The organism is Flavobacteriales bacterium (assembly GCA_016124845.1).
Lineage (GTDB): Bacteria > Bacteroidota > Bacteroidia > UBA10329 > UBA10329 > UBA10329.
On record WGMW01000039.1, the window covers coordinates 1 to 57,671 of the forward strand.

Consider the following 57,671-nt stretch of genomic DNA (forward strand, 5'->3'; position numbering starts at 1 on the left):
GTGTGTTTGGTAATGATGTGGCCGGCCAGTTCGAGCATCTGGTCGGGATTTGTGGGTACTACTACCCTGACATTTTTACGTGCCATGATTTCTACATTTTAATGAAACTGAACGAAGGATAAATCCTCGGCAAGGAACTTCCTTGCGCCAGTTTAAACGTCAGGATGTTGAAGATCCGTATGTAGCTTGTGAAAATTTCAGCATAAAAACCCGATATTTTGTTCAATGGATTGATTATCAATCAACTAAAATTCAACATGTATGCCCGAATGTTCAACATTCCATTTCAGATGTTGAACATTGGAAAACCAAAGTCGGACATTGGTATTCAATTGTTGAAGATGTGGATTCTCAGCGGGTGCCTCCCATTTTCAATGTGCAGCATTGGTAATGCAGACCAGGACTTTGGAATACCGACCTTGCACATCGGTATTCGCAACCGCTACTCCGATATTCCAAGGTTGTGGTCCAAACGCAAATGTTCAATATCGGTATTCCGATCCGCTACTTTGGTCTTTCAAACTCCTGCATTGGTATTGCCATGCGGCACGTTGGAATACCCAAGAGGTCTGTGGAAATACTAATGTTGGGGACATAATAAAAAGTCAAGCGCGGCATAATTAACCGCGCTTGAGCTTAATTGTCACCAAGCAAGTTTGTATCGAGATTTAACCCGCTCAAGTTCTTTATGAACTTCTCCATAATTATGTGGCGCTGACACTCGCTTTCTTGCTGCCAAATCAATACAAAAGCAATGTTCGGCTGAAACCCGATATTCTTCATCTTGATAATGAGCGATCAACAACTCTTTAAGAAAGAAAGCTGCCAGTTTTCTTCTTGATTCATTGAGCAATGCGTCTTTATAAATAAGAACACAGGCTCCACCAATGATTTTCTCACCATCTGATTCCGCTTTAAAGATGTAATCTGGATTCATGACAATTTTAAAATCATCTATAACCAAGAAGCGTCTTCCTCTTTTAGAGGGAACCGCTTTCTTATTTTGGAGCACACCAAAATTGATTGGACTTAGCCGAACAAACTCATCAATTGCATTGATGTTTGCGTTTACCCTACCTTTCGCCTTGCCTTGCTTGGTAACTAACTCTGCTTTCAAGTCGTTTATTTTTATCAACGCAGATGAATGGTTACCGTTCCTTAGTGAACTTCTCATTGCTCCAGACGCAGCAGAATAGTACGGTGGAAACCCATTTGTATTATACTCTGGATGTTTTTGGCGAAGCACGGCTTGTTCCAAGGTATTTGGACTCAATGTATCAACACGCAATAGGTCTTTGTAATCTACTGTGTATGCCACACCGGCTCTTGATTCACCTATCGAAGGAGCAATAGCGGATGAGCTTATTGCGAACCCTTCGACTTCTTCTGTATTCCTGCTTTTTAATTCAGCTTCCTTTAGCTGACTTTGTTTAATTCTATAATGGTCTTTAGACGCCATTTTGATGTAATTAGATTATACACTTCTTCGGAATACCAATATTTTCAACCTCGAGTGAATCCGATCCAATCGGATAATTTCTCTGGTATTTGAATACAATTCTCGAAGAGCCCCACCAGCCAAAGGATTCGGAGGTTATTAAAAACCAGCTAGTGAAAAAAATAAGGACAGTTGGTCAAAATTGTTTGGCAGTCAATTATCCGCCTTATACTTTAGACCCCTGAAAGCTTTATGACATAAGGGTGGAAAGCCCTTACTGATATTTACCCGGCCAAAGGAAATTATTGCTTTCAGGAAGGCTCTTACTGTCGGTGGGAGCCTTTATTTATTTTGTTTTTCCTTGTAATGACTTTGTTCGGTTCAAATTTCGAGTGAAAACCCAACCATGTCAACTCTAAAGAATCAACAATCGGCCATAGTTCTTAACATCGGCTTCATTTCAGTCACGTTGATAAAAAAGGAAAACGCCTAAAACCCTTGCTATTACAGCATTTGCGCTTTTCGATAGTTACTATTATCGCAAAGAGATTGCGTAATGTGACAGAGAATTCATGATAAATTCATGAAGATTCGTTTATAAGAGGTGCTTATCGTCTAATATCAGTTACTGTTCTATTTTATCCATAGATTGATACCGAAGTTTTTACTTTTTCATCTATTCGAACAAATCCTCCATTAAGGTAATCCACTGAACATATTGCATGGGTCGCTGAATTACCTTTAGCCCATGCGCTCCCTCCTACTCACCGTCCTTTTGGGTTGCTCGCAGTTGGTCCAGGCCCAATGGCAATGGGATTCGCTGCCACCCAACATCTATCCCGATAGTCTGCATGCCCCCTTCATCTTGGGCGTGGCCTCCAACGAACCTTCGGCCAATGAGGTGAGCATTTGGAGCTTTGCCCAGCCACCGGGCGGCCTGGTGAACTATGAGATGGCCACCGATTCGCTGTTCTCCAACATGGTTACAAGCGGGCAGTTGCTTTCAGCCGATACGGGCGGGTTCACGGTTCAGACCCGCATTGGCGGCCTGCAACCCGACACGTATTACTGGTACCGCTTTTCGCAGAACGGCCAGTTTTCGGTCACGGGAAGAACACGCACCCTCCCCACCCAGACCGACCGCCTGAGGTTTGCGGTCACCTCGTGCAGCAGCGTCTGGTCGGGTTACTTCAACGCCTACAGGCGCATGGCGCAGCGCACCGACCTGAACGCGGTGATCCACCTCGGAGATTTCATCTACGACTTTGTGGACCCCGATGAACGCGAACGCGTGCCTGTTCCCGAACCCATTGACGTTGCCTGCGGGTTGGACGAAAGGCGCAAACGCTATTTCTACTACATGCTCGACCCCGACCAGCGCTTGGTACGGCAACAGCATCCGTTCATTCAGATATGGGACAACCATGACGTGGAACTTTCCGAGACGCCATCTGGAAGGTCCACCTGCTACGATGCCTTCAGGGAATGGACGGCCATGCCGGTGTTCGATACGCAGGATTCGGCACGCCTTTACCGCAAGATAAGCCTTGGGCCGCTGGCCGATCTTTTTATGATCGATACCGACCATCAGTTCATTGAAGATAGCATTGCTCCCAATGAGACCAGTTATTTGGGTACGGAGCAGTTCAACTGGCTGCTGAACGAACTCGACCAATCCACGGCCAAATGGAAACTGGTGGCCAACCAGAAGATGTTCGCACCTTTTTCCATTCAGGGGTTGGAACAGTTCATCCCCAATGCTCCTACTGACGGACATCTCACAAACTCAGCGTGGGATGGGCATCCGCTTGAACGCCAAATGCTGTTGCAACACTTGGCCGATAACCAGATAGATAACGTGATGCTGCTTTCGGGCGACATGCATTTCTCCCTCAACTCCGACCTTCCGATAGACCCGTTTGATTCGCTGAGCTATGACCCGGAGACCGGAGGGGGTTCCATGGCGGTGGAATTCCTTCCTACCAGCATCAGTCGTGGCAACTTGGACGAGAAACCGGGTATTGATTCGGCCACGGCCGCATTCTTTGCCATGATTACGGACAATATCAACCCGCATCACATATACACGCAACTTACAGAGAACGGCTATGGCATCATCGACCTGAACTCGGACAGCATCACAGCCGACATCTGGTTCAGCAAGATCCGTTGGTACACGGAAATGGAGGAGCTTGCCTCGCACATGGTACTGAAGGATGGCGAGAACCATTGGAGCCGCAATTCTCCCAATGGCATTGCCGAAAAGGAAATGACCTCGTTACAAACATTGGTCTATCCCAATCCTGCCACAGACCAAGTGACGCTTGAGTGTCTTAACCCCGAACGCCTCACTTACACCATCACTATCATGGATGCCAGCGGACGACCTGTCCGAACGCTTCCCATGCAAGGATCAAGAATGCAGGTGAACACTTCCTTGTGGCCAAGTGGCATGTACTTCTATCATCTTACTGCTAACGGCAGGAACAGTAACTATCGACAGGCAACAGGCAGGTTTGTGGTTGAACATCACTAATTCTTCGCTCCTATTTATATTCGCCTGAGTATGAGATGTCAACTGTTGACGATTTTATTGTTTGTATCCAATTTGCTCAGCGGGCAAACAATCGACTCGAAGAAAGCACTTGAAGACCTTCGGTTATTAAAGCATTCGATTGAGATCTACAACCCAGCACTTTCTCATTACACACCTGATTTTGGCGCTCAGGCAGATGACTTACTTCAGGAAATTGGTTCTGCTGAGCTGAGTGCTGAAGAGTATTTTCAATTTGTCAGTCGATTATGCGCCTTAAGCAATGAAGGACACTTCTTGATGGGCAGCTGGAGCGATACTGTTCATTCAGGTTTTCTTCAGAACAGATTCCGCTATCTGCCACTGTCCATTAAAATTGCTTCGGATGGCGTGATTGTTTGGAGCGATTACTCAAATGAACAGCAACTGAAGCGTGGTGACCGCATCATCGCCATCAATGGGTTGGCGATGGACAGCATCCTCAATGCGATTTGGATCTGCTTACCGACCGATGGAAGAATTACAACCTACGCAGATAGAAATATCGAACTTGGATTCTCATGGATGTATTACCTATTGGTGGATCAACCTGACAAATTCACCTTCAGTATTGGTACTGAAGAGATGTCCGCCCGTAGTGTGACATTATCGGCCATTAACCGCGATCAACAGCAAGACAACTATAAAAGGTACTGCACAATACAGGCACAGACTGATGAACCGGAATCATTTTACGTACTGCGTTTCGATGGTACTACAGCGTATCTCAAGTTTCCAACATTTGACCGAGGCGAAATGGAGAAATACCACATCCAGCCTAAAAAGTTGTATGCCGAGTTATTTAGAGAATTTAGGGAGAAACATATCACGAATCTCGTATTGGATCTTCGAGGAAATACAGGAGGCAGAAATGAGTTTGCGGATGCTATGGTGCCATACATCCTGAAACACAACCACGATGTAAAACTGTTGAAGACCACTGTTTCGTGGAGTGGCAAAAAGAAGACATACAAACTCCCTAAAGTATCAAAGTGGTTGTTTGACGGAAGTATCTATGTTCTTGTAGATGGTAGAACTTATTCCGCGGGAAGTACACTTGCCCGTTACTTGAAAGAGTTTGGCCAAGCCACCATAATTGGCGAAGAGACCGGAACACGATATGAAGGTTTTGCCGCAGGTTCCACGCAGTATGTCAGACTTACCAATTCAGGAATCCGGATAGGCATACCACGCTATCTCATTCAGTTTCCACCATCCACGGTTCAGCCAACCTCTAATCAAGGTGTACTACCCGATTATCCTGTAAAATACACTGCAACGGACCTCTTGGACCAAAGAGATTTACATATTATGGAAGCGAAAAGGCTGATCGGTATGTGAAGGTCTGAATGGTAAGTCACACTTTGGTTGTCTTACTTTTACCCAAAACCCACAACCATGGTCAGATTTATTGAAGAAGTGATCGGCAAGTTCGGAGGACGGTACTTCGGCAGCGAACAGGAGAAACAGGCGCAACTGCATACCAAAGACATTCTGGACCAATACTGCCACACTACTGAACTGATGCCGTTCGAATCGGCATTGGAGGCGCATTTCCAATCATTGAAGTGGTTCTGTCTGGTGTATGTGTTGGCCTTAGTGGTATTTCATTATACGGTAACGGGTGCGGCCATTATTGCCGTGCTCAATGCCGTTTTCTTCATTGGGCATTTCGTTACTTACCGCCATTGGCTCGATTTCCTCTTTCCGAAAAAGACCTCGCACAACGTCATCGGCAATATTGAACCACTGGATGAAGTGCGTTCCACGCTCATTATCGCAGGCCATATCGATAGTGTGAAGGAGTTCAAATGGTGGTACCGACTGAAGCATGCGGGTGCCGTGCTTTCCGTGGTGGCGGGTGTTCTCTTCCCGCTACAGGCGGTATTCCTCATTGTGGCTTCCTTTTTCGGTGGCGAATGGACCACCTACGGTTGGTGGTTCTTCGTGGTGGCCTCTCCTATCCTACTCGTCTATTTCGACATGCATGGCAAAGAGGTGGTGCATGGCGCCAACGACAACCTGACGGGCGTGGCCATGACCGTGGAAATGGCCAAGGTCTTCTCCGATCAGAAACTGCAACACACCCGCATCCGCTGCATCAGTTTCGGTTCGGAAGAGGCCGGACTACGTGGGGCGTTCGCCTACGGCAAGATGCATAAACAACAGTTGTTGGATGAGAACGCGCTGCTGATCAACATAGACACCATCAAGGATCTGGAGCATTTGGCCATCGGTACGCGAGAGACGAACACGCTTGTGACCTTCGATGCGGAGCATATTGCCCAGATGGAACGCTCCTTTGATGCCATGGGCGTTGCGGTGAAGAAACTTCCTATTGATGTGGGCGCGTCCGATGCCTCTGCCTTCCGTATTCTCGGACTGCCAGCCTTGAGCATCATCGGTATGCGCACCGATACCCTTGACCCTACCTACCACACCCGCCTCGATAACCTCGAATACCTTGATGGTACGGCCATGGAGGCCATGAAGAAGGTGCTGGTGCATTTCGTACAGGAGTGGGATGAGGAACGGAAGACCACAACCGAATGAAGGATCCCTCGATCTTTCGGTTTTCTGAATAAATGGATTGATTTCAATCATTTCTTCCAATATCGAAAGTCAACGTTTTAGGTTATGCGTCATTGCATCTTCGTGGCATTCAACACATAAAGACATGAACAATCGATTGCACTCTTTGGTAAACCTGCCGCTGGCAGGTTTTCTTATGCTGGCCCTGTCAATTACTGGTTGCAACCAGAACGACAAGGACGACCCGACCACGCGACAACCACTTATTACGGCCATCATTATCAGCGGAGGCAACCCTGTTGAAATAACCACTTTCGGTGTAACGGTGATGGATCCGGCCAATTCGGGTCAGCCAATTTTGGATGCGGTGGTGAAAGTAAATGCCCTCAACCTTGCGGGTACAGGAGATGGCACCTACACCTACGTAGATACCGATACTCCGATTGCTGCCGGTGGTATTGTGGCGCTTTCCGTCAATGTGGATGGAGAAGACTACGGTGTGTCGAGCGTGATGCCCGAAGATGGCCATGACAGTTATTTGGAGATACCGAGTGCTTACGCAGGTTCCTCCTTACATATTGCAAATAATCCTTGAGTATTGAACAGAGGAATTGACTTCAATCATTTCTTCCAATAGCCCAAGTCAACGTTTTAGGTTATGCATCAAAGCATCTTCGTGGTGTAAAACATTGGATCATGAAAATCAAATCACTCTCTTTGGTAAACCTTCCGCTTGTAGGTTTTCTAATTCTGACCCTATCAATTGCTGGTTGCAACAAGGATGACAAGGATGACAAGGATGACCCGACCACTGGTCAGCCACTTATCACGGCCATCATTCTAAGTGGAGGAAATCCTATTGACATCTCTACCTATACTGTTTCGGTTGTTGACCCGTCCAGATCAGGTCAAGGAATTTTGGATGCCGTTGTAACGGTGAATGCGATAGTTCTTTCGGGCAATGGAAGTGGCGGTTACTCGTACGTTGATCACGATACTCCCATTCAGGAAGGAGGAACTGTGGCGCTTTCCGTCAGTGTAAACGGAACAGCCTATACCGCCACGGGTACAATGCCGGCCAACGGTCAATCTTCAGATCTGGCAATAGATGGGGCTTACACCGGATCTACGTTGCATATTGAGAACAACCCTTGACCTGAGGATAGAAGTATCATGTGGTTTTCGTCTTTGGTCGGTTAAAAACTTTCGAATCCGTCAATTAACACCTTTAAGGGAAGAAATACCTTTGCCCCGACCATTAGACTCAACCAGATGGATATTTTCGAACGGATAAAACACAACCGTGGCCCATTGGGCGAACACGCCAAGGATGCACACGGATACTTCACCTTCCCGAAGCTGGAGGGCGAGATAAGCAATAGAATGATGTTCAACGGCAAGGAGCGCCTTGTATGGAGTTTGAACAATTACCTCGGACTGGCCAACCACCCGGAAGTGCGCAAGGCAGATGCCGATGCGGCCAAGGAATGGGGCATGGCCTACCCGATGGGCGCGCGGATGATGAGCGGCCAGACCAAATACCACGAGCAGTTGGAGCAGGAACTGGCCAAGTTCGTGATGAAGGAAGATGCGTACCTGCTCAACTTCGGTTATCAGGGAATGGTGTCTGCCATCGACTCGCTGGTAACGCGCCACGATGTGATCGTGTATGATTCGGATTCGCACGCGTGTATTTTGGATGGCGTGCGTCTGCACATGGGCAAACGTTTCGTGTATCCGCACAATAATGTGGAGAACCTGGAGAAGCAATTGCAACGCGCCACCAAATTGGCCAACGAGCAAGGCGGTGGTATTCTCGTAATCACCGAAGGGGTTTTCGGTATGACCGGAACGCAGGGGCGATTGAAAGAGATCGTGGAACTGAAGAAGAAATACGATTTCCGTCTGTTTGTGGATGATGCACACGGTTTCGGCACACAGGGAAAGACCGGTGCCGGAACGGGTGAACAGCAAGGTTGCCAGGATGGCATCGACATCTACTTCGGAACCTTCGCCAAGAGTATGGCCAGCATTGGTGGTTTTGTGGCCGGTAATGCGGATGTGATCGATTACCTACGGTATAACATGCGTTCGCAGATCTTTGCCAAGAGTCTGCCCATTCCGATCGTTATCGGAGCGTTGAAGCGTTTGGAGCTTCTTCGAACCAAGCCTGAATTGAAAGGCCAGCTTTGGAAGATCGTTGATGCGTTACAGGACGGACTGAAAAAGGCCGGTTTCGATATTGGCAATACCGAATCATGCGTAACGCCCGTTTATCTCAACGGAACGATTCCAGAAGCTACCGCTTTGATTGTGGATGTGCGTGAGAACTACGATATCTTCTGTTCCATGGTGGTCTACCCCGTGGTTCCAAAGGGAATCATCCTGCTGCGTTTGATCCCTACAGCCGTACACACCATGGAAGATGTGAACTACACCATTGAGGTGTTCAGCAAGATCCGTCAGAACCTGACCGCTGGCAAATATCAGGTGGATAAGATCTCCACAACCGTTTAATTGCATCCCATGCTGAAGATCCTTATCCCAACCGATTTCTCGATACTGGCGCGAAAGGCGGCCGAGTATGCCGTTTCGCTGTCGGCCAATCTTGATGCAGTATATATTCTTCTGCATTGCGATAATGTGCCGCGTCCCTCCTATTCGTTCGTCAATCGTTTGGATGAGATTCTGAGGGAAGAAGCAATGAAAACCACGACCGAACTGGCTGATTCCATCCGTCATTCAACGGGCATTGAGGCCAAGATTACCTGCGATTTCACGTATGGCGACCCGATCGAAGTGTTGGAAACATACAGCAAGGAGCATGATGTGGACCTGATCGTGATGGGCACCAAGGGTGAGACCGTGGTCAAGAACCGCCTGTTCGGTTCCGTGGCATCAGGTGTATTGGAGCACATCTCCTGCCCTACCATCTTTGTGCCTTCGCAGGCAGAAACCAACAAACCGGAGAATATTGCCTTTGCCACCGACCTCGCCAACTTGGATGACGAGATCGGTGAACTCATCTCCTTCGCGCAGTTCTTCAACGCTACCATCCACGTGGTGCATGTCTACCCGGATATGATCGATCCGAGTACGTTCGATGAGGAAGCGACCAAACTGGAACTGATCGCCAGTACTGATTACCCGAACATCACGTTCAATGCGGTGATGGATTCAGACATCATCTCAGGTCTCGACAGTTTTGTGGAATCCGACAGACCGGACATGGTGGCCATGTTCACGTACAAAACAGGCGTGCTGGAATACCTCTTCGATACCAGCTACACCGAAAAGATGAGCATGCACAGCAAAACGCCTTTGCTGATCATGCGGAAGAAGTGATTCAAAGTCGTCAACTTTCAAAAAGTTGACGACTTCCCGTCAAAAAGGAAACTCCTTCGCTTCTGGTGCTTCACCGATCACAAACCGAAGTGCCTGCTTCTGAATGCTGAACGTAGCAGGTGTTTGTCCGACATATTCGCCATCTGCTTCTACGGGACCAACGCCACCGATCTTCTCCACCTCCAATCTCTCGGTTCGGAATGCCTTGATCTTCGGGTTTTTGAAAATGGTTCCAGCACGCATCTTCGGGTAATCTTTCAGCACCGTCAGCTTCGACATGTCATCAAAGGTGGTCACATCAAAAATGCCATCGGCCGGGTCGGCAAACGGGGCTGGGATCATTCCTCCACCGTTGTAACGGCAGATGGCGATGCTCATGTTCATCAGTTTCCGTTGTTCCGTGCGTCCATTGTACTTCAAAACGAATTCAGGAACCTTGAACCCCAAAAGCCCTTTGAATACGATATAATCGTAAAACCACTTCCCTTGCAGCAGGCTTGAACTTTTGCGTGCTTCCGTAATAAGGACCGCACACATTGCCTCGTATGCCAATCCCGCAATGTTCACGAAATAATGACGCGCTGGTTTTCCCTTCTTCATCAGGTCGATGATGCCGACATCGTGCTTGAAAACAAGTCCTTTATTGATAGTGGCAACCCAATCTTTCGGATTGTCTGGAACCTTGAAGAACCGACACCAATCATTGCCTGTCCCGCTCGGATAGTGTGCCAACAGCACTTCCTCAGGAGAACAGGCCGTCTGCGTCATCAGGCCGTTCACAGCTGCACTCAATGAACCATCACCACCATACGAAGCAATCTTCCGATAACCCTCGTGGCAGGCGCGTTCCATCAACTGCTCAATATGTCCGTTGTATTCAGATGACCAGACAATGGGGTCGAAACCGACCTTTACCATGGCCTGATGGATCTTGGACCATTTGATACCACCCTTTCCATCTGCAGATTGGGGGTTGATGATGAAAAGCCAGCGGTCTTTCATTGTAGGTTGAACAGGACATCAATTCTACGAAAGAAACCTTCAAAGTCGTCAACTTTTGGAAAGTTGACGACCGTATGAAGTTAAATTCGCAGCATGCGCATCGCACTCATTCATTATCGGTTGTTGCAGAACGGAGGTCTGGAAACATGCCTGTTCAATTATCTGGAGGAATTTAGACAGCGAGGCCATGAAGTGACTCTGATCGTATCTAAAATCGATCCGGATGTCACCATACATCCCGATATTAAGATTGAGCACGTGAACCTCAAGCGTGTTCCGAAGCCACTACGGATGTATTTCTTTGACCGAGCTTTGGCGAAGATCATTCCCGCAGGAAACTTTGACATTTCCCTTTCTCTTGGTAGAACGTCCAATCAAGACATCGTGATATGCCCTGGTAACCACCTTGGCTATCTGATGGCCATGAACAAGAAATTCTGGTCTCCTGTGGATCGACTGAACATCTACCTTGACCGAAAAGCATTCCGTAAAAGCAAGATCATACTTGCTGTATCGGAGATGATGAAAGAGGAACTGATTGAACTTTATGGGGTCTCACCAAAGAAGATAGAAGTGTTAATATCCCCGACAGATACTTCTCGTTTCAATGGTTCGGGGAAATTGAGAAAGCAAGATATTCGAAACAAATACGGTTTCAGCGAGGACAAAAAGTCGTTGCTGTTCTTGACCACGGGAAATGAGCGAAAGGGCTATCCGTTCTTACTAAAATTGATGGAAAAGCTCATTTCTGAACCTATTGAACTCATTGTGGCAGGGGTTAAACCAATGAATTCAAATCTACCGAACGTCAACTACGTTGGTTATTCGCAACAGCCAGAAGAACTGCTGTTGGCGGCCGATGCCCTTATTCATCCTGCTTTGTACGAGCCTTTCGGGTTGGTTGTCACCGAATCCATCCAATGCGGAACGCCCGTGCTGATCTCCGATATGGTGGGTGCCAAAGAGATCGTTTCCCCTGATGTTGGACGTGTTGTAAAAGGATTTGCAATGGATGACTGGAAGAATGCTGTTCATGAAATTCTGAACACGGATTTCAACATTCCAACAGACTTTGCTGAACAGCATGGCTTGACGGTGCAGCAGCATTGCGAACGAATTGTCCGATTAGCTGAAAGCATAATAGAATAGGATGACCTTTAAGATTTTTGAAACCTTGAAGGTCTGAGAGGATTCTACCAAACTTTATTCGGGCGGCTGTCCATTTCAAAGATCAGTTCGCCACCGCGTGTGATATCCGAGTGGTGCAGGAACGGTTCCTCCAATCGCTGCCCGTTCAGATAGGCAGCTTTGATGTACTTGTTCCGCTTCGAAAGGTTCTTGGCAAGAATGGTGAATTGGATGGATGGATCATTCGGATTCGGGTGGATGACCGCTTTCTCGAACAAGGGTGTTCCAATGGCATACACATCGGTTCCTGGCGTGACAGGATAAAATCCGAGCGAACTGAAAATGTACCACGCGCTCATCTGTCCGCAATCATCGTCTCCGTTCAGTCCGAAAGGCTGGTTGTGGTATTTCGTCTTTCGGAAATGCGCAACTCTTTTCTGGGTCTTCCAAGCAGCATCGGCATAATCGTACAAATAACTGTAGTGATGTCCTGGCTCGTTCTCGTGGATGTAACGGAATATTCCACCGAAACCTTTGTCAAGCCTTTTCACAAACGCATCCTTCCCTCCCATCAGATCGATCATCCCTGGCACATCCTGCATCACGCAGAAAAGATAGGTCCACGGACCGCCTTCGGTGAAACCCCACTTGCGATGCTCATTCCATGAACCATCCGCATTGCGAGGTGCCATGAACTTGGTTTCGGGATTGTAGAGATTCTGATAGAACTTGCTCCGCTGCATGAAATAGTCGTGATCTTCGGTTTTCCCGACCGCTTTGGCCACCTGCGCCACGCAGAAATCATCATAGGCCGATTCAAGCGTTCGCGACACGGATTCGCTTGTCTTGTCCACAGGGATGTAACCAAGCTTCTTGTACCAGTAAAGGCCCGAACGTGCTTCGTAAGAGGTCCACGGTGCGCGGTCTCGCCAATCTTTCACACTATCACCATCAGGTGGAACCATGGCATCCTTCCAAACCGCAGCGTAGGCCGTGTCTAAATTGAACCCACGGAAACCTTTCACCACTGCGTCTGCCACAACTGCATCCGCGTGGGTTCCGATCATGATGTTCGTGTAGGTCGGGTTCGGCCATTTGGGCATGTAACCACCCTGCTGATACATCTGCAAAAGCGCTCGCACCATGCCGTCCACACGTTCGGGTGCAATAATGGTCAGAAGCGGATGCTGCGCGCGGAACGTGTCCCAAAGCGAAAAGTCATTGTAGCTGTCCCCATCGTGCACCGCATCGTCAAACGCGCTGTAGTATTGGCCGTATTCCGAAGTGTTTCTCGGAAACAGCAGACTGTGATACATGGACGTGTAGAAAATATCGAGCGCGTCTTCATCCGCACCTTCCACTTCAATGCGGTTCAAATGGTCATTCCAAACTTTTTTACATTCCTGCTCCACCCGTTCAAAATCAAAATCGGGAATCTCCTTTGCCAGATTATCGCGTGCCTGATCTATGCTGATAAATGAACTACCGACCTTGAATTTCACCTCTTTCTCGTCCGCGAAGCGAAGCCAAACGCCCACGTTCTTTCCTTCAATCTGAACCGAATCATTGTAAATCTCGCCACCATTCCACGTTCCGTAGGAAGTGATCTTGCGATCGATCTTGATGCAGAAATATCCTTTGAAGCCTGGCACTTCAGGCCCTGTGATGGCCGAATTCCGATCGGCATTCCAACCGATGATCTCGCCATTTTCGGCATCCACTTTTATCCAACCGTCAAACGCTGGGTTCTGGGTCGCTTCAATAATGACGAAACCATCCTCATCATTCGGGAAGTTGAAGCGCAGCAGACCGCATCGCTCGGTAGCCGTCATCTCGGCCTTCACAATTCCCTGTTTTGCCTTGAGGTCGACCGAATAGAAATAGGGCGTTGAGGTTTCGTGTTTGTGAGAGAATCGCAGTCTGCGCTCGTCTGAGAGTGTTTTCACCTCACCAAATCCAGGCATGAGGCCGACATAGCCGTAATCGCCCATCCATTTGGCGGGTTTGTGCGACCCTCGGAAACCGATGATATGTCGGTCGCCATAGTAGTACGAAAGCTCGTTGATGCGGCTGTTGCGCGTCTGCGGTGTCCAATGCGTCATTCCGAAGGGAGGCGTTACAAATGGCGTGGTGCGGCCATGAAGGAGCAGGATCTGTTTGGTTCCCATCAGCGGATTCACGCGGTCAACAGCATCTGTCTGCGCGTTTGCAAACAATGCTTCCAGAAGCAACAGCACGAAAATGATGGAGTGAAAAATCATGCGTGACGTTGAGCCGAAAGTTACGTGAGAGAAGTCGTTTGCCACGGATCGGCAACGGTTCGTTTTCCCAATTCAATTACTTCCAGATTCTTGATATCACCATTATCGAGCACGAACCGAAGCAGCGTTTTTACCTGATGAAACCCACTGATGCCAGCTGCTCCTGGATTCATGTGCAGCACCTGATGTTTCTTATCAAACATCACTTTCAGAATGTGCGAATGACCACAGATGTAGAGTTTCGGTTTCTCTTGGATGATGAGATCACGGACACGGGCCGTGTATTTTCCAGGGTAGCCGCCAATGTGGGTCATCAGCACTTTCACACCTTCCAATTCAAAGATCTGATTCTCTGGATGCATCGCGCGCAGCTTGCCACCATCAATGTTTCCGTAAACCGCGCGGTACGGTTTCCAAGCTGCCAACGTATCCGAAACTTCAACCGAACCGATGTCTCCCGCATGCCAGATCTCATCGCAATTGACGAAATGCTTTTTGATTCCCGCATCCAAATAACCGTGCGTGTCCGAAAGCAGCCCGATCCGTTTCATCAACGTACTAAGCTGACGTTTCCTGTGTAGTAATGGTCGTTGCCATCCACATCAACGGTGGCAATGCGATAGATGTACACGCCATTTTCAACAGGCGCGCCCTTGTACGTGCCATCCCAACCTTCCGACATGTTGGCCGAGTAAAAAATGATCTCGCCCCAGCGGTCGTAGATATACATCTCATAAGAATCAATGCCCACGCCATTTCCCACAAACACATCGTTCTTGCCATCCGCATTGGGCGTAAACGCATTCGGAATGTACATGGTAATGGCAGGGTCGACAATGATGCGCAAGGTCGTCTCATCATCACAGCCATAATCGTTGTTCACGTATTGACGGATGGTGTAAGTTCCCGCATCTTGATATTCGTGCATCGGATTCTGATCCACAGAAGTGAACCCATCATCAAAATCGTAATACCACTCTGTGGCTCCGAAGCTTTCGTCAATCACCTCTACCTGCGGAAAGAACATGATGTAACGGTCCTTATCGGTATGGAAACCAGCTATCGGCCGTGGCCAAGAATCGATCGCGTTCACCAGCTGCAGCGTATCATCACAACCTTTGGTTGAAGTGGCGATCAGCTGAATGTCGTAGAAGCCGCTATCGGGATAAACCGTCTGCGGATTGGTTTCGGTGGATGTAGCTCCCTGACCGAAATCCCATTGGTAGCCCGCGATCTGATAACCCTGCGTGATCTGCGTTTGGTTGTCAAATGCCACGGTCAGCGGTTGGCAGCCTGCGGCTGGAAGAATATTGATCGATATCTGCGGCAGCGGATAGATCTCTACTTGGTGTGTGATTGATTCGGCACAACCGAAATTGGATGTGGCCACCAACTCGGCCTGATAGAATCCTTCAGCTCCGTAATGATTCATTGGATCCTGAAGCGTAAAAGTGTTCGAATCCCCGAAATCCCAATCGTATTGATCGATGGTGCCTTCGCTGATGGTCGATTGATTCACGAAATTGACATCATCCTCAAAACACGTGTCATTGTGCGCAAACTCAGGCTCAGGCAACACATAAACGCGGATGTCTTTGGTAATGGTGTCCTTACAACCGAAATCGGAAGTGACGGTCAGGAAGACAGGTAGATAACCCGTTTCGGGAAAAATATTGGTCGGATCGGCCAACGAACTGGTTGACCCGAAACCGAAATTCCAAGCATTGGTCGCAATAGTTCCCGTGGAAATAGAAGATTGATTGGTGAAGGTGGTGATCTGTCCAAAGCAAACGCTGTCCGCCACAAAATCGGCCACAGGCATCGGATAAATGGTGATGGTCTGCTCCAGCGTATCTAAACAACCGAGGTCGGTCTCCACGATCAGCTGCACATCATAATCTGCTGGTGCTGCATAAACGTGACTGATCGGACCCTGTCCAGTCGTTGCCGTTCCATCTCCCAAATTCCAATTCCACGTATCGACCGAACCCGAATTGCTTGTGCTCTGATCGGTGAAGGTTGCGGCAGCATTCAGACACACATTATTGAAACTGAAATCGGCCACGGGAAGTTGGTACACCTCCATTTGCTGCTGCACCGTATCGCGGCAACCGTTGTCGGTCTCCACCATTAGCACCACATCATACAGCCCGAAGTTCGAATACAGATTTGAGGTGTTCTGCGTAGAATCAATATTGCCGTCATCAAAGTTCCAATCCCAATCGACCACACTTCCTGATGCAACGGACGATTGATCGGTGAACGTCATCAGGTCGTTCAAGCATACATTCTGCGCGCTGAAATCGGCTTCAGGTTTCGGGTCCACAACCGTTGGAACGGTCACCGAAGTTTCACACCCGAAATCGGACGTGACCGTTTGCGTCACATTGATCGGACCAGCAGCAGCATACAAATGATTCGGATTCTGCTGTGCGGATGTGGAATTGTCCCCCAGATCGTAATTCCAGCCTACGATGCTTCCTTCCTGAATGGAAGATGTATCGTTATACTGCATCGGTTGCAACTGGCAAATGTTCGGAATTTCAAACCCTGGAACGGGATTATCGTGCAGAACGACCGTCTGCGTGATCGTATCCCCACAACCATGATCGCTCACTGCAATAAGCGTGGCATCATACTGCCCAAACCCAGCATACGTGTGCGTTGGATTTTGCTGGGTTGAAGTTCCTCCATCGCCAAAATCCCATTGCCATGAGACAACTGTTCCCGAACCAATGGTGGAAACATCCTCGAACGGATAATTGGGTGCAAAGCAATCTTCAATGGGTGTAAATCCCACTTGCGGCAGTTCATAGATCTCAACCAGATGTGTGACCGTATCTTGACAACCATACGTGTCCTGTACTCCCAGACCAACGATGTATTGTCCTGGAGCCGAGAATTGATACGTTGTGTTCTCCTGAATGACCTGATTGCCATCGATCAGCCAAGCATAGCCTGCAATCGGATAATCTCCCTGCTGCGATGCATCGGTAAATTGTGTATTGTCCTGAAAACATTGGTCGGAGAACATGAAATCCGCGATCGGATTCTGCAATACGTGAATGTTCTTGTAGACCGTATCACGGCAACCCAGCGTATCCAACGCCACCAGTTGTACAGTGTAATTGCCACCCGATTGGTAAATGTGTCGAGGATTAACATTCGCCAACGTCAAATTTGAATTGACCACCGTGTTTCCATCCCCAAAATCCCAATGCAGTTCATCAAACTGGCTCAAATTGTTGAAGTTCCCGCATTGCTCAAGGAACGTGAAATGAGCGGTGTCGCCAGCACAGACCTCTGGATCTTCTACCGTGAAATCTGCAAATAACTCATACACGAAATCGGCATAGGTCACATTTTTCTGACTGTAGTTGTAGAATCCAAAGCGTCCCGCCTCAAAGCAGTCGTTCACATCAAAAATGGTGTCGCCATCAACAAGAATGACTGCTCTATTTACTGTATAAACGACTTCAATATTGTACCAGGTGTTCTGGTTCCAGCCATTGTTGCCATAGTTGGTCGCCACCACATTGAACTCAGGCGTGGTGGTATGCCCCCAAAACGTTCCCGAATATTGCGAAGACGGGATCGTACCCACTGCATGACTCAGGTTGAACCCTTCCTGACCGCTGAAACTTCCGCTGGCCTGCGTTCCCTGCTTCCAGTCAAAAAGCCATGTATCGAAATAGTCCGAAGCACCCAACGGTTCTTTGAATCCGAACACAACGCCCATGAAATCGTTGTCGTTGTCCGTTGTTTTGAAACGCCCGCGCATCCGAACATTGATGTAGTCTGCGGGTGTGACGAAGAATGTCGGGTTACCATTGATGGTCTGAATCACTTGCGTACCTCCCCCCTGCACCGTCCAGTTTCCGTTGGCAGGCTGACCTGCTTGCACCCATGTGTAAAAGTCAACATCCGTGAGGCATTGAGGAATGTTGATATTCAACGGTTGTGTCGTCACACAGCCGTTGGCATCGGTAACGGTCAAGTTCACAACTCCTTCGCACAGTCCGCTGATGCTCTGCGTGTTCTGTCCAGTTGACCAGCTGTACGTATATGGCGGTGTTCCGCCAGAAGGATTTGCCGTGGCAGTTGCATCACACGCTCCTGGTGCGCTCACATACGAAGCTGTTGCACTGCTCAGCAATGAATTCGGTTGTCCCAGAACGACCGAATCCGTGTACGTGCAGGCATTGGCATCAGTAACGGTGTAAATGTTGCCGCCTGCGATAAGATCGGTCGCGTTCTGCTGCGTGCTTCCAGTTGACCATGAAAAGCTGAACGGGGCTGTTCCTCCCACCACGTTGATATTTCCTGTTCCATCATTGCCACCATAGCAAGTCGGGTCGGTTCCAGTAGCCGTTGCCGAAACTGGCGGAGGCGGATTGAGCGTGATGCTCTCGGTGGCCGTGCATCCGTTTGCATCGGTAATGGTCACCGTATTATTTCCAACGGTGAGGTTGGTCGGATCTTCGGCCGTGCTTCCAGATGACCATGAGAATGTGTAGGGCGGTGTTCCTCCATTTACGGTAAGATCGGCTGTTCCGTTGTTTCCCGCACAGCCAGGATCGGTTCCTGTAATGGATGTGGTGATCACCGTTGGCTCATTCACCGTTATCGGAATCATCTCCTGACAACCGCTGTTGGCACCCGACTGCGCCCAAACAACTCCGTTCCCCGCAGGGAGTCCGCTAATGGTATTTGTTGGATAATAATTGACCCCGTCTGGCGAATAGGTATAGTTCGGATGTCCACCCGAACTGGTAATGGTCACTTCGCCATCCGAACCTCCGTTGCAACTCACATCTGTGACCGTAACCTGATTCTGAAAACTCAGATCCACGTTCTGACAGGCTGTGTTCGTCTGCAATTGCGGACTTCCTACAGGCGTTCCGTTCCAAGCAGCATTTCCCTGAAGGTTCGTGTAATTTCCATCAAACTTGTAATAGGCCAACAATCCAGGCTGTGTGGTCGGATTGGGCAGATCCATCATATTGGCCTGAATTTCCGCCTGCGTGCGCGCCACATTCCAAATACGCACTTCATCAATGTAGCCGAGCCAAGATTCGCACGAACAGTTGGATTGATCTCCAATGGCGGTTGCATAATTGTTTGTGACAAGATTTCCTGTGTGAGGTGTAGATGAGGCCAAGCAACCGTTCACGTAGTAGTTGAGGCTGGTACCATCATACGTGAATGCCAAATGATAACATTGGCCGTTCACCAAATTGAAACCTGTAACTGCATTGATGTAACCATTGGTGGTGGTCAGCTCGGCTGAACCAGGACGCATCAGATAATTTACGTTACCTGGGTTGGTGTGCTTAGAAACGATATTGACCCCATTTCCTGTTTTGGTGATGAGTGCCTCGACCGTGATCTGATTCCCTGTCACGTCAAGGTCACCAACCGTCACATAGTTCGGGCCACTTGGAATGTAAAGCGATTGCGCTACTGCTCCAACTGCCGAAAAAGCAATGGCAACAATTGTGAAGAGGTAAAAGGAAACTAAGCGTTTCACTCTTTGGGACGGGGTTTGATGGTAAAGCTAAAAAATGTCCTTACCATAACAGACGAAACCCGTCAAAAAGGCTGCTTCGGAATTTTCAAATGGAAACAGCCGCAGACTCAGGAATCCAACCCACATCTCCATTGGAAAGTTTGATGCGAATCCAACCGTTGAGATTGTCCTCAACCGTCACCACCAATCCTTCATGGATCACAAACAGGTCTTTCCCATTGTCATTGGGAGCACTCTTGGCCGTTTGCGTGTACGCAAAAATTACGGCTCGCTTGTCGTTTACCACGTGGTCGTAGTTCTTTTCGGCAGCATAAACGGACAATGCTGTCCAGATCAATGCAAACAAAGCCGTGTAGAATGTAAGCCGCTTCATGCCTTCTTCACTGGACAGTTTGAAAAGTAGCAGACCTGCCAAACCAAGAACGAACGCAACAACCGCGCTCCATGCCCAACCATCGGTGGTGAACACTTTTAAAAAGGTCTTCCACCACGTGACGAAAAAGAGTTCAGGGATCACTTCCACCTTGTCCTTCACGCTCAAGTTCACCAACCGAAGGTTGAACTGGATGTCTTCATCGTTCGGTGCCAACTTCAGCGCACGCTCATAATTGAGTACGCTTGGCGCGATCTTGCCTGACTTGAAATAAGCGTTACCCAAGTTGTAATAGACCTCGGCCGAAGTGTAATCCTGTCCAAGAATCTCTTCATAGAGTTCAATGGCTTTTTGGTAATCCTGTGCGATGTAAGCCTGATCGGCCGAAGCCTTCAGTTCATCCACCTGTGCAGAAGCAGCAAAGGACGAAACCATGAAAACCACCATAAGCAATATGCTGGCTTTCAAATTTCGAATTCCATATTTCAGATTTCCGTCACGCATGATTCTCCACATTTACGATGGCTTTCAGCGCCTCATCATACACACTTCCCATCTGCTTGTCCGCCCCAGGTGCAAATCGCGCAAACTCCGTTTTATCAAGCACCCCAATGAATTCATTCACGGTCTGTTCGGGAACATTCTTGGTCGAAAGCACCTCTTTGATGCGGTCTTTGCTCAAAGCAGAAACTGGTATTCCAAACTTATCTGCAGCATAATCTGAAAGCGCCTTGAAGACCTCTTCGTAGAAGGCAGCCGTGTCATTTGCATCCCACAACTTCTTGGCTTTGGTGAGGCGTTTTTTTGCCAATCCCGTGGCACGTTTACTCTTCAGTTTGCCAACATCTTTGCCTTGCGATCTCTGATACTGCGAATAGCCGAGGAATAGGACGAACAGCAACAGCGGAACTCCCATCGCGGCATAAAAACCTCCCGAACGATAGAAGAAATTCATTCCGCTCTGCAATGGATATTGACCTTGCTTGATGTAGCGGATGTCGCTTCCAATGAGTTCAATATCCTCCTTATTGGTGATGTTTACGGATGGCGATGGCCCTTCATCTCCCTCACCTTTTTCCACGATCAGGTCGAACGCATCTTGAGAAATGGTCTTGAACTTTCCTGCCTTCGCATCGAAATAACTGAATGAGAACGGGCCAATCTTGAATTCGCCTGAGTAGCGCGGAATGAGCACGTATTCGAACGTTCGGCTACCAGAAATGCCGTTTCCATTCACTTTGATATTGTCCGATACTTTCGGATCGTACGCTTCAATGTCTGGCGGAAATTCAAGGTCAGGTGCCTGCAACTGATAGAGGTTTCCATCTCCGCTGACCGTTATTTTCAGGTTCACCGCTTCATTCGACTTGGTCTCGGTCCTGTCAAGCGAAGCTTTCATGTTCAGATTTCCTGTAAGACCAGAGAAATCAGCTGGTTTGCCTCCTGGAAATGGCTTCACGTTTATTTTGACCGAATTGGACTTTACGGGACGCTTGTAATCCTCGTAGCCTCCAAAGAACTGGTCGAAAACAGAACGACCTCTACCACTTGTCCTCTCTCGAACAATGGCGCTCAGCTCCATCGGGTCGATGGTTATTTCGCCCGATTTCTGAGGATAAAGCACCACGCTTTTAATGACGCCTGTCTGATACATGACACCGTCAACGATCTCGTTCTTAAACTGGATCTGTCGATCAGCATCAAGGTCTTTCGACCAGAAACCTTCGAATGACGGCAGCTTCCAATCATCAAAGTTCACAATCGTCACACGGCTGTAAATTTTCAACGTGGCCGTGATCTTCTCTCCGAGATACACGTTCCGATCGCTTACTTCGATGCGAGCAAACAGGTCACTGTCACTCGTGGAGGAAGACCGCTGTTGTTGCGTATTCTGCTGCTGCCCGCCTGTATTTGACTGCTGCTGAGTATTTCCTTTTACAACATTGATCGTCAATGAGTTGGATTCAACTACATTTCCTCCGACTTTAATTTTTGCGGGGCCGATGGTGAAGTTCCCTTCCTGCCCTGCGCGAAGCACATACGAATACGAAATGGACTGCGACATGCTACCATTCACGAACTGCATGCTGGTGCTTTGATTCGGTCCTCCAAGCACTTGAAAGTCGGTGATCTCTGGAGCAACGAAATTGGAACCGCTGGCATTCAGTTCCCAAGTTACCTGAAAACGCTGCCCCACCTGAACCTGATTCGGAGCAGATGCTGTCAGCTTCTGACCGAGTGCAACTCCCGAAAAGAGTGATCCCACAAGAAGGGCAAACAGATATTTCAAATTCAACTTCACTACTAATTCAACATTTCTAATTCACAGTCGAAAGATCACCAGTCCTTTTCAATCTTCACCTTCACTCCTTTCTTCTTTTTCTCGTCCTCCAATCGGTCGCGGATCTGCTTTTCGTCCTGATTCAGCGCATCTAACATACGCTCGGCATCTTCTTTTGAGATCTGACCTTCCTGAGGCTGTGGCTGCTCTTGCTTCTGTTGATCCTTTTGATCTTGATTCTGCTGCTGATCTTGCTTATTGTCCTGGTCTTTCTTCTCGTCCTGATTCTGATCTTGGTTCTGTTGCTGATCCTGCTGTTGCTTCTGCAACTTGCGCATTGCGTAGGCCAAATTATACTTCGTATCCAGATCTTTCGGATTATTTCTCAGAGATTGTTTGAAAGCATCCACACTTTCCTGGTATTTCTCTGCTTTGAGGAACGAGTTGCCCAAGTTATGATACGCAGCCGCTTTCTGCTCCTTATCGTCTGTAAGATTCGGTAACGTTTGGAAAACGCCAGCAGCTTCTTCATAACGTTCCTGCTTAAAAAGCGCATCACCCAAATTGAACCCAGAAATAAACGCATCGGCCCCAGACTCCTGCCCTTCTCGGTAGGTCATTTCCGCCTCACCGAATTTTTGCTCGTCATAAAGCTTGTTTCCCTTCGAGATGAAATCGTTTGCTTCTTGGGCGAACGTAGTTCCTAAACCAAGGATAACCAAAATGAAAGTGCAGAACAGAATCTGACCTCCCCCAACCCCTCCTTTCCAGGAGGGGAGTTTAAGTTCACATGAGTTCGATATGTCTGATTTCCTAATCAACTTATACTCTGATTACTGTTCTTGAATAGACTGAAATCTCCGAGGAATTTGAGCTTGCGCGATGGCAATAACAGTTCGATCAGCAATAGAATTAACGCTGCCGCGATGAAATACTGGAAACGGTCTTCATAGCTCGTAAACATCTTGCTGCCAAACTCCTCACGTTGCATTCCTTCCAGTTCGTCCATCAGCGCATTCAAACCCGTTCTGCTGTTGTTGGCGCGAACATACGTCCCATCTCCCGCAGCAGCAATCTGCTGAAGCATCGTCTCGTTCAATTTCGTCACCACCGTATTGCCAGCACGGTCTTTACGGTAGCCCAACATCTGGCCGCGTTTGTAAATGGGAATAGGCGTTCCGTCTGTTGAACCGATGCCAATGGTGTAAACCTTGATTCCCTTCTCCGAAGCCGCAGTAGCCTGCTGTAAGGCGTCATCCTCGTGGTTTTCACCATCAGTAATGACAATGATGGATTTATTGGCCTTTGTGTTGTCGCTGAACGAACCTGCCGCCAACTGAATGGCCTTGCCGATGGCGGTTCCCTGTGTTGGAACGATATCCGTATCAATGGAACGCAGAAACAGCTTGGCCGCTGAATGATCCACGGTCATTGGAAGCTGAATGTAGGCATCGCCCGCAAAGACAACAATACCGATCTTGTCGTTCTTCAATCGGTCGATCAACCGCGAAATTGCCTGCTTGGCGCGCTCCAAACGGTTTGGAGTAAGGTCTTCGGCCAGCATACTGTTCGATACATCCAAGCAGACCATCAGTTCAAATCCTTCCCGTTTCACTTCTTCGTACTTGCTACCAATTTGAGGATTGGCAATTCCGAACACCAGAAACACAAGGGCCAGCGTAAACAAAAATCTTTTCCAACGTGGTAGATTCTGGGAATACGTTGGGATGAGCGTTTCGAGCACATTCAGGTCGCCAAGCTGCTGCATCACTTTCTTGCGCCAGCTTGCATTCATCCAAAAAAGGACAAGCAACGCTGGAACGAGCAGCAACGCATAAAGCCATATTTCATTTGCAAACCTGAACATCAGACAATACTTCGCAACACGGTTTGTTTCAACAATACTTCAAGAGCGAGCAACAGCAAGGCCGCGATGGCCAGCGGCAGGTATTCTTCCTTGCGCTTGCGGTATTCCGTTACATCGATCTTCGATTTTTCCAGCTCATCAATTTCCTTGTACACGTCTTCCAAACTGGCGTTGTCGGTAGCACGGAAGTAATGACCGCCCGTCATGTCGGCAATTTGGGTCAACAGTTCTTCATTGATCTTCACTTCCATCTGCGTGTAAACCGTTCTACCGAATGGATCGACCTGCGGATAGGGCGCTGTACCTCTTGTTCCCACACCGATCGTGTAAACGCGCACTCCGAATTCCTTGGCGATCTCTGCTGCGGTCAGCGGAGCTATCGAACCTGAGTTGTTGTCGCCATCCGTAAGCAAAATCACCACTTTGCTGATGGCCTCACTGTCTTTCAGTCGCTTTACCGAAGTTGCCAATCCCATGCCGATGGCGGTACCATCTTCGAGCATGCCGCTCTTCACATCATTGAAAAGATTGAGGATGACCGAATGATCGGTGGTCAGCGGACATTGCGTGAAACTTTCACCCGCAAACACCACAAGCCCGATGCGGTCGTTCGGTCGGCTTTGGATGAAGGTCTTGGCCACTTTCTTGGCAGCTTCCAAGCGGTTCGGTTTGAAATCTTCGGCCAACATGGATCCCGAAATGTCCAACGCCATCACCATATCAATTCCTTCGGTGGTCACGTCCTGCCAACTGCTGCTCGACTGTGGCCGCGCCAGCACCACAATGAGCAAGGCCGCGGCCAACATTCGCAGCGCGAACGGAAGATGGACCAGCTTCGATTTGATGGTCGATTCCGCACCACGAATGTTGTTCACGTTCGAGTAGCGAAAATCAACACGGTTTTTGGATTGACGGAACACATAATACGCCACCATTGGCAGCAGAACCAGCAGCAGCCAGAACAGCTCAGGATTCTTGAATGTGATCTCCGACATCATTGTTCCTTCTCCTCTTCTTTCGGTTCATCCAAAGGCATCACCAACGTATTGTTCACAAACTGAACAGCAATATCAAAGCATTGCTCATTCTCGTTCGAAACAGGCTTGTACTTGGCAAACTTGGCAAGGTCGGCCATTTGCAGCATCTGCTTCAGCGAACCGACATGCTGCTCAGAAACTCCCCTCAATCGTAGTGCAGCAACCGTTTCTTCCGTGGTCATTTCCAACGCGATCACACCAAAGCGGAACTCAGCATACTCACGGATAATATCAGATAGCTCAATGTAGTATTCTTTGGTCTGATCGCTCTGCCATAGTTTTTTCTGACGCAACGCCTCCAGTTTCTCCAACGCGATCTCGTGCGCTGGTCGTTTCGGTTTTGGACGCGCCACAGGAACTTCCTCTTTCTTGCGATGCTTCATCCAATACAGAATTCCACCGATGATCAATGCAAGCACCGCCAGAATAATGGCTGCCCACGTCAACAACTTTTTCCAATTGTAGGGAACGTCCAATCGCTCTTTAATGTCCTTGATGTCCGCTTCCATTTCCACAGGAATGTCAGACACGAACAGCATCTGCGCCTCGGTGGAAAGCATTTGCGTGGAATCCTGATTGAAGACGAAATGAATGGGCGGAACGATGACGAAACCCGTGTCGAACGTGGTGAGTACCAATCGCTGATGGATCACGGTCTCACCCGTTTCCTTCTTCACCGTGTCGGGGATGGATGATTGGATGATCTCCAATTGACCTGTAATCGTGTCTTTGAACACAGGCCAAGCGACTGTGACGCCATCATTGAGCGTTGCGCTAAGATCAAGATTCACCTGATCCCCGATAAGAATCTGCTGGCTGTCGAGCGTGGCGGTTATTGTGGCGTTCTGGGCAAACAGACCCGATACACAGATCAGCGTCATTGCGAGGAACGAAGCAATCTTTTTCATCGATACCGATTGCCGCGCTCCGCAAGCTACGCTCGCAATGACGACTGGAACTTTGAACCTTGAATGTTGCCCCATCATTTCGCTCCTCTTCGTTTAAACAGGTTCAACAACGGTTTCACATACGAATGATCGGTTCGAATCTCCGCCATATCAACACCCGCACGCATCAAAGTTTCCTTCAATTGAGCTTCAAATTTGAGCGATGAAGCTTTCAGTTTTGTGCGTGTCTCGTGGTTCGAAGTATCGAGCCAGATGACCTCGCCCGTTTCCGCATCGGTAATTGGCAAAAGCCCCACATTCGGAACTTCCTGCTCCAACTGATCGAAAATGCGAATGGCCACAAGGTCATGTTTCTTGTTCGCCAACTTCAATGCGTCCGAATAATCCTTGTCCATGAAATCGGTGAGCAGAAAGGCAATGCTTCGCTTCTTGACCACATTGGTGAGGTAACGCAATGCTTCGCTCAAGTTGGTGCCTTTGCTTTCTGGCTGGAAGTCGATCAACTCACGGATAATGCGCAGAATGTGACTCTTTCCCTTTTTGGGCGGAATGAACTTCTCGATCTTATCACTGAAGAAAATGATACCGACCTTATCGTTATTCTGAATGGCCGAGAACGAAAGAACCGCACATATTTCGGTCATCAGTTGACGCTTCAACATCACTTTCGAACCGAAATTGCCCGAGCCGCTCACATCGACCAAAAGCATCACCGTTAATTCACGCTCTTCTTCAAATACTTTTACGTAAGGCACTCCACTCCTGGCAGTTACGTTCCAGTCAATGGTCCGTACATCATCGCCCATCTGGTATTCACGAACCTCCGAAAACGCCATACCACGACCTTTAAAAGCCGAGTGATACTGCCCCGAAAAGATCTGATTGCTCAGACCACGGGTCTTGATCTCGATCTTACGTACGCGTTTTAAAAGCTCTGACGTTTCCATTAGCTGCCCCTCCTAACCTCCCCAAGAGGGAGGAATGGCACTCGAAAGCCATTGTTGATTGAATTATCTTCTTTACTCGTTAACATCACGGAACTTCAATAGACCCAAGCCATCAACCAAAGCCTCCCCTTTGGGAAGGTTGGTGGGGCTCAAGGCACCTCAACCGTATTCAGAATATCGGCAATGATCTCTTCGGAAGTGATGTTCTCCGCTTCGGCCTCGTATGTAAGCCCAATGCGGTGGCGAAGCACATCATTGCATACCGCACGCACATCCTCTGGAATCACGTAGCCTCTTCGCTTGATGAAAGCAAACGCTTTCGCAGCCTTTGCCAAGGCGATACTTGCCCGTGGCGAACCTCCGAAACTGATAAGGTCTTTCAGTTTGCCAAGATTGTAGTCTTCTGGCTTACGCGATGCGAAAACGATATCCACGATATACTTCTCGATCTTCTCATCCATATACACCTGACGGACCACATCACGCGCCTTGATAATATCGTCTGGATGCAGAATGGCGTTCGCCTTCGGGAATTCGCCCGCCACATTCTGACGGATGATCAATGTTTCCTCATCCTTCTTTGGGTAGGTGATCACCACCTTCAGCATAAAACGGTCAACCTGCGCCTCGGGCAGTGGGTACGTTCCCTCCTGCTCCACCGGGTTCTGTGTGGCCATCACCAAAAACGGTTCTTCCAATTTGAAGGTCGTATCGCCAATGGTCACCTGTTTCTCCTGCATGGCTTCGAGCAGCGCACTCTGAACCTTTGCAGGAGCACGGTTGATCTCATCCGCCAGAATGAAATTGGAGAACAATGGTCCTTTGCGGACATCGAATCCTCCCGTTTTCTGGTTGTAGATCATGGTTCCCACGAGGTCTGCCGGCAGCAGGTCGGGTGTGAACTGAATACGGCTGAAACCCGCATTGATGGTGGAGGCCAGCGTATTGATGGCCAGTGTCTTTGCCAATCCCGGAACTCCTTCCAGTAGGATGTGGCCTTTGCTTAACAGACCGATCAGGAGGCTTTCAACCATGTGGCTCTGTCCAACGATCACCTTGTTCATTTCCATGGTGACCAAGTTGACAAAGGCACTCTCCTTCTCGATCATCTCATTGATCTGCTTAATGTCTGTCATGCCTGAATTCATTTGGTTGGGGCAAAAATAGAACTGTCACTTTCCTACCAAACAATGATGTGTCTTAATTGGTGTGAACAAGCCGTTAAAAAGTGTTAAGCGAGTTGATGAACTCGCTCAGACCAAATGAAAAGACATGATTTCGAACCCCACTCAGTAGTTGTCGCGGGTACCGCCATGCCCTCCGGCAACGATGCTCAAGATCTTCAGATTCAAGTAGATGAAACGGAAAAACTGCAGAATCGGGTTCTGCATCTGCCTGTGCTGTGCTTTGGTGATCTTCTGTGCCATGGTTCAGTATTTATTCCGGGATAAGCCACCAGAATGGTCTCATCTTGGCCATATTATAGAAATGGGCAGTGAAACGATAATTAATGGAATGGTAGGTCAAAGCCAAAGGCAAGCCAACGGAAACGGCAAGATCAACTTTGCGAACTGCCCCAAAGGCTGGGGCGCCTACTCCGATGTGGTCACCGTTCTGGTGATCTGAGCAACCCAAACAGGGCTGATAGGTTCCAATATTGGAGCCAAGGGTGTTCAACCACAGCCCTGCGCCCCGCTCTCTGCTGTTGTGGAGGGCGGGTTTTTCTTTTGTCAGTAGGGTGTTGCAAGTATGGGAGATTGTTGGTAGTATTGGGTAACCAAAAACCGATTGGCGCAACCCCGTTATTACGTTTAGCACTACCCAAGGTCGGGCTAAAACAACTTTTTAGGTACAGGCAAAGCTTGCTAAAGGTAACTGGGTGCGTTTAGCCAATAGTTGAGTTGTTTCACGTTAAAAAAACATAGAACTATATATGGAACAAGAACACATAGAAGAGATTAAAGAAGAGATAAATGACTCATACTCAAATGACGATTTATACAACATAAATTCTTGGGGAGCTGACTTATCCTTCAGAGAATTAATTACAATGTATGATGAGGACGAACTCTTAAAACCTGAACTTCAAAGGTATTATGTGTGGGACAAACCTGAGGCAAGTCGATTTATTGAATCCATTCTTTTAGGTCTTCCGGTACCAAGTATTTTTCTAGCCAACACAAATGATGATAAGAAGCTAATTATTGATGGCTATCAAAGAATCATGACGGTGTTCGACTATGTCAAAAAAGGGGTATGGCGAAAAGACGGAAAAACCTTCAAACTATCGAACACGGATAGAATCAATGAACGCTACAGAGGTAAGGCGTTCTCTGAATTGCCAGAACAAGACCAAAGACGAATAAGAAGCACTACGATACACGCTATCGTATTCGAGCAAAAAGCACCCAATGACAATGACACAAGTTTGTATCAAGTTTTTGAACGAATAAATACTGGAGGAAGAGCATTAATGCCTCAAGAAATAAGAAACTGTGTGAATCAAGGAGGCTTTAATGATTTACTATTTGAACTAAATGAAAATCCTAATTGGAGAACTCTCTTTGGTAAAAATGATGTTGACCCAAGAATGAGAGATATGGAGTTCATTCTTAGATTCTTGGCTTTAGATACTGATTATGTAAAGGATAATGAATCCTCGAACATTTCCTTGAAGAAATACTTAAATGAATTTATGGGAAATAGCAATTCTCAAAATCCAGAAATTATTGAGGAGCGTAGAGTGAAATTCAATTACGTAATGCAATTTGCTCTTGACCACATTGGAGAAAATGCCTTTTACAACATTACAGGTGGTGATGAAACCAAAATCAGAAAGAGGTTTTATCCTACGATTTTTGATTCTATTTGTCCAGCAATAGCAATTGCTCACAGACATTTTGGCGAAAATATACCTACTGAAAATCTAGAAGAAAAAAGACTTGCACTTTTAAAAGATGAGGATTATAAAACCTTCATATCAGAAGGCACCATGCAAATAGCACATATACATGGCAGAATAAACAAAGTACTCAATTACCTCTTTGGAATTAGCTATGAATAATCAAAACGCACAAAGCAGTATTGATTCTTGCATAGAGGAACTTGATAGAATTGAGACCCTTATTGAGAATTTACTTGGTCATACCTCACCTATAATTCCATATCTAACCAAATATGCAATTGTCCGTACTTGTGGAACTATTGAATATTGTTTCAAAACCATAATTGCTGACTTACATACTGGCAGTCCACAGGTTATGAACTATATCGATAGTACAATCCGCAGTAGCTCTATGAACCCCAGTATTTCAAATATTTGCAGTACTCTCAAGAAATTTGATGACGACTGGAATAATTCGTTTACTGGTAAGATCAGAGACCATGAACACCCGCAACGTCTTCGGGATTCAATCGAATCACTAAATAGTGCCCGAAATTCTTTCGCACATGGAGGAACTTCCTCCTCTTCTTTTGAAAACGTAAGGAACTATTTTAATGATACCGTGATAATTATCGAAATGCTTGATGAAGTAGTTAATGAAGAATAAAACAATTTCAATTAAAACCTCTAAGCAATATCATGCGACCTGTGCATCGCCAAACCGCAAACGATCTTTTAATCAATAATCCAATAACAATCGGATGGCGTCCCCTACCCGCTCCTTGCTTGGCACCATGGTAGCCTCTAAGGTAGAGTTGAGCGGTATGGCAGGCACATCTTCTGAGCCCACCACTTTTACAGGGGCATCCAAGTATTCGAAACAGGTATCGGAGATACGGGCCGCAATGCTCTGTGCAAACGAGTTGGAAACGGGTTCTTCCGTTACCACCACACACTTGCCGTGCTTCTTCACGGTGCTGTAAATGAGTTCTTCATCCAGCGGCTGTAGTGTACGCAGGTCTATCACCTCTACCTGCCCTTCAAAGAAATGCTTGGCAGCATTCATGCTCCAATACACCCCGCGGCCATAGGTGATGACGCACACGCTTTCGCCTGCATCAATTTTTGCTTGGTCTGCTTCCAGCGCCACCCTTCCTTTCCCGAAGGGCAGCACGTAATCTTCGCTCGGTTCAATGGTACGCGCGCCTTCCGTGCCTTTTATCTTACTCCAATACAGGCCTTTGTGCTCCAGCATCACCACTGGATTCGGGTCGTAATAGGCGGCTTTCATCAGTCCTTTCAGGTCGGCACCCGTACTCGGGTACGCCACCTTGATGCCTTTGATGTTGCACAGCACGCTCTCCACACTCGAAGAGTGATACGGGCCACCGCTGCCATACGCGCCAATAGGCACGCGCAGAATGCTGCTTACAGGCCATTTGCCGTTACTCAGGTAGCACGAGCGGCTCACCTCCGTGAACAGCTGGTTCAATCCTGGCCAGATGTAATCGGCAAACTGAACTTCCACAATGGGTTTCAGCCCTGCCGCACTCATCCCCACCGTAGAACCGATGATGAACGCTTCCTGAATAGGCGTGTTGAACACACGGTGGTCCCCGAACTTCTCGGCCAACGTGGCGGCCTCACGGAATACACCGCCCAATCTTCTGCCTACGTCCTGTCCGTAGAGCAGACATTCGGGGTGCTTTTCCATCAATTCGCGAATGGCGAAAAGGGCGCTGTCCACCATCACGGTAGGTTCCTTGCCCGCTGGGGCGCGTTCGCCTTTCTCTTCGGTTATCGGAGTCGGGGCGAAAACATGGGTGAACAGGTCTTCGGGTTTCGGGTCTTCAAAACCCAGTGCTTTCTCGTATTCGGCAGCTACGAATTCCGTTGCTTCCGATTCCATGGTCAGCAGTTCGGCTTCCGAAACATCGGCATCCAAAAGCTGCTTTCTGAGTATCGGGAACGGGTCCCGCTTGCTGTGTTCTTTCAGGTTTTCGTCCGTGCGGTAAAAGTCCATCCGAACCCCCGAAGTATGGTGGTTCAACAACGGCACTTTCGCATGAACCATGATCGGTCTTCGCTCCTTACGTATGGTGTTGAAAGCCTTTTCAATCGTAGTGAATGACTCAATAAAGTCACTTCCATTGATCGACAGTATTTCCAGCCCTTTGAATCCTTTACCGTATTCATCCGCATCCATCACACGAATCTCTTCTGCACTGGCAGAAATGTCCCATTCGTTATCCTGAACCAGATACAGAATGGGCAGCTTTTTGAGCACCGCCATTTGTAGCGCTTCGGCTACTTCTCCTTCGGTAATGGCCGCATCGCCAATGGAACAGACCACCACGGGTTTCTCGTCCGTTTCAGCATCCATGTTCATCAACTCGCGGTACTGCACGCCCATGGCAATTCCTGTGGTCGGAATGGCCTGCATGCCCGTTGCCGAACTCTGATGCGGAATCTTCGGCATGTCGTCTCGCCTCAAGCTTGGATGGCTGTAGTACGTACGACCGCCTGAAAACGGGTCATCGCGCTTGGCCAACAATTGCAGCATCAGCTCATGCGGCTGCATACCGATGGAAAGCAAAATGCTGTCATCGCGGTAGTAAGGCGCCACAAAATCCTGAGGCTTCAGGTGCAATCCCAACGCAATCTGAATGGCCTCGTGACCTCTGGAAGTCGCGTGAACGTATTTGCTGGTCACACGCGCATTCGCCTCATACAAGGTGGTCATGGCCTTGGCGGTTGCCATCAGGCGGAAGGCTTTCTTCAGCGTTTCTGTTGATATGGAGGTTTTCTTTTTGGTCAAGGTTGACATTTGGTTCAATTTGTCAATTAGCGAATAGCAAATGAGAAATGTGGTGACGCCTACCACCATCTGCTAATTTGCTAATTATCTCATTAGCTAATTATCTCTCCCCCTTCTTAAACTTAGCAATCGCATTCCGCGTAAAGTCCGACAGCACCAAACGACCGCTCATTTCCGCACGTTCAGAAAGCAATTGTTCCCAATGCTCGGTTCCTTCCCAGAACACGCCTTTTAAAAGCGCCATTGCTTCTGGGTTGCTCTTGGATAGCTTATCGGCCAATTCATCAATGGCAGCATCCATTTCTTCAGCGGTTTCGTGAATGCTGGTGTACAGTCCTTTCTCTCTGGCCCACTCTGCCGAATACCACGTGGTGGCATCAATGCTCATCTGACTGAAAGCCGAATTGCCGATCTTCTTCTCCACGGCTGGTCCAACCACAAACGGGCCGATGCCGATGGCCAATTCGCTGAGCTTCACCGCTGCGTGTTTCGTTCCGAAAGTATAATCAGCTGCGGATGCCACACCTACTCCACCGCCAACGGCTTTTCCTTGTACTCTGCACAGCACAAACTTTGGTGCTTTACGAATGGCATTGATGACGCCCGCAAAACCAGAGAAAAATACCTTTCCCGTTTCGAGGTCATTGATTGAAACCAACTCATCGAATGAAGCACCTGCACAGAAGGCTTTCTCGCCTGCGCTTTTCAGCACGATCACCTTCACGTTTTGATCCTTGCCAGCATCCTCAATGGTCTGCGCCAATTTGCGCAACACCTTGCCTGGCAGTGAATTGCTAAGTGGATGAAAGAACTCAATGGTTGCAACACCACGTTCATCTACGGAGATGTCAACACCTCCCTGATCGATCACATTTTCACTCATGCTTTCAGATTTTGAAGCGACAAAACTAACAGGTTGAGGCAAAGAAGGGCTCTTGAAGCTACTGTCTGACCTCTACCTCCTCAAGAACTGCGGGTTGCCCCATTTGGCAATCGCCTTGTGCTATTCTCGAATAGTGGAATTCAAATTCAATCTTCAATCCGTTCTTCTTGTAAGCATCATCCAACTGAACCGGAATGAGGTACTTGTCTTCCACTCCATCGTTGTAAACGATCAGCCACGGACAACCGTCTTTTTCAAACTCATTGGTGATGATACCAACATATTCGTCTTCTTCCGATTCATTGTCCAGTTTAACGCTCGGCTTCTTCATCACACATCCGAAATGTGACGAAATGAACAGCGCACTTATGACCGTCATAAGTGCGCTGTGAAACGTACGTTGACCGAACCTCATCAATCAGTAACTATAAACTGAACCTTGCCCAGTTTTCCGTCTTTCTCTGCTACCAGGAAATAGGAACCCGGAGCAGCATTGGGCAAACGCACGCGTTGGTTCTCCACCACGATCTGCTCACCGATAATCAGTTTTCCTACGCTGTTGAACACATGATAGCTCGTTCCCTTCTCCAATCCTGAAATGGTGAACGAACCATCGTTCGGGTTCGGGTACACATTCACATCAGTCAGCACTTCATCCACACTTGTAACGGTTGTGTTCAGAATTCCCACACCGAAGCCTGAGAATCCGGTATTGAAACTGGATGTGAACGTAACGTCCGAATTGAATGCGCCAACGGTGGCTGCGGCATTTCCGATGGAATAGGACGTGAAGTTGGCTGGGGTTACATCGCTGATGTGGTTGTTCGCCACTTTGATGATCTCGGCACTGTTCCGGCTATTTCCGGTGGCACTTTCCCAGGCTGCAACCTCCGCTTCCTTGTAATAGAGCGTGAGGTTGTATGTTCCGTTCGGGTTGTTGTTTTCAGGAACAATGGAGAACGTTTTGGAATGAAGAAAATCTGCCGTAGCGCTGGAATTGAATACGACTGCCGAAGGATTCGAACCATCACGGTCCACTTCCAAACTCACACAACCGTAATCCCACGAACTGGTGTTTTCGATGGAAGCCATCACATTTCCGGTGGTGGGATCGTAGAAATAGACCGTTCCATTTGGGCCGAGTTTGGCATCATCACCATTGTTCGTATTCACGGCAGTTTGAATGTCGATGCTGGATTCTCCGGTCACTTCCACGTTATCCACCGTGCATCCATAGAGCCAACCACCGCCATCATTGTACTTCACGCGAAGCCGCACATCGCTTTGGCCTACGTATGCATTGAGCGAATACTGCTGCGTTACCCACGAACCGTCAACGACCGAGGCGACCAATGAACCCACAAGTGTATAAGTACCTTGGTTTACAGAAACGTAAAGTCCGGCTGTTTCGGTCACGTTCTGGTAGGTGTTCGATTCGAAGTACGTATCGAACGTTACCTGAGCGCTGTTCAGGTTGCTGAAATCCAAGGTTGGGAAATCAAGGTACACCGCGCTCATATTGCAATCACAGTTGTCATCGTTCACGTAAGCGTAGTTGGTAGTGTTGGATGATGGAATATCGTAAGCCTGCGACTGTGCCTGCGTCTCATTTCCAACCTGCCAAGGCGTGTCGCCCGATGGGTTGGTGGTTGTAAATGTTCCCAAGCCACTCTCAAAATCCTCTGAAAGCAAAACCTGTGTTCCTTGAATAGAAAGCGGATCCTGATCATCATCATTGATCGTAACCGTCACGCTCTGATTGATGCTTCCCTGCGTGGCGTTTCCATTGTTCGCGTTGAGCGAATAACCAAGAAGAATGGTCTCATCCCCTTCCACGTAATCGTCATTGTAAACACGTATGGTTACATCGTCCGTTAGGTTACCGCTGTTCAGCGTGAGATTGGTGGTTAGAAGGTCGTAATCAACACCTTGGGTGGCCGTACCACCGGTAACGTTTACGGTAATAGTTGCATTCTGCGAAGGAGCCGAAGCGATGCTCATGGAGATGACCACATCCTGATAAGGCAAGCAACCGTTGGCCTGCGTGCCATCACCTTCGTTCACATTCTCATCCGAAACAGCGAACATGACCGATGGCGAACAGTTTGGCAGATCGAACGCGGCCACACGTGTGCTCCACGCATTTCCAGTTCCGTAAGCTCCTGTAAACCAAAAGGTTTCGCCATTGGAAGGATCCGTTCCCATTCCGTGATAGTCGCCCCAACGGTTTGAGTTGTTCGGTGAAGTTCCTGCAATGATGGTGGTTTCCGGCTCGGTCATGGAGTTGAGCGGATCACAGGCCTTTCTTCCCGTGTAGCGCAACGAAGGATAAATTGAACTGCTGCTGACGCTGTACGCCAATCCGATGTTTCCAGAAGCGGAAATACCGATGGAGGCCATCCAACGACTTGCGGCATCGGGCGAGTATGTTCCTTGCTGATAGATGCTCCAAGAACCGGAAGTTCCGTTGGTCCTGCGCAACTCATACCAACGCACGCCAGCGCGGTCGTTGCCGTTCACATCTGTTGCGTGGCAGCAAACAATAGACTCATGCGTACCGAAATTGCGGTAATGCACGCGGTTCATCAACACTTCGCGAAGCGGATCCAAGTTGGTGCTGGAACCGGGCTGATCGATACAGGAAAAAGACGTGTAACCGCACAGATCGGTGTCAAATGCCTGCGTGTTCAGCGTAGCTACCTGAGTCAAAGAAGTGTTGTTGGCGTTGTTCCAATCGATGTCGAACTCCCATATCTCCAATGCATCTGTTGCGGCTCCGCTCCAAGCATCATCGCGCATGCGCATAACCATGGCCGGAGTTCCGCTTGGTGGTGCTGTGCTGCCATCGAGGTTTACCGGTGCTGCCGATTGGAAACCGATGGTACCGAAGTTGGGAATGGTGAACCGCTGTGCTGTTCCGGATGAGCCGGAAAGCATCTGCGTTCTGTTCAGCGCATACACCGCAGATGGGCTTTCGTTGGTGGTCACGATATAGGCATCGTTCCAGATGGAATATTTCGGATAATCAGGAAAACTCTGAGCGTTGTAAGAGTAAGTGTACCAACTGCCCATCGGGTCGGCCGTGGTTGAAATGGCCACGTGCAGCACATTTCCGCTGCTTGCAAATTCGCTCATCAGCCAACGGTCGGCCAATCCGTCATAGATCACGATCGGATCTCCGGCTCCGCCACTGAACCCCATGTAATTATCGAGGTAGGTGGCGTTCTGAAGCACCGTTCCAGTCTTGCTCCATATCTTGAAATAGGAACCTGAACCACCGTTGATCATCTGAATAACGTGGTTGGGACCCACATCCACCACGGGGTCGGCCGGGCTGACGTTTGTGTTGCCAACACCTTCAAAATTGTACGATAACGACCGTCCGTTCTCCGGCCGTGGTCGCGCATAGCTCTGCTGCCATGCCGGGTCATCGCCATCTGGCTTTGCCAATGGGTTCACTTTCGGATTCAGGATCCAATCATCTTTCGGATGATAACCGGGTTTCTCTGTCTTGGTGATCTCATTCACCGCATTCGGGTCTTCCACGTAATCGCGAAGCGGAACCGTTTCTCCGTGGAAGGTTACCGGGATCATGGAAGGATTCCGTAGAATATTGTCTTTGTTCTGTGCATGGGCCAGCATGCCAATGGTCAGCATACTGATCAGGAAGTAGATCTTTTTCATTTGACTGGGTCTTGTTCGGAAACGTTGCGAAACTAAGTGTATCACGCAACCCTGAACGTAAACTATCGGTCAATTGTTGAAATCTTATTTGGCATACCGAATATGCTGATCGGGTTGAAGAACTACCCCATTCCATATTCGCGCTCCACTTTGGCAATCCGAACACGGTAACCTTCATACCATTTCTGTTTTCCCAGTTGCTTGGCGCGAATATGTTTCTGGTACTTGGCCCATTCCTGAACGTCTTCCATGCTTCGCCAGTATAGAACCGCAACGCCATAACCGCTGGCATCACGCAAGGTTTCCGCGCCATAATAACCCTCCAATTTCTGAGCTTCCGCATACAACTCATCATTCAGTTCCGAATAGCCATCGTCCAACGTTGTCCGCTGCGAGGTAAAAATGACCGTGTAATAAGGAGGTTTGGGAGTTTTGGTGAACATGGGACCGAGAGGCAATAAATGAATGACCGGGACAAATCGGTGATAAAGAAATGAGAAAAGAGCCAAATAAGCTATCGTAAGACAAAGGACAGTAATCGTCCCGCTCAACACTTACTGACAATAATCATGCTATAGATCGAATTCCTGTCAGTATTTCAAATCGATGAAGCTCTTCTCTTTGAGTAACCATAATCCAACCCCATGAAATTGCAAGAATATCTTCCAATGCTGCTGATTTCCATTACAATTTCCAGTTGTAATGGCTGTGGCGATCCGCAGTCGGCATGTGAATGCGAAAACGAAAAGCACATCGAGGGATATGCAACACTCGGGCCGGCAAATCAAACTGCCGTTCTCAGCACATACGATACTGATGGTGGATTCACTGCAGATGGTGGGTGTCACGCCAACATGATCATCTCTTACCATTGGTCAGATTCTGCACGGGCAGCGTCAGAGGAAATGCCATGTCTGAACTATTCGTTCGAAACGGTCAACGGATATTTTCCTATTGGGTCTGAAAGTCTGACGAAAGAATGGGATTCTTATCACGGTTATTATCATTGGGGCGTTAACATCAATGAAGCTTCGGACTTTTCAAACCCTGAGGCAATCTTGTACAAGATCGTATGCACATACAACTCATCATGTCAACCACCGGGTGATATTGAACTTCATGCCGAAATGTTCTATAAGGTGTACAACGAAGCGCAATACGAACGCGAGGAAAAAGACCCGTGTGCCAATTAAGTTAGCATCTTGGCGCAATGAAGGGTCGCTTATGTGATCGGTGGCTTTGGCTCAGTGCCATTATCTATTCAGGCGTTATCATATTGCTGAACGGCTGCGTGGTTTCGCCTACTTCGCCAATGGTGTCGTATGGAGGACCGCAGCCGCTAGGCAAATACGAACACGGTAACCTTCGTACCATTTCTCTTTGCCCAGTTGCTTGGCGCGAATATGTTTCTGGTACTTGGCCCACTCTTGAATGTCCTCCAATGTTTTCCAATAAAGCACGGCAACGCCAAAGCCGTTCTCATCGCGCAGCGTTTCAGCTCCGATGTAACCATCCAGTTGCTGGGCTTCTGCGTACAGCTCATCGTTCAGCTCTGTGTAGCCTTCATCAACAGCGGTTCGCTTTGATGTGAAAATGACCGTGTAATACGGAGGTTTTGGTGTATCTGTGAACATACGCGTTTGTGCTGGCCGATGAAATTACAAAGACCACGAGTGAAATAGGTTGGAATTCTGCAATTTCGGGGCATGAAAAACAGGGTTGTCTGGATTTTCATTGCCATCACGGTAATGTTGACACAAAGCTGTGTGGTGGCTCCTCCTTCGTCCATGGTCTCATTCGGTGGGCCACAACCTATCGGGAAATATGTACCTGAACTGACCGCAGCCTCTGGCGCGGGATTGAGCATTTCGGATAAGGCACGAGGAAGCGAAATGGCTTGGTTCAGCCGTTTCCGTTTCGGTGTGAGCGATAAAATGGACATCGGTGCCGAGGCACTTGGGTTCCGCTACAACAATAACCTGAACCTGACCGGAAAAGCATCTGTCAGATACAGTTTTAAACCTTGGTTGCGGGCAGATATCGGTGGCGGAATGGGCGACAACTCCTACGGACGAAGTGTGAACGGTGATGTCGGTCTTACAATCGGTTCGGCAAGAGATGACCGCACGTGGAATCCTTACGGAACGCTGCGTTACGGTTTTGCCTACGGTCTTCAAGGCACAGGACTGAAACCAGCCATCGAAAACATGAAACTTGGCCGTTTGGTGAACTCCCACACCATCATGCTGAACATCGGGGCGCAGGCCAAGTTGGTGCCTTACGTCTATTTCCTGGCCGAAGCTGGATTCGGAGAATTTTTCCCCATCGGGCAACCGAGCGGTACCATCATTTATCTCTCTGGAGGATTCTCTTTCCGCTTGCCGCGGAAGAAGGATTGACATTATAAGAGTCGTCAACTTTTCAAAAGTTGACGACTCTGCAATTACTGCTCCTTATTCTTCACCATCGTGAGAATCGTTGCAATCGCACAGGTTTCGTTTTCTTGGTCGTAAACTTCAACCTGCCATTTCACAATTCCTTTTCGGATGTCCTCTTCATCCCGCTTTTCCTGCTGGATCTTCTCCTTGCAAGTGAGACGCACACCGATGGTCATTCCCGGATAGACGGGTTTGGTGAAACGCGCTTCGTCAATGCCATAGTTCAGCAACACAGGGCATTTTCTGTTCTCCACAAACATACCAGCGGCCTTGCTCAAAATCCAATATCCGTGCGCCACGCGTCCTTCGAAAAGCGTTCCGTCCAATGAAGTGACATCTGTGTGCGCGTAGAAGTGGTCACCACTTACATTGGCGAAGTTGATGATGTCGGCTTCTGTTACAGTGTGCTTGTGCGTGACCAGCGTCTCGCCTATTTCCACTTCTTCAAAATGCTTCATGAATGGATTGAGTAGCACTTCCTTCTGCTTGGCTCCTTGCTGATAGACATTGGTAATGGCCGTGATCATGGTCGGAGTTCCTTGAATAGCGGTTCGCTGCATGTAATGCAACACGCCACGCTTTCCTCCCATCTCTTCTCCTCCACCCGCTCGTCCGGGGCCGCCATGCACCAACAATGGCATGGGCGAACCATGACCTGTGCTTTCCTTGGCGCATTCGGCATTCAGCACAAGAATCCGTCCGTGGTATGAGGCAGCACCAAGCACGAAATCGCGGGCAGTTTTCTCATTATTTGTCACAATGGAACAGCAAAGCGAACCCAAACCAAGTTTCGACATGGCAATGGCATCATCCAAGTTCTTGTAAGGAAGAATGGTGCTGACAGGTCCGAAGGCTTCGATGTTGTGTACCGCCTTGGCATTGAATGGGTCATCGTTCCGCATCAGAATCGGTGACATGAACGCTCCTTTGGAACCGTCTGCTCCAAGTGCTTCCACTTGATCGAGATTTCCGAACACAAGCTGATTTTCTGCCAGCAGTTTCTCCACCTGCTCTTTCACTTCGCGCATCTGATCCTGCCCTGCCAATGCGCCCATGCGAACGCCTTCTGCCGTTGGCGAACCGATGGTTGTCTTCTGAAGTTTTTCTCCAACAGCTATCTGCACATCTTCCACCAGCTTCTCTGGCACCATGATTCTGCGGATGGCCGTACACTTCTGGCCACATTTCACGGTAATTTCCTTGACCACCTCCTTCACGAAAATGTCAAACTCAGGCGTTCCCGGAACCGCATCTTCTCCCAGAATGGAAGAGTTCAAACTGTCTGCTTCCATGTTGAATGGTACAGCATTTTCGATGATGGAAGGTTTGGATTTCAGCATTCTTCCCGTGGATGCAGAACCTGTGAATGTCACCACATCCTGACTGCCCACATGATCGAGCAGATCACCAGCCGAGCCGCAGATCAGCTGCAACGCTCCTTCGGGAAGAATTCCTGAAGCAACGATGTCTTTGACCATGGTTTCCGTTAGAAACGATGTAACCGTTGCTGGTTTCACAATGGCCGGAACGCCCGCCAACCAGTTCACGGCCACCTTTTCCAACATTCCCCAAATAGGAAAATTGTAAGCGTTGATATGAACCGCAATTCCTTCTTTCGGCACCATGATGTGATGCCCAATGAAAGTTCCGCCTTTACTCATGGGCGCATATTCGCCATCCACGTAATAGGATTCGTCTCCGAACTGCCTGCGCAGACTGGCGTTGGCGAACAGGTTACCGATTCCGCCCTCAATATCAATCCAAGAATCGATGCGCGTGGCACCGGTCTTGTAACTCACTTCGTAGTACTTCTCCTTTCTCTCCAGAAGATACATGGCAAGCGCTTTCAACATCAATCCACGCTCTTGGAAGGTCATTTTCCGTAATGCACTTCCCTTCTCTCTTCCGTATTGCAAGGCTTGATCGAAATCCAACCCTTTGGTTGTGGCCGTTGCCACCATTTCTCCCGTTATGGAGTTGAAAAGCGGACTTCCTTCGCCATCTCCCTCTATCCAATCTCCTGCTATGTAGTTCTGAAGTTTCATCATCAAAATGTTTGACCGTAAATATTGTAAAACTAAACCACTATGGACTGTAGTACATAGTGGTTTAGTGATTGGTTGATTGATGTTGTTCTATCTGAATAGTTTAGATAATGTTTCGAGGAATACTGTAGTCCTTTGTCTGAGTGATGTATCATCGGCAAAGCTGTTCTTCTTTCTGTGACAACCATCTTCACGGAAACAACCACGTTGTCAGAACATGTGTCATCGCATAAGTTGTGTCCTATTGTCCTTCTACTGCACGCATTGGTCACCATTCCAGAGATAATAGGTGCATTCCATTCTTTTTATATATGTGTTCGCTGACCAGCACCTGTTCTGCTCTTGTCACATCGGTGTTCTCAAGCAGGTTCGGATACTTGCTTCTTGTAGCAGGTGGTTCTCGTATAATTCTTCTTGGGGCAGATTGTGCCTTTTGGACTTGCAACAAAAAAAATGGACGGCAGGTTAAGATAGGCTGCAAGTTTTCGGGTTTGAATTTGATTTAAATATTCCGTTGGCATCATGTAGTTCAGTGTTGAGTGCGGCCAGGCGGCTCTCGCTCGAGAGTTTCAGCCCAGAGGGGATGGCGGCATTCATCGCATCGCCCACATGGCAGAGGTAATACTCGGCCATCCAGCTCCAGAAGGCCATCTGGCCGGACAGCACCACGGGCGCATCGTCCAGCAGGTCTTCGAGGTATTTGGCCTGATAGTGCTGCGGGGGCGTGTGGTGCACCTCGCTGATGATGCCCGTGTAGAGTTTTCTGCGGCCGAACTGCACCACTACGCGCTTGCCCATGGCCACGTATTCCTCCATGCTGCGCGGCACGCGATAGGTGAACGTGCCGGCCAAGGGCAACGGCAATATCACTTCCACAAACACGGCAAGGGCGCTCATGCGGCCAAGGTAAGGGAATGCAGCATTAGGAATGAAGAATTATGGGGGAAGAATTGCGCTGCCAACGGATAGGATGAATGCGTGGAGTTTGGTATGTTCATGGTTAGAAACATGAGACACATCAAATCCATAATCGGTCTGTTGCTCTTAATGACTATCCAGGTGAATGGTCAGTCAATAAAGAAGATAACGTATCGAATTAAGGACGATAGTCTGCACAACCCCATTTTGAAAATAGAGGAATTTGATCTGAATGGAAATCTCATGCGGAAAACTGACTGTTTAGATGAAAAATGCAAAGGCAAGGACGTGGACACCTTCATCTACAATAGCAAGGGGCTCAAAATCATGGACTCCACCTACACTACCAAATACGGTTATCATCAACTCATTACGAAGTACATGTATCAGTACGACATCGATGGTAACCTCATCGTCAAACGCGACATTGAGGAATTAACAAAAGACAGCGTTGGATATGCAGAAGTATATAAGTACAGCAACGGTCATGTGATTCGCGAAGAGCATTACCCAGCCTTTGGAAAGAAGCCTTACCTCACATTAATACTACACGATTATAACGCCCTTGGCCAACTGACTTCCAAAACTGAGCTTCGCGGTCACGATACAACAACGATTGATAATCAACGCACCTATTTGTATGATGAATCAGGTAATCTTTTAGAAGAAAAATTTAGTACTGACGAGAACGGAGAGTTAAAGTGGAGTTCATCAACAGAATACGAGTACGATAGCCTCAACCGTTTGACGCAAGAACGATGGCTATGCTGTGAAAACACCATTGATTCAACCAATTATGCATATGATGAACATGGTAGGTTACTATCTGAGATGACGTTCCCAGGATATGATGGTGAGAGTTGGAGCAAGTGGTTCGTAAACTCTTATGATGAACAGACGGGACTTCTTATACAGCGTAATCACTTTCTGACCTATAGAGACACGGTATATCCTAAGCAAATAGAAATCGTGTCATACGAGTATTATTAGGAGTAATGGATCAAGTGTATAACCCACTCGGTGTTCGGTACCTTATAATAATCTTTGAGGAATGCACCTTATGCCACTTCATTTCTTCTGCCCGTAAATGAGGCATAGGATGAGTGTGGGGAGTTTGGTAGTTTCAGAACTTTATTATTGAGATGTAATTCAATAACAGGTCGATCACCATGCTGAAGAACACGGTCATTCTCATCATTGTCCTTGCTTTCAATTTCCTTGGAGCTGGGAATGCTACAGGCCAATTTGCAACACCAGACTATTCTGAAACGCTCAAACCTGCCAATGCTCTTTTCAGGCAGAAAAAATACAAGGAGGCGGCAATTGCCTTTTCAGAAGCATTCGCAAAATGCGGAAATGTGGGGTCTGCTGACGACAGGTTCAAAGCTGCTGGCTCATGGGCCATGGCCGGAAATGCTGATAGTGCATTTATACAGCTGAAGAAACTGGCAGACTCAGGCCTGTTCTATGGCCAGAAAGGCAAGATCGATGATAAACGACTTGCATCCCTTCATTCCGATTCCAGATGGGCGGCCATAGTAGATGGTATCTACCGGAACTATGAGAACAGGCCTCAGCTGAACAAACCTCTTGCCCAAGAACTCAATAAAATTCTGGCAGAAGATTATGGCATGAGGAACAAGATCCACAGGATGATGAAGAAATATGGTTACGATTCTCCTCGCGTTAAGGAATATTGGAAAGAGGTCTCTGCCCGCGATTCCGTTCATCTGGTAGCAGTTAAAAAGATCATTGAGGAACATGGATGGCTTGGATGGAATGAGGTTGGAAGAAAAGGCTATGAAGCTCTTTTTCTGGTCATACAGCATTCAGATACCGCTACGCAACGGAAGTATCTTCCCGTACTAAGACAGGCGGTAAAAGACCATAATGCCCTACCGGCCGACCTTGCCTTACTGGAAGACCGTGTTCTTATCGGTCTTGGTAAGAAACAGATATACGGAAGTCAGCTGGAAACTGACCCTGCCACAGGAAAATACTTTGTATCGCCACTGGAAGACCCTGAGCATGTGGACGAAAGACGCAGAAAGATCGGACTCAGCACCATGGCGGAGCACCTCTCCTTCTGGCATCTGGAATGGGATGTGGAAGCTTACAAGGAGTTTCTTAAGGGGTTGGATGCGGATAGATGAGGGATAGGATGAGTACAGGGAGTTTGGTATGTTCGGGATGCTAATCAAACATGGACTCATGATTTCCGGTGCAAAGGGATGGGATTTAAGAATACATATGGAAAGTTGAGATCGAGAGTAAAGGAAATGAATGATGCAGACCGCTTAGCTGCTTATGCCTTCACCACGCTCATTGGTTTTATTGTAACCTTTTCCTGCTTCTTCTCAGGAGCTTACATGTGGGACTGGAAATACTTGACACTAACAATCACGCTTTTGACAATGTTAACAATGGCGACCACTACGGTTTTGTCCATAGCCAAGATGAAGTTCAATTGGCTTCTTCTCATCAATATCCCGATTATTGTCTTCAACGCCATGCTCATGTTAATCAGCTCACTGGTGATTTATGACCTCTTGACCCTTGGACATGTTAATTGTTTCGCCTGTTAATGTTTCGCCTCCTCATCCTCCTACTCGTTCTTCCAACCATTTGTTTGGGGCAGAAGGCAGACCTTGAGGCGCTTAATGACGAGATGTACAAACTGATGGGAACAAATGATGAAGACGGATTCTTAGCAGTATGTCTTCAGATAAAGGCCGCCAGCAAAAAGTTGGCAAGGGAAAATAATGTCGATTACTACATTGCTGATGGCTATTTCGAGACGGGACAATATGACCTTGCCATCAAGTATGGCAACCAGTATCTGAGAAGTCTTCCTAATGCAGATACCCCAAGATGGAGACTGAAACTCAACAAGAGAATGATCTGCACAAACCTCTACAAGATCTATAAAGAGCGAGGCGACAACAAGAAGGCCGTTGAATACATTAGAAGGATTGAGAATCACTATGATGTCTATTTTGATGGACATATGGTAAGACTTGGCAAAACGAAAATGTATGAGCGGATGATCGAGTGCTACACCGCATTGGGCAACCAGAAACTTGTAGACCGCTATACCGAGAAACTGGAAGCGTTGAATAACTGAATCTTAGTACGGTGAATACATTCATACTCCGTACTCTAAAGTTCCTTCTCGCTGTTTTCGTGGTGGCAGTGGCACTTGCCATTCTCTATGCGGTTCGGGAACCTGAATTTGAAACGTACATAATCGATGAGAGAACTGGCGTATTCAATGGTGTCGGGCTGGTCATTTTCAATCAATCTGACGGGCTGCCTATGGAGTTCGGTACAGATGATCACGCTCGAATCTATCGTATTCCGAAAGAAGGTGTGTTGAAGACCCAGTTTCCTGCAAACAACGGTTGGAGATTATTTGACGACATGACCTATCAACGGTTCTGGGTTCAATATCAAGATTCCATGTATGATAATTCGTGGCATTTCCCCAAAGTACATCGTTTGAACATCGAAGGAACGGAAGTGGCCTATTTCACGGTTGGAGACACAACGATCGATATTGAAGGGTTGGTGAAGAACCAGCTAACATATTAAGACCAACTGCCCCGATCATCTTAGCTGGAAGCCGCCATCGATTTTTTATTGGGGGTAAATAGCCCTTTAGGGTCATTTCTTCCAAATCTCTAAAAGTGTCTGCTAAAAGTCATATTATTGAAGTATGTTATTGAAACTACTCCGACCAACAAGATTCTCGAAACGCCCTATCGAAAATGGCATTTCGGAACTTTATGAGACCGATGTGAACGGCACCAGACAATGGCTGATGGTGCGTGGCAACTCTACAGACCTGCCCATGCTGCTGATGCTGCATGGCGGACCAGGCTTTACGGACATGTGGCTTTCCGAAACGTGCAATGCTGAACTGGAAAAGCACTTCATGGTAGTGAACTGGGACCAGCGTGGAGCGGGAAAATCATTCGACAAAAAGGCAGACCCGAAGCACCTTACCATCAACCAATTTGTAGAAGACGGCAAGGTGGTGATAGACCATCTGTTGCAAAAGTTCGGTAAAGACAGGCTCTACCTGCTTGGTCAATCATGGGGCAGCATTCTCGGCTGGAAACTGACGCAGGAGGTACCCGAAAAACTGCATCATTACATAGGGGTGGGCCAAGTGAGCAATATGGCCGAAAGTGAGAACCGCTCCTACAAATTTGCACTGGAGGCAGCAAGAAAAGATGGCAACAAAAAGGCCATCAACGAACTGGAGAACCTGACCATGCCCGCCCCGAATGACGGCAAAGACCCGTTCAAGGCGTTGATGAAACAGCGGAACTGGCTTGCTTACTACGGAGGCATGATGAAAGGCGCCAAGAAACTCAGTTCCATATCCAAATGGTTGATGGGTGCCAAGGAATATTCCTTTATGGATGCGCTCAAATTCAACAACGGCATGAAGGTGAGCACCTCCAACATGTGGCACGAGCTGTTGGAGGTAGACCTCTTCCATGAACAGCTGGATGTTCAGGTTCCCGTCACATTCATTCTCGGAAAACTGGACCACACGGTGGATCATCAGCTTTCGGAAAAGTTCTTTGAATCGATAGTGGCCCCATCCAAGCAATTGAAGTGGCTGAATGCCGCACACATGGGAAACATAACCGACAAAGAGGCCTACGCCAGATGTGTGATCGAAACGCTGGATAACACATGAGAGAATCTGCTGAAAAGTTCCTTGAGTACTTGGAACAGTTGAAACGGGACGGTTTCGATGCACAGCCAGACCCAAAACTTATTGAGGCGCAATTTGTCAACGTGATGCACATGCCCGATATGGTGACCTACGTGGCCGACTATCGGAGCGGGCAGATCGTCTATCATCATGGGTTCAACTCGGTGCTGGGCTACCCGCAGGGCTGCAAGATCGACATTCCCTTTGTGCTGAATGTCATTCACCCTGATGACCAGCCTGTGGTGCATTACCTGAGCCAATTGGCCACCGAGTTCCATTTTACCAGAGACAGGAAGGAGCCTTTCCGCAGCATGCTGGAAATGAATTACCGCGTGCGGAAGTTCCATGGCGATCATATCATGATGCTGAAACGCAGTACAGGATTCATCAATGATGGCGATGCTCCTGTTATGAGCATGACCATGCTCCATGACATCAGTTTTATGGATGTCAAGAAGATACACAGTCGCATCCTTGGCCCCAAAGACAGCGAGCGGCTCTACAGGGAAAAGCTGAAGGAACTGCATGAGAGCCGCCACAAGGTCGGCCCGTTCAGTCAGCGCGAAACACAGGTGCTTGCCCTCATGGCGCAAGGCTTCCGGAGCAGGGACATTGCCGACACGGTTCATCTTTCGGTGCATACCATCCATAACCACCGCAAGAACATGATGCGTAAAACAGGTCTCAAGAACACGGCCGACCTCATTCGTTATGGCTTGGAGAATGGGTTGCTTTAAGCCGCCAGTATCTCCGCCAGCTTCAGGAAATCGGTGTTCACCTTATCGTGGTGCTTGATGGCCTGGTCGAAATGCGTGTAACACACCTGCTTGTTCACAATGCCCACCATAACGGAATGTTTGCCCGCCAGAATGGCGTTGACCGCCTCATAACCGAGCTGCGAGGCCAGCATGCGGTCCAAGGCCGAAGGGCTGCCGCCCCGCTGCTGATGGCCCAGAATGGAAACGCGCGTCTCATACTGCGGAAGTTCCTTTACCACCTGCTCGGCTATCTTGTAAGCGCCTCCCGCATCATCGCCTTCGGCCACAATAATGATGCTGCTGCTCTTTTTGCGCGTATATGCTGCCGTAAGGTGATCGATAAGACTGCGAAGGTCGGTGTGCACCTCAGGTATGAGAATGGCAAACGCCCCTACTCCAATTCCCGAACGCAGCGCAATGAAACCGGCATCCTTGCCCATTACCTCTACAAAAAAGAGGCGGTCGTGCGATGCGGCCGTGTCCTTGATCTTGTCCACCGCTTCAATTACGTTGTTCAAAGCCGTATCGTACCCGATGGTGTAATCGGTGCCAATAAGGTCGTTGTCGATGGTTCCCGGCAGGCCGATGAAGGGAATTCTGTGCTCCTCGGTGAAGACCTTCGCGCCAGCAAAGGTGCCGTCTCCGCCAATGGCAATAATGCCCTCAATGCCGTATTTCTTCAGGTTATCGAATGCTTTCTGACGGCCTTCCTTGGTCATGAAGTCCTTGCTGCGCGAAGACTTGAGGATGGTGCCACCGCGCTGTAGGATGTTTCCCACATCATCGCTGGTAAGCAGCTTGAATTGATCCTCGATCATGCCCTGATAGCCATGCATGATGCCGTAAACCTTCAGTCCGTGATGGAGCCCTGTTCTTACCACCGCACGGATGCAGGCATTCATGCCGGGTGAATCGCCTCCGCTGGTGAATACCGCGATCGTTTTCATGCGGTCAAGTTACACTTCAATAATTTCAAACGGAACTCTGATCACCTCGCGGAACGACTCGCCATCGGCCACATTGTCCTCATCGCCTTCCTCCACTATCCATCGCACCCGGAACTTGTTGTCCTTCTTGTTCAGTTCCTCCAGCAGATTGAACAACGCCATCAGGCGGATGAATGAACCCGTGTTGTAATATTCCAGCGCCACATCGAAGGTGGCCTCCAAAAACTGGAAGGCCAGATTCTCCTGCATCCAACTCAGAATCGGGTTATAGAACTTCTCTGAATTCTCGGGCATGGACCGCCCACGGATAACGAACTTCTTCTCCGAGAGATTGAAATCGATCTCGGGTGACAGGTCCGTGGCCTCTATGAACAGCGTTACACTCATTCCGATCCCAAAGATGAAAAGTCCAACGGGATTTCAATACACTGTTCAAGAAAATCCTCAGACCGATCAGGTCTTCAGCTTCGGATCGGTGGCATCGCGAAGCCCTTCGCCCAACAGATTGTAGATGGCTACGGTAAGGATGATGGCGATACCTGGGAAGATGACCAGCCACCACGCAGCGAAATTCTCGCGGCCTGAACTGATGAGCGAACCCCACGTGACCACATCTGGCGGAACACCCACACCGAGGAATGAAAGGCTCGATTCGATAAGGATGGCCGAGGCCACACCGAACGCAATGGCCACCAACGCTGGTGCCACGCCATTGGGCAGCGCATGGCGGAAGATGATGCGCATTTCGCTGAAACCGAGCGATTGCCCCGCCTGAATGTATTCCAAGTTGCGAATCTTGAGGAATTCTGCGCGGGTAAAGCGCGCAATGCCCGTCCAGCTGGTAAACCCGATAATGAGCATGAGGTTGATGATGGACGGCTTGGCCACCGCAGCAATGGAGATGATAAGCACCATCCGAGGAATGGATATCAGGATCTCGATCATTCTGGAAATGAACGAATCGACCGGAATGTTGCGCTCTGAACGGAACAGCGGCAATTTCCCAACCAGTTTTCCGAGGAAATAGAACACCGCACAGATTCCTGCGAAGATGAGAATGCTCACCAGCAACTGTAGCAGCAAGGCTCCGCCAGAGGTTCCGATGGCATCGGAGAGATTGTCTGCACGGATCATGAAGGCATAGTAATACGCGAACACCAGCCCGAGGATGAACGTGTAGAACTGACCACGTGTTGTTCTCAGTTTGCTATCGCCAAAATAGCCTGCCAGTGCTCCGAGCACCAATCCGATAACCGTGGCAATGCCCATGGCGATGATACCGATGGAAAGCGAGATGCGCGCAGCATGGATCAGCCCGGACAGTACATCCTCGCCTTTCTTGTTGGTTCCCAACAGATGACGGAAACGCCCTGGCATATCCACCATTTCCCCGTTCGGATCCTCGAAATACTGTTTTCCTCCCGGTGAGGCGAAATCGGAATTCAGGAAATCCGATTTGTTCGGTGCGTAGGGCACAGGTGCCCAGATCACCGCATCCAGTTTCATCTGCTTCCACTTGGCTATGTCCAATTGAATGCGCTCGGTCTTTCCTTCCTCCAGTTGAAGCTCATACGAGTTCTGTAGCGAGAATGCCGGAAAAAGTGAATGCCCCTTGTAGCTGGCGTATAGCGGCTGATCGTTGGCGATGATGGGCGCAAAAAGTGCCATCACCGCCAGCGTGGCCAGGGTCCACAAGGAGATGTAGGCCGCGCGGTTCTTCTTGAACTGTCCCCAAGCGTATTCGCGGAAATTGAACTGCTTTATTTCTGCCTTCCCACTCATCTACTTCGAATAACTGATTCTTGGGTCCGCCACCGCATACAGAATATCTGAGACCAGATACCCGACCAGCGTCAGCACGCCCGTAATGGTAAGCACGGCCACCACCATCGGATAATCCTGGTTCACAATGGCCTGATACACTTCATTTCCCATGCCCGGTATGGTGAAGATCACCTCCAAGACCACCGAACCGCCAATGGCCACAGGGAATATGTTGGCAAAGACCGTAATGATCGGAAGCAAGGCATTTCTCAGCGCATGCTTGTAAACCACCTTGGTTTCACTCAATCCTTTGGCACGTGCCGTACGGATGTAATCCTGATTGACGATCTCCAGCATGGAAACGCGCATGGTACGCGAAAGGAATGCGAAGGAACTGTAGGTGTAACTGATAATAGGCAGGATCAGGTAAGGCAACCTTGCGCCCCACTTCTCAAAGAAGCCGGCATTTTCCGCAAAGCCTCTTACAGGCTCTACACCGGAAGCGGGAAACCAGTAAAGCACGTCCGGATTGGCAAAGGTCATCAGCAGCACGGTGGCCAACCAGAAGCTCGGAATGGAGAACAGGATGAACACCAGCACGGTGGTAACGGTATCGAAACGAGAACCTTTATTTACCGCAGCATGAATTCCCATAGGCATACTTACAAGGTAGCCCAACACCACCGAAATAATGGTGAAGAAGAACGACCAGAATATTTTGATGGAGATCACCTCGCTGATGGGCATCTTGGTGCGGTAGCTGGTGCCGAAATCTCCACGGATGACACCTGTGGTGAACTCAGCGCCTTTGCCTGTGAGCCAATCCCCATCACCGAATATCCACCGGTGATATTGGTTGTTCGGATAAAAGTTGATGACCGGCACATACTTTTTCCAAGGCGTGGCCGAATCTTTCATGGCTTGGAGTTTCGCCTTCACATTATCCAACTCAGGACGGAAACTGGCCATGTACGGAGCATCATAGATCTCGGTCAACGCCTCCAGCTTGGCCTCTATCACGTTCTCAGAATATGTGGCTTTAAGCGCAGATGATTCAAAAAAGCTCTGATTGATGTCCTGCTTCACCTTATCAATGGAATACCCCATGGCCATGCTGCTATCGACCCGCAGCGAACCGTGCGCATCATTCAGCGCATCAATGGCCTGAAAGTAATCAGAAACGGCAGGCCAGTTGCCGTAAACATTGGCCAACCTTGACAGTGACTCGCGTTCGTTCCTGTCATAAACGCGATAAAGCGTGTCCGACTGCGACATGGAATTGAGGCTGAAGTAGAAAATGGGAAGATCGAGTCCCAATTTTCGGCTCCAGAATTTCTTCTGCTCTATCTGATTGGCCGTTTGCGAACCGACCTCTCCCCCGCTCTGCGCGGCCACCACCATCCGCTCCACAGGATCGCCCGGGGCGGAGATCATGATCACGAACCCGAGCAGTGTAATGGCCACCAAGGTCGGTATGAAAACCAGAATTCTACGGAGAACGTACTTCAGCATGAATTGCTATGGCAGCGATCAGTTGGCTTCGGCAGTTGGAGCCGCAGCACCACCTGTCAACAGTTTAAGATTATTGAGAATAACGCCCGGGCGCTCGAAATACATGTCGGCATTTCCGAAGCGCTTGTGAATCACGTTTCTGCGCGTGGCTGCAAACAGGAACACATAAGGCTGCTCGTCATAAATAATTTCTTGCAGTTCGCGCACCATTGGAATTCGCTTTTCCATGTCCAACTCATACTTCAACGAGTCGATCAAAGCATCACTTCTTGCATCTCCAAAACCTGTGAAATTGGAACCTTTGGAAGCCCACGATTCGGTGTGCCAGATCTGCGTGAAATCTTCTGGAAGCGAAGAACCCGCCCAAGCTGCCAGCATCGCATCGAATTTGTGGTTTCGTGCGTTATCGTAAAGCACCGCAAAATCAAGTGGATTGATATTGCACTGAATGCCAGCTTCGTACAACGCCTCAGCGATCATCTGTGCCTCATCTCTCCATTCAACCGTGGTTGTCATGTAGTTCAGGTCGAACTCGAATTTCAACTTCTCGCCATCAACGATCTTGTCGCGGATGTTATCGCCATCCGTATCGGTCCAACCGGCCTCTTCCAAGAGTTGCTTCGCTCCTTCCACGTCTCTTTGAATGAGTTGAAGATCATCATTGTATTCCTTTTTCAATGGCGAAACCGGACCGACCATGCGCTTGTTCTTGTTCTTGTTAAGCACCATGTTTATCTGATTTACAGGAACAAGCATGGCAACCGCTCTACGAACCCGTTTATCATCGAAGAATTTCTTGTACTCTACACCATCAGGGCGACAATTGAAACCCAGATAGCTGTAATTATATGTGTTGGTAAAGCGTGAATGATAGTTCGCATTGAAATTGGGATCTTCCTGAAGTTCCAACAACTTCTTGGTTCCCAAATAGGTTGAAGCATCCAATGTTTGCGTCTTGAACTCCAATCCCTGTGAGTTCGGGTCGGTATTGATCTTAAAGATGATCTTGTCAGGATAAGACGTCTCGTAAGCATCACGCTCAGCCAGTTTCGATGTCCAATGGTCTTTCTTGCGCACCAGCGTATATGACTGTCCTGGTTTCCAATCTTCAAATTGATAGGCACCCATTCCTACCAGGAATTCTGGTTTGCGGCTATACTTGGCATCGTTGAATTCCGTTGCCCAAGCGTTCAGGTCAGATGGAAAATCTATCCTTGCTCCAGACCTTGTTCTTTCCTCTTTCACAAAATCTTTTGTTACCCAACCTGACTGACCCTTTGAAGATTGAACAAATAACCTTTGGCCGTCCTTGCTTCTTTTGACAACAGAGACCTTTTCACGATTCATAGCTTGCCAAACGACCTTACCATAATCTTCTGGCCCCTCATTAGTCCAAATGTTAACATGACCTATATCATTTCCATTCTCATCCTTTGCACTGATGAAATTTGTCACGACTTCATTACCACCCCAAGAATCAAGTTGCTGAAATGAATATTTACGCAAGGTCTTGTTCGGATCCCAGTAGCTTTCCTGAAGCATCGGATAATCTGACGAAAAGATGATGTTCTGAATGTACTTCTTCTTCATCTTTATGGTAAACTTTCTCGGATTTTCCGGATCGACAACGATCGTTTCCAAATTTTCCACATACGGCTTTGCATGAGGATTATTTGTCAACGGACATTTTACCGCTTTGAACGTGAAGATCACATCCTCAACAGTAAGTGGAGAACCATCATCCCATGTTGGTTCATCACGAAGTTCATAGGTGAACTCCAGTTCGTTCTCCGAAACTTCAGGCCATGCCTTTACCACATCAGGGCGAACATTCAAGTTGATGATATCGCCACCCATGATGAAATTCTGGGTGTAATTGAAAAGGAAGGACTTGGTAGCTGAATTCCCGTTGGTCGGGTGCATATCATCCGGCTCACCGATAACGTGAAAAACCACCGTGTTCTCTTTCGACCAGTTCGGGTCAATATCTGTTGCATCAGGAATTTGTACATAGGTGAGGTCGTCACTTGCCTCGGTCACCTTATCTTCAGAGTTGGTAGACTCATTTGTAGATGTGCCTCCGCATGATGACAGCAACGATGCGCCAGAGAATAGCGTCAGCGCAACCAGTAAATTCCTATTGTTTTTCAGGTTCATGTTCATTTGCAATTGATGAAGGCTGCAAATATAACATTAGCTTATAGTTACCGTAGGGCTGACCAAACTGTGATGTCACTTGATTTTCGACATGATCACATGCATCATTTCTGTTGTTGGAAATAAAACTATTTATACTTTTGCAGCCCGTTCTCAAAACGTTACGAAGCCGGTCGGATTGAGACGTGTTCTTTGAACGTTAGGAGAGGTGCCAGAGTGGTAATGGAGCAGATTGCTAATCTGTCAACGCGAAAGTGTTGCCTGGGTTCGAGTCCCAGTCTCTCCGCCACCTTTTTGCAACTTCGGTTGCAGCAAAAATATTTCGGGGTGTAGCGTAGCCCGGTTATCGCGCCTGCTTTGGGAGCAGGAGGTCGCAGGTTCGAATCCTGCCACCCCGACAAAGGCCAACTTGGTTCTCCATGTTGGCCTTTGACTTTTTTATCCGGTCATGTTCCGCCTATGGTGGAAGATAGAGCATCTGCTCCGTCAGACCGAGAACATATTGGTCGCGTAGCTCAGCTGGATAGAGCATCTGCCTTCTAAGCAGACGGTCACAGGTTCGAATCCTGTCGCGATCACTCTCAAAATGAAAGCCTCGAAGTCGGGGCTTTTCGTTTTTATTCCGCCATCACGCACACGAAAAGTCCGTTCTCCCTATCGTTGTAGATGTTGAACAGTGAGTTGAACTTCACATTGGCCACCACGTAATTCAAGTTCGTAGAACGGTATTCCTCTTCAATTGAAACGATATCCAGTTTCCTCAGGTCTTCACGGTCAGTGAAGCGGATGTACAATTTCAGTTCGAAATCGGTGTCGAGTTTCAGATTCGGGCGACCGTTTTTGATGGACTTGTCGAGTTTCTTGTAGGCGTATTTGTAATCATAGGTAAGTGCCGAAACATCCGAGAGGACCGCGCTTCCTGTTGGATACGAACCCGCACCTTTTCCAGCCAGCGTTTGACGGTCAGAATAAGCACCTTCCACTTCAACAGCGTTGTATTCGTAGTTGATATTGTATAGCGCTGTGCCACGATCCACGAACTGCGGCAGCACATAAACTCGCACCGTATCATCGATCTTCGAAGCCTTTGCCACCAACTTGATGCGCTTGTCGCGCTGCTTGGCAAACTGAATATCATCGAACGAAACGTTATTGATGCCGAGGTTCAGAATCTGATCGGGTTTCAGAATTACACCAAAGGCATGAATGGCCAACAGACACAATTTGTACTTGCTATCGAAACCGCCCACATCCAGCCACGGATCGCTTTCGGCAAAGCCCGCTTCCTGAGCGAGATTCAGTGCTTCCGAATAATCCATCTTCTCCACTTCCATCATGGTCAGGATATAATTGGATGAACCGTTCAGGATTCCTTCCACGTGCTCCAAAAGCTCGTTGTCGTAATACTCCTCCAAGTTGCGGATGATGGGAATGCTGCCTCCAGCCGAGCCTTCATAAAGCAACGCCACTTTATACTTCTTCTGCAGTTCGTACAGCTCCGCGAAGTTCTCGGCCAGCATCTTTTTGTTGGCCGTAACCACATTCACGCCATTGCGCATGGCTTCGCTCACGATCTTGAACGCTTCGTCCGCATCATCGATCAGCTCCACCACCACATCCAAGTTGTCGCGGCTCAGAATATCGGCCTTGTCAAACGTGAAATAGCTGCTATCGATCTTCCGTTTCTTGGTTCGGTCCTTCACACAGATCTTCTCCACGCTCGCCTCCAATATCTGCGATTGGTTCAGCACATCGTAAAGTCCTTGCCCCACACATCCGAAGCCGAATAGACCGAGTTTGATTTTCTTGTCTTCCATGAATATTCTTAATTCTTCATTTCTAATTCATAATTGCATCATAGATGCAAGCCGCATTCCGTCTTTCCTGATGTTCCCCAACGTCCACTTCTACCCTTTCCCTTAAAGGTGCATTGCGCACAACCGATGGAATGATACCCGACTTTTTCGAGGGGATGTTTCGGCAGATCATGCTCCGCGAAATAAGCATTCTGTTCCTCTTCCGTGAAGTCGATTATCGGATGGAATTTGAGCAGGTTTCCTTTCTTCTCAAAAATCTTCCGCGATTTGCGTTCGGTGTTCTGAAATCGCATCAACCCCGACATCCACACTTCATAATTTGGCTTCAGCGCATCCAACGGTTCCACCTTATTGATGGAACAGCACAGGTCTGGGTCTTTTGTCCACGTTTGGTCATCACGCGTAAATGCATTTTTCCAATCCGCAGGGAGGACCTTTTCAAGGTTCAGACCGAGTTGTTCTGTGAGCTGATCGCGGTACGCCATCGTCTCGGCAAAATGATAGGTCGTATCAATGAAATGCACCTTCTGCTCGGGTTTCAGCTTCGAAACCAAATGCAACAGAATTGCCGCAGACGTTCCGAACGATGACGTAAACAGCACCTTGTCGAAGTCGCGGTACACGTTCAGGATGCGGTCTTCCACCGTCATCTGCCCGTACCTATCGTTCAACTCCTGCAAATTCATCTTCTACTTTTTTACCACAGAGAACACTAAGGTTTCACAGAGGAACACAGAGAAATAATCCGCGAAATCTGAGAAAATCTGTGCATCTGTGGCTAATCAATGTTTATCGTTTGGTTTCAGATAACAGTCCTACGGTAAGTTCGTTCATCCTCTTCACCTTGAACTCAAAATCATCCTTGAGCGTAGCACGAATGGCACGTAGATTATTCGCCAATTGGTTAATGTCTTCTGGGATCACCTCTTCAAATAGCTGCCGCAAACGTTTGGCAAGTGTAGGCGATTTTCCGTTAGTGGAAATGGCAATTTTCAGGTCGCCTTTGGTCACAATTCCACCCAAGTAGAAATCGCACATTTCAGGTGTATCGGCCACATTGGTCAGAATGCCTTTCTGCTTCGCGATGGCCTTCACT

The 57,671-nt window shown here is 48.3% G+C and carries 48 protein-coding genes and 3 tRNA genes (1 of these 51 running past the window's edge); 22 read left to right on the plus strand and 29 right to left on the minus strand.

The features are described 5' to 3' along the window. Window positions 1-643: 643 nt before the first annotated feature. Complete coding sequence (locus GC178_14000) at window positions 644-1,459, minus strand: hypothetical protein (GenBank protein MBI1288678.1); 816 nt, start codon at window positions 1,457-1,459, stop codon at window positions 644-646. Between the two features lie 727 nt (window positions 1,460-2,186). On the opposite strand from GC178_14000, the gene GC178_14005 reads away from it, so the two are divergent. The 7 genes from GC178_14005 (at window position 2,187) to GC178_14035 (ending at window position 9,887) form a co-directional block, all read left to right on the plus strand. Further along, window positions 2,187-3,974 (plus strand): T9SS type A sorting domain-containing protein, encoded by a 1,788-nt coding sequence (locus tag GC178_14005; GenBank protein MBI1288679.1) that lies wholly within the window; start codon window positions 2,187-2,189, stop codon window positions 3,972-3,974. 30 nt (window positions 3,975-4,004) lie between these two features. Then, window positions 4,005-5,351: a hypothetical protein gene (locus GC178_14010; protein MBI1288680.1), complete on the plus strand. Its 1,347-nt coding sequence runs from the start codon at window positions 4,005-4,007 to the stop codon at window positions 5,349-5,351. A 57-nt stretch (window positions 5,352-5,408) separates the two neighbouring features. Next, on the plus strand, window positions 5,409-6,563 hold the full coding sequence (locus GC178_14015) for a M20/M25/M40 family metallo-hydrolase (GenBank protein MBI1288681.1): 1,155 nt from the start codon (window positions 5,409-5,411) through the stop codon (window positions 6,561-6,563). Between the two features lie 124 nt (window positions 6,564-6,687). Further along, on the plus strand, window positions 6,688-7,137 hold the full coding sequence (locus GC178_14020) for a hypothetical protein (GenBank protein MBI1288682.1): 450 nt from the start codon (window positions 6,688-6,690) through the stop codon (window positions 7,135-7,137). Between the two features lie 101 nt (window positions 7,138-7,238). Beyond that, the gene (locus GC178_14025; GenBank protein MBI1288683.1) at window positions 7,239-7,697 is read left to right on the plus strand and encodes a hypothetical protein; all 459 of its coding nucleotides are present in this window, start codon (window positions 7,239-7,241) and stop codon (window positions 7,695-7,697) included. Between the two features lie 117 nt (window positions 7,698-7,814). Next, the gene (locus GC178_14030; GenBank protein ID MBI1288684.1) at window positions 7,815-9,059 is read left to right on the plus strand and encodes an aminotransferase class I/II-fold pyridoxal phosphate-dependent enzyme; all 1,245 of its coding nucleotides are present in this window, start codon (window positions 7,815-7,817) and stop codon (window positions 9,057-9,059) included. 9 nt (window positions 9,060-9,068) lie between these two features. Continuing rightward, window positions 9,069-9,887: a hypothetical protein gene (locus tag GC178_14035; GenBank protein MBI1288685.1), complete on the plus strand. Its 819-nt coding sequence runs from the start codon at window positions 9,069-9,071 to the stop codon at window positions 9,885-9,887. A 39-nt stretch (window positions 9,888-9,926) separates the two neighbouring features. On the opposite strand, the gene GC178_14040 is transcribed toward GC178_14035, so the two are convergent. Further along, window positions 9,927-10,889: a hypothetical protein gene (locus GC178_14040; GenBank protein ID MBI1288686.1), complete on the minus strand. Its 963-nt coding sequence runs from the start codon at window positions 10,887-10,889 to the stop codon at window positions 9,927-9,929. 93 nt (window positions 10,890-10,982) lie between these two features. Between GC178_14040 and GC178_14045 the strand changes: the two genes are divergently transcribed. Beyond that, entirely contained in the window at window positions 10,983-12,038 is a 1,056-nt protein-coding gene (locus GC178_14045; GenBank protein ID MBI1288687.1) for a glycosyltransferase, read from the plus strand. 44 nt (window positions 12,039-12,082) lie between these two features. Here GC178_14045 and GC178_14050 read toward each other — a convergent pair whose 3' ends face one another. The 11 genes from GC178_14050 to GC178_14100 form a co-directional block, all read right to left on the minus strand. Beyond that, window positions 12,083-14,278 (minus strand): glycoside hydrolase family 92 protein, encoded by a 2,196-nt coding sequence (locus GC178_14050; protein ID MBI1288688.1) that lies wholly within the window; start codon window positions 14,276-14,278, stop codon window positions 12,083-12,085. A 20-nt stretch (window positions 14,279-14,298) separates the two neighbouring features. After that, window positions 14,299-14,829, minus strand: coding sequence for a YfcE family phosphodiesterase (locus GC178_14055; GenBank protein ID MBI1288689.1), 531 nt, complete (start codon window positions 14,827-14,829; stop codon window positions 14,299-14,301). Further along, entirely contained in the window at window positions 14,829-19,808 is a 4,980-nt protein-coding gene (locus GC178_14060) for a PKD domain-containing protein (GenBank protein ID MBI1288690.1), read from the minus strand. Before GC178_14060 ends, GC178_14055 begins: the two co-directional genes overlap by 1 nt. A gap of 85 nt (window positions 19,809-19,893) precedes the next feature. Continuing rightward, window positions 19,894-20,697 carry a tetratricopeptide repeat protein gene (locus GC178_14065; protein ID MBI1288691.1) on the minus strand — a complete coding sequence of 268 codons (804 nt, stop codon included), beginning with the start codon at window positions 20,695-20,697 and terminating at the stop codon, window positions 19,894-19,896. Next, window positions 20,678-22,504, minus strand: a complete 1,827-nt coding sequence (locus GC178_14070; GenBank protein MBI1288692.1) for a hypothetical protein — start codon at window positions 22,502-22,504, stop codon at window positions 20,678-20,680. Before GC178_14070 ends, GC178_14065 begins: the two co-directional genes overlap by 20 nt. A 14-nt stretch (window positions 22,505-22,518) precedes the next feature. Next, a complete protein-coding gene (locus tag GC178_14075; GenBank protein ID MBI1288693.1) occupies window positions 22,519-23,202 on the minus strand; it encodes a tetratricopeptide repeat protein in 684 nt (227 codons plus the stop codon). Between the two features lie 77 nt (window positions 23,203-23,279). Further along, window positions 23,280-24,329 (minus strand): VWA domain-containing protein, encoded by a 1,050-nt coding sequence (locus GC178_14080; GenBank protein ID MBI1288694.1) that lies wholly within the window; start codon window positions 24,327-24,329, stop codon window positions 23,280-23,282. Then, window positions 24,329-25,327 carry a VWA domain-containing protein gene (locus GC178_14085; GenBank protein ID MBI1288695.1) on the minus strand — a complete coding sequence of 333 codons (999 nt, stop codon included), beginning with the start codon at window positions 25,325-25,327 and terminating at the stop codon, window positions 24,329-24,331. Before GC178_14085 ends, GC178_14080 begins: the two co-directional genes overlap by 1 nt. Next, a complete protein-coding gene (locus tag GC178_14090) occupies window positions 25,324-26,274 on the minus strand; it encodes a hypothetical protein (protein MBI1288696.1) in 951 nt (316 codons plus the stop codon). The genes GC178_14085 and GC178_14090 overlap by 4 nt, the downstream gene beginning before the upstream one ends. Before the next feature lie 74 nt (window positions 26,275-26,348). After that, window positions 26,349-27,221, minus strand: coding sequence for a DUF58 domain-containing protein (locus GC178_14095; GenBank protein ID MBI1288697.1), 873 nt, complete (start codon window positions 27,219-27,221; stop codon window positions 26,349-26,351). Window positions 27,222-27,370: 149 nt separating this feature from the next. Further along, the gene (locus tag GC178_14100) at window positions 27,371-28,369 is read right to left on the minus strand and encodes an AAA domain-containing protein (protein MBI1288698.1); all 999 of its coding nucleotides are present in this window, start codon (window positions 28,367-28,369) and stop codon (window positions 27,371-27,373) included. 785 nt (window positions 28,370-29,154) lie between these two features. Here GC178_14100 and GC178_14105 point away from each other — a divergent pair. After that, the gene (locus GC178_14105; protein MBI1288699.1) at window positions 29,155-30,285 is read left to right on the plus strand and encodes a DUF262 domain-containing protein; all 1,131 of its coding nucleotides are present in this window, start codon (window positions 29,155-29,157) and stop codon (window positions 30,283-30,285) included. Continuing rightward, entirely contained in the window at window positions 30,266-30,772 is a 507-nt protein-coding gene (locus tag GC178_14110) for a hypothetical protein (GenBank protein ID MBI1288700.1), read from the plus strand. The genes GC178_14105 and GC178_14110 overlap by 20 nt, the downstream gene beginning before the upstream one ends. 72 nt (window positions 30,773-30,844) lie before the next feature. Here the strand turns inward: GC178_14110 and GC178_14115 are convergent, their stop codons facing one another. The 5 genes from GC178_14115 to GC178_14135 all read right to left on the minus strand — a co-directional run bounded on the left by GC178_14115 (window position 30,845) and on the right by GC178_14135 (window position 37,933). After that, on the minus strand, window positions 30,845-32,932 hold the full coding sequence (locus GC178_14115) for a tungsten formylmethanofuran dehydrogenase (protein ID MBI1288701.1): 2,088 nt from the start codon (window positions 32,930-32,932) through the stop codon (window positions 30,845-30,847). A gap of 91 nt (window positions 32,933-33,023) precedes the next feature. Next, window positions 33,024-33,806 carry an enoyl-CoA hydratase/isomerase family protein gene (locus GC178_14120; GenBank protein MBI1288702.1) on the minus strand — a complete coding sequence of 261 codons (783 nt, stop codon included), beginning with the start codon at window positions 33,804-33,806 and terminating at the stop codon, window positions 33,024-33,026. A 58-nt stretch (window positions 33,807-33,864) separates the two neighbouring features. Further along, window positions 33,865-34,221, minus strand: a complete 357-nt coding sequence (locus tag GC178_14125) for a hypothetical protein (protein ID MBI1288703.1) — start codon at window positions 34,219-34,221, stop codon at window positions 33,865-33,867. Then, complete coding sequence (locus GC178_14130) at window positions 34,221-37,490, minus strand: T9SS type A sorting domain-containing protein (protein MBI1288704.1); 3,270 nt, start codon at window positions 37,488-37,490, stop codon at window positions 34,221-34,223. The genes GC178_14125 and GC178_14130 overlap by 1 nt, the downstream gene beginning before the upstream one ends. A 122-nt stretch (window positions 37,491-37,612) precedes the next feature. Next, window positions 37,613-37,933: an antibiotic biosynthesis monooxygenase gene (locus GC178_14135; protein MBI1288705.1), complete on the minus strand. Its 321-nt coding sequence runs from the start codon at window positions 37,931-37,933 to the stop codon at window positions 37,613-37,615. Window positions 37,934-38,134: 201 nt separating this feature from the next. Between GC178_14135 and GC178_14140 the strand changes: the two genes are divergently transcribed. Next, window positions 38,135-38,683: a hypothetical protein gene (locus tag GC178_14140; protein ID MBI1288706.1), complete on the plus strand. Its 549-nt coding sequence runs from the start codon at window positions 38,135-38,137 to the stop codon at window positions 38,681-38,683. A gap of 108 nt (window positions 38,684-38,791) precedes the next feature. Here the strand turns inward: GC178_14140 and GC178_14145 are convergent, their stop codons facing one another. Then, window positions 38,792-39,124, minus strand: coding sequence for an antibiotic biosynthesis monooxygenase (locus GC178_14145; protein MBI1288707.1), 333 nt, complete (start codon window positions 39,122-39,124; stop codon window positions 38,792-38,794). A 72-nt stretch (window positions 39,125-39,196) separates the two neighbouring features. Here GC178_14145 and GC178_14150 point away from each other — a divergent pair, with 72 nt between their 5' ends. Next, on the plus strand, window positions 39,197-39,889 hold the full coding sequence (locus GC178_14150; GenBank protein ID MBI1288708.1) for a hypothetical protein: 693 nt from the start codon (window positions 39,197-39,199) through the stop codon (window positions 39,887-39,889). 44 nt (window positions 39,890-39,933) lie between these two features. On the opposite strand, the gene paaZ is transcribed toward GC178_14150, so the two are convergent. Beyond that, on the minus strand, window positions 39,934-41,976 hold the full coding sequence (gene paaZ / locus GC178_14155; GenBank protein ID MBI1288709.1) for a phenylacetic acid degradation bifunctional protein PaaZ: 2,043 nt from the start codon (window positions 41,974-41,976) through the stop codon (window positions 39,934-39,936). A 462-nt stretch (window positions 41,977-42,438) separates the two neighbouring features. Continuing rightward, window positions 42,439-42,801 carry a hypothetical protein gene (locus GC178_14160; GenBank protein ID MBI1288710.1) on the minus strand — a complete coding sequence of 121 codons (363 nt, stop codon included), beginning with the start codon at window positions 42,799-42,801 and terminating at the stop codon, window positions 42,439-42,441. Between the two features lie 150 nt (window positions 42,802-42,951). On the opposite strand from GC178_14160, the gene GC178_14165 reads away from it, so the two are divergent. The 7 genes from GC178_14165 (at window position 42,952) to GC178_14195 (ending at window position 48,357) form a co-directional block, all read left to right on the plus strand. Beyond that, complete coding sequence (locus GC178_14165; protein MBI1288711.1) at window positions 42,952-43,881, plus strand: hypothetical protein; 930 nt, start codon at window positions 42,952-42,954, stop codon at window positions 43,879-43,881. Window positions 43,882-44,060: 179 nt separating this feature from the next. Next, complete coding sequence (locus tag GC178_14170) at window positions 44,061-45,044, plus strand: hypothetical protein (GenBank protein ID MBI1288712.1); 984 nt, start codon at window positions 44,061-44,063, stop codon at window positions 45,042-45,044. Window positions 45,045-45,170: 126 nt separating this feature from the next. Continuing rightward, window positions 45,171-45,476: a hypothetical protein gene (locus tag GC178_14175; protein ID MBI1288713.1), complete on the plus strand. Its 306-nt coding sequence runs from the start codon at window positions 45,171-45,173 to the stop codon at window positions 45,474-45,476. Further along, the gene (locus tag GC178_14180) at window positions 45,476-46,015 is read left to right on the plus strand and encodes a hypothetical protein (GenBank protein MBI1288714.1); all 540 of its coding nucleotides are present in this window, start codon (window positions 45,476-45,478) and stop codon (window positions 46,013-46,015) included. Before GC178_14175 ends, GC178_14180 begins: the two co-directional genes overlap by 1 nt. An 11-nt stretch (window positions 46,016-46,026) precedes the next feature. Further along, on the plus strand, window positions 46,027-46,482 hold the full coding sequence (locus GC178_14185) for a hypothetical protein (protein MBI1288715.1): 456 nt from the start codon (window positions 46,027-46,029) through the stop codon (window positions 46,480-46,482). 124 nt (window positions 46,483-46,606) lie between these two features. Then, a complete protein-coding gene (locus GC178_14190) occupies window positions 46,607-47,602 on the plus strand; it encodes an alpha/beta fold hydrolase (GenBank protein ID MBI1288716.1) in 996 nt (331 codons plus the stop codon). Beyond that, the gene (locus GC178_14195; GenBank protein MBI1288717.1) at window positions 47,599-48,357 is read left to right on the plus strand and encodes a hypothetical protein; all 759 of its coding nucleotides are present in this window, start codon (window positions 47,599-47,601) and stop codon (window positions 48,355-48,357) included. Before GC178_14190 ends, GC178_14195 begins: the two co-directional genes overlap by 4 nt. Here GC178_14195 and pfkA read toward each other — a convergent pair. The 5 genes from pfkA to GC178_14220 form a co-directional block, all read right to left on the minus strand. Further along, window positions 48,354-49,325 (minus strand): 6-phosphofructokinase, encoded by a 972-nt coding sequence (pfkA, locus tag GC178_14200; GenBank protein MBI1288718.1) that lies wholly within the window; start codon window positions 49,323-49,325, stop codon window positions 48,354-48,356. The genes GC178_14195 and pfkA overlap by 4 nt on opposite strands. Before the next feature lie 9 nt (window positions 49,326-49,334). Then, window positions 49,335-49,712 carry a DUF1987 domain-containing protein gene (locus GC178_14205; GenBank protein MBI1288719.1) on the minus strand — a complete coding sequence of 126 codons (378 nt, stop codon included), beginning with the start codon at window positions 49,710-49,712 and terminating at the stop codon, window positions 49,335-49,337. Between the two features lie 66 nt (window positions 49,713-49,778). Continuing rightward, window positions 49,779-51,107: an ABC transporter permease subunit gene (locus tag GC178_14210; protein ID MBI1288720.1), complete on the minus strand. Its 1,329-nt coding sequence runs from the start codon at window positions 51,105-51,107 to the stop codon at window positions 49,779-49,781. Then, complete coding sequence (locus GC178_14215) at window positions 51,108-52,601, minus strand: ABC transporter permease subunit (protein ID MBI1288721.1); 1,494 nt, start codon at window positions 52,599-52,601, stop codon at window positions 51,108-51,110. 18 nt (window positions 52,602-52,619) lie between these two features. Beyond that, the gene (locus GC178_14220; GenBank protein ID MBI1288722.1) at window positions 52,620-54,764 is read right to left on the minus strand and encodes a hypothetical protein; all 2,145 of its coding nucleotides are present in this window, start codon (window positions 54,762-54,764) and stop codon (window positions 52,620-52,622) included. Window positions 54,765-54,960: 196 nt separating this feature from the next. Here GC178_14220 and GC178_14225 point away from each other — a divergent pair. The 3 genes from GC178_14225 (at window position 54,961) to GC178_14235 (ending at window position 55,336) form a co-directional block, all read left to right on the plus strand. After that, window positions 54,961-55,047, plus strand: a tRNA-Ser gene (locus tag GC178_14225). 34 nt (window positions 55,048-55,081) lie between these two features. Then, a tRNA-Pro gene (locus GC178_14230) sits at window positions 55,082-55,156 on the plus strand. Window positions 55,157-55,262: 106 nt separating this feature from the next. After that, window positions 55,263-55,336: transfer RNA gene (locus tag GC178_14235), tRNA-Arg, on the plus strand. A gap of 39 nt (window positions 55,337-55,375) precedes the next feature. Here the strand turns inward: GC178_14235 and GC178_14240 are convergent. From GC178_14240 to GC178_14250, 3 genes are all read right to left on the minus strand, one after another. After that, window positions 55,376-56,575: a homoserine dehydrogenase gene (locus GC178_14240; protein ID MBI1288723.1), complete on the minus strand. Its 1,200-nt coding sequence runs from the start codon at window positions 56,573-56,575 to the stop codon at window positions 55,376-55,378. Between the two features lie 38 nt (window positions 56,576-56,613). Beyond that, on the minus strand, window positions 56,614-57,261 hold the full coding sequence (locus tag GC178_14245) for a phosphoadenylyl-sulfate reductase (protein ID MBI1288724.1): 648 nt from the start codon (window positions 57,259-57,261) through the stop codon (window positions 56,614-56,616). A 103-nt stretch (window positions 57,262-57,364) separates the two neighbouring features. Then, window positions 57,365-57,671, minus strand: partial view of a bifunctional precorrin-2 dehydrogenase/sirohydrochlorin ferrochelatase gene (locus GC178_14250; protein MBI1288725.1) — the 3' portion only. The gene runs 284 nt beyond the window's last position; the window shows 307 of its 591 coding nt (coding positions 285-591); its start codon lies beyond the right edge, outside the window — the gene reads right to left on this strand; the stop codon is at window positions 57,365-57,367.

Excerpts from the sequence above, each read along its gene's own strand:
- GC178_14000 (MBI1288678.1), bottom strand. The coding sequence starts at position 1,459 with ATGGCGTCTAAAGACCATTATAGAATTAAACAAAGTCAGCTAAAGGAA.
- GC178_14005 (MBI1288679.1), top strand. The coding sequence starts at position 2,187 with ATGCGCTCCCTCCTACTCACCGTCCTTTTGGGTTGCTCGCAGTTGGTC.
- GC178_14010 (MBI1288680.1), top strand. The coding sequence starts at position 4,005 with ATGAGATGTCAACTGTTGACGATTTTATTGTTTGTATCCAATTTGCTC.
- GC178_14015 (MBI1288681.1), top strand. The coding sequence starts at position 5,409 with ATGGTCAGATTTATTGAAGAAGTGATCGGCAAGTTCGGAGGACGGTAC.
- GC178_14020 (MBI1288682.1), top strand. The coding sequence starts at position 6,688 with ATGAACAATCGATTGCACTCTTTGGTAAACCTGCCGCTGGCAGGTTTT.
- GC178_14025 (MBI1288683.1), top strand. The coding sequence starts at position 7,239 with ATGAAAATCAAATCACTCTCTTTGGTAAACCTTCCGCTTGTAGGTTTT.
- GC178_14030 (MBI1288684.1), top strand. The coding sequence starts at position 7,815 with ATGGATATTTTCGAACGGATAAAACACAACCGTGGCCCATTGGGCGAA.
- GC178_14035 (MBI1288685.1), top strand. The coding sequence starts at position 9,069 with ATGCTGAAGATCCTTATCCCAACCGATTTCTCGATACTGGCGCGAAAG.
- GC178_14040 (MBI1288686.1), bottom strand. The coding sequence starts at position 10,889 with ATGAAAGACCGCTGGCTTTTCATCATCAACCCCCAATCTGCAGATGGA.
- GC178_14045 (MBI1288687.1), top strand. The coding sequence starts at position 10,983 with ATGCGCATCGCACTCATTCATTATCGGTTGTTGCAGAACGGAGGTCTG.
- GC178_14050 (MBI1288688.1), bottom strand. The coding sequence starts at position 14,278 with ATGATTTTTCACTCCATCATTTTCGTGCTGTTGCTTCTGGAAGCATTG.
- GC178_14055 (MBI1288689.1), bottom strand. The coding sequence starts at position 14,829 with ATGAAACGGATCGGGCTGCTTTCGGACACGCACGGTTATTTGGATGCG.
- GC178_14065 (MBI1288691.1), bottom strand. The coding sequence starts at position 20,697 with ATGTGGAGAATCATGCGTGACGGAAATCTGAAATATGGAATTCGAAAT.
- GC178_14080 (MBI1288694.1), bottom strand. The coding sequence starts at position 24,329 with ATGTTCAGGTTTGCAAATGAAATATGGCTTTATGCGTTGCTGCTCGTT.
- GC178_14085 (MBI1288695.1), bottom strand. The coding sequence starts at position 25,327 with ATGATGTCGGAGATCACATTCAAGAATCCTGAGCTGTTCTGGCTGCTG.
- GC178_14090 (MBI1288696.1), bottom strand. The coding sequence starts at position 26,274 with ATGAAAAAGATTGCTTCGTTCCTCGCAATGACGCTGATCTGTGTATCG.
- GC178_14095 (MBI1288697.1), bottom strand. The coding sequence starts at position 27,221 with ATGGAAACGTCAGAGCTTTTAAAACGCGTACGTAAGATCGAGATCAAG.
- GC178_14100 (MBI1288698.1), bottom strand. The coding sequence starts at position 28,369 with ATGAATTCAGGCATGACAGACATTAAGCAGATCAATGAGATGATCGAG.
- GC178_14105 (MBI1288699.1), top strand. The coding sequence starts at position 29,155 with ATGGAACAAGAACACATAGAAGAGATTAAAGAAGAGATAAATGACTCA.
- GC178_14115 (MBI1288701.1), bottom strand. The coding sequence starts at position 32,932 with ATGTCAACCTTGACCAAAAAGAAAACCTCCATATCAACAGAAACGCTG.
- GC178_14120 (MBI1288702.1), bottom strand. The coding sequence starts at position 33,806 with ATGAGTGAAAATGTGATCGATCAGGGAGGTGTTGACATCTCCGTAGAT.
- GC178_14125 (MBI1288703.1), bottom strand. The coding sequence starts at position 34,221 with ATGAGGTTCGGTCAACGTACGTTTCACAGCGCACTTATGACGGTCATA.
- GC178_14130 (MBI1288704.1), bottom strand. The coding sequence starts at position 37,490 with ATGAAAAAGATCTACTTCCTGATCAGTATGCTGACCATTGGCATGCTG.
- GC178_14135 (MBI1288705.1), bottom strand. The coding sequence starts at position 37,933 with ATGTTCACCAAAACTCCCAAACCTCCTTATTACACGGTCATTTTTACC.
- GC178_14140 (MBI1288706.1), top strand. The coding sequence starts at position 38,135 with ATGAAATTGCAAGAATATCTTCCAATGCTGCTGATTTCCATTACAATT.
- GC178_14145 (MBI1288707.1), bottom strand. The coding sequence starts at position 39,124 with ATGTTCACAGATACACCAAAACCTCCGTATTACACGGTCATTTTCACA.
- GC178_14150 (MBI1288708.1), top strand. The coding sequence starts at position 39,197 with ATGAAAAACAGGGTTGTCTGGATTTTCATTGCCATCACGGTAATGTTG.
- paaZ (MBI1288709.1), bottom strand. The coding sequence starts at position 41,976 with ATGATGAAACTTCAGAACTACATAGCAGGAGATTGGATAGAGGGAGAT.
- GC178_14170 (MBI1288712.1), top strand. The coding sequence starts at position 44,061 with ATGCTGAAGAACACGGTCATTCTCATCATTGTCCTTGCTTTCAATTTC.
- GC178_14175 (MBI1288713.1), top strand. The coding sequence starts at position 45,171 with ATGAATGATGCAGACCGCTTAGCTGCTTATGCCTTCACCACGCTCATT.
- GC178_14180 (MBI1288714.1), top strand. The coding sequence starts at position 45,476 with ATGTTTCGCCTCCTCATCCTCCTACTCGTTCTTCCAACCATTTGTTTG.
- GC178_14190 (MBI1288716.1), top strand. The coding sequence starts at position 46,607 with ATGTTATTGAAACTACTCCGACCAACAAGATTCTCGAAACGCCCTATC.
- GC178_14195 (MBI1288717.1), top strand. The coding sequence starts at position 47,599 with ATGAGAGAATCTGCTGAAAAGTTCCTTGAGTACTTGGAACAGTTGAAA.
- pfkA (MBI1288718.1), bottom strand. The coding sequence starts at position 49,325 with ATGAAAACGATCGCGGTATTCACCAGCGGAGGCGATTCACCCGGCATG.
- GC178_14205 (MBI1288719.1), bottom strand. The coding sequence starts at position 49,712 with ATGAGTGTAACGCTGTTCATAGAGGCCACGGACCTGTCACCCGAGATC.
- GC178_14210 (MBI1288720.1), bottom strand. The coding sequence starts at position 51,107 with ATGAGTGGGAAGGCAGAAATAAAGCAGTTCAATTTCCGCGAATACGCT.
- GC178_14215 (MBI1288721.1), bottom strand. The coding sequence starts at position 52,601 with ATGCTGAAGTACGTTCTCCGTAGAATTCTGGTTTTCATACCGACCTTG.
- GC178_14220 (MBI1288722.1), bottom strand. The coding sequence starts at position 54,764 with ATGAACATGAACCTGAAAAACAATAGGAATTTACTGGTTGCGCTGACG.
- GC178_14240 (MBI1288723.1), bottom strand. The coding sequence starts at position 56,575 with ATGGAAGACAAGAAAATCAAACTCGGTCTATTCGGCTTCGGATGTGTG.
- GC178_14245 (MBI1288724.1), bottom strand. The coding sequence starts at position 57,261 with ATGAATTTGCAGGAGTTGAACGATAGGTACGGGCAGATGACGGTGGAA.